Origin of the sequence: Streptomyces sp. NPDC019937 (assembly GCF_040631655.1) — a bacterium.
Taxonomy (GTDB): Bacteria; Actinomycetota; Actinomycetes; order Streptomycetales; family Streptomycetaceae; genus Streptomyces.
This window is the reverse complement of the sequence record NZ_JBEYAL010000025.1, coordinates 1-55173: the sequence shown is the minus strand read 5'-3', so window position 1 is coordinate 55173 and position 55173 is coordinate 1. Positions and strand designations below refer to the sequence as shown.

The window sequence follows — 55173 nt, the reverse complement described above, 5'->3', positions numbered from 1 at the left end:
GCCTCCGGCGGCGGGGTGGCGGAGGGCGGGGGTGGCGGGCCGAGGACGGCGTGGGCGTTGGCCCCGCCGAAGCCGAACGAGTTGACCGCCAGCGCACCGGGGGCCAGGGGCCGCGGCGCGGTCACCGGCTCCAGGCCCAGCGCGGAGAAGTCGATGGCGGGGTTGAGCGGTTCGGCGTGCAACGACTCCGGAATCACACCGTGGCGCAGCATCAGCACGCATTTGAGCAGACCGGCCATGCCCGCCCCGGACTCCAGGTGGCCGAGGTTCGACTTCACCGAGCCGATGGGCAGCGGCGTACGCCGGCCCGCGCCGAGCGCCTGCCCCAGCGCCCGGCACTCGATCGGGTCGCCCGCCTGCGTACCGGTGCCATGCGCTTCCACATAGGACACCTCCTCGGGGCGCACCCCGGCGCGGTGGTGCACCTGGCGCATCAGGTGCTCCTGGGCCTGTGCGCTGGGCAGCGAGAGCCCTGCGGTGCGTCCGTCCGCGCCCACTCCGGTGCCGAGGACCACGGCGTGCACGGTGTCGCCGTCCGCCGTGGCGTCGGCGAGGCGCTTGAGGACCACCACGGCGCCGCCCTCGGCGCGGACGTATCCGTCGGCGTCCGCGGAGAAGGAGCGGCAACGGCCGCCGCGGGAGAGCATGGACGCCTTGGAGAACCCGATGAAGTCCCCCGGGCTCAGCAGCAGATTGATCCCGCAGGCGAGCGCGACGCCGCCCTCTCCGGCGTCCGCGGCACGGAGGTGTGCACAGGCCTGGTGCAGGGCGACCAGGGACGAGGAACAGGCGGTGTCCACCGCCATGGACGGCCCCCGCAGGTCGAACAGGTGCGAGATCCGGTTGGCGGTGTTGCAGAGCGCCGCGCCCGCCATGGTGTACGCCGTGATCGCCTCCGGGCGGGCGTACTGGAGTTGGCCGTAGTTGGCGTTGCTCACGCCCACGTGGACCCCGGAGCCGGACCCGGCGAGGGTCGCCGGGTCGATTCCGGCGTCGTCGAGGGCTTCCCTGGCCATCTCCAGCAGCAGCCGCTGCTGCGGGTCCATGCGGCTGGCCTCACGGGGCGACAGCCCGAAGAACGCGGCGTCGAACCCGGTGATGTCCTCCAGGAATCCGCCCGCGGCCGAGTACGCCTTGCCGGGCCGTCGTGGATCGGGGTCCACGAACCGGCGCGTGTCGAACCGGTCCGCCGGTATCTCACCGACCAGATCGCGCCCGTCGGCGAGCGCGGCCCACAGCTCCTCGGGCGCCGTGATGCCACCCGGCAGTCGGCAGCTGAGCCCGACGATGGCGATATCGTCGGCCTGCTCTTCACGGGCGAACGGGGCGGGCAGCGTGGACGTGTTGTGTTGCGCCATCGCCACCGACCCTATCAACGGCCAAGCCCCGGTCGGCGGGTTGTGGCCGGCACGCGGCGGGTCGCCCCGGGGCCGGGTCGACAGGCTCGCGCCCGGCGTCGACGCCCGGCTCCGGAGCCCGGTGGCCGCTGTGGCTGCCGTGGCCGGAGAGAATGCCGCGGGACCGCTCAGCGGAAGTATTCCGTGAACCTGGCCATGGCTTTCAAGTCGGCCTGGGCGTCCTCCCAGTCGAGGCTCTGGAGAAGCTGCGTCGTCCCGGCGAGGCCGGGCCGGTCGAGGCCCGGCCGGTCATTCTTCCGGCTCCGTTTGCGGCCCGGAACCGGCCGGAGGCACCAGCATCCGCGTGAAGGACTCGGCGACCGCGGCGATGTCCACCTCGGGGCCGTGCATCCACTGGATCTGCAGGCCGTCCAGCACCGCCAGCACCGCCCTGGCCAGGTGCCCGGCCGGCAGGTCGGCCCGGATCACCCCGGCCCGCTGCGCCTCTTCGAAGTCCTGTGTGACCTCCGCCGCGAGGTCCCGGTAGCGCTCGGCGAAGTAACCGTGCGCGGGGCTCTCCGGATCGGTGGCCGCCGCCGAGAGCGTGACGTACAGCTTGGCAAGCCCGGGGTGATCGGTGGTGTGACGCGTGCTCGCCACCATGATGTCGATCATGCTCCGGTCCTCTCCGGCGCCACCGGCGAGCGACTTGCCCAGCACGTCCCGCCGGTCCAGGACCGCGAGGAGCAGGTCGTCGCGGGTGGGGAAGTAATACGTCAGCGCGGGCTGCGTCACCCCGACCCGGTCGGCGATGTCCTGCATGGAGGCTCGTTCTCCGTGCTCGTCGATCGCCTCGTAGGCGGCCTGCAGGATCCGTTCCCGTCGCTCCGCGCTCTTGCGATACGGACCCCGGGGCTTTCGCTGGTTCGTCATTCGTCAGACCGTAGTTCACTTCGCTGGACGGGAGACCGGCGTGTGACCTGGGCCCCGACCGTGATCGTCGCCGTGTGGGGGAGGTCGTCGGCGGCGAGTCCGGCCAGCATGGTGACATCGCCCGGCTCGATGCCGCGGCGCCCGTCGGTCAGGGTGTGGTGGAGCCGTTCGACGGGGGTCTCCAGGACGACGCGCACAGCCGGTCCGGAGCAGGGGCTCCGGACCGGCTGTGCGGGGGGTACGTACGTCAGCCGGCGGCGGCCACGGGTTCACGGTCCGTCCCGGCCGTCGGCTTCGGGTCGGGCTCCGTGGGCTTCTCACCCGGCGCGGAGGCGGCCTGCGGCTCGGGGGTGTGATCGGAAGCGGAGGTGTAGGGGATCTCGCCACGGAGGACGGCCTTGGCGCGGTCCTCGTCGAGCTGACCCTCCCACTTGGCCACCGCCAAAGTGGCGACACCGTTGCCGACCACGCTGGTCAGGGCGCGGGCCTCGGACATGAAGCGGTCGACGCCGAAGATGAGCGCCAGCGCTGCGGCGGGTACGTGGGGAACCGCGCTGAGGGTGGCGGCCAGGGCGATGAAGCCGGAGCCGCTGACACCGGCGGCGCCCTTGGAGGTGACCAGCATGACGGCGAGCATCGACAGCTGCTGGGTGAGGCTGAGGTCGATGCCGAGGGCCTGGCCGAGGAAGACCGAGCCCATGGTCAGGTAGATGGCGGTGCCGTCGAGGTTGAAGGAGTACCCGGCGGGCAGTGTGATGCCGACGACCGGCTTGGAGGCGCCCGCGTGCTCCAGCTTGCCCATCATGCGCGGCAGCACCGGCTCGCTGGACGAGGTGCCCAGGACGATCAGCAGCTCCTCCCTGATGTAGCGGAGGAAGGGCAGCAGACGCAGTCCGTTGAGGCGCATGACCGCGCCCAGGACGACCAGGACGAAGAACAGGGCGGTGAGCCAGAAGGAGCCGACCAGCAGGAAGAGGTGGCGCAGGGTGTCCAGGCCGTAGTTGCCGATGGTGAAGGCCATGGAGCCGAAGGCGCCGACCGGGGCCAGCCGCATGATCCAGCGGATGAGCGTGAACAGGACCTTGGACAGCTTCTCGATGCCCTGGGTGAGCCCCAGCCCCGCCTCACCGGCGGCGTTCAGGCCGAAGCCGAACAGCACCGAGATCAGCAGCACCGGCAGGATCTCGTGACCGGTCAGCGCGCCGAGCAGCGTGTCCGGGATCATGGCGAGCACGAACGCGGCGAAGCTCTCGTGGCTCGCGGTCGCCTCCGGCGGCAGGCCCTCGGTGGAGAGAGTGGAGACGTCGACGTGCAGTCCGCTGCCGGGCTGGACCACGTTGACGACGACCAGGCCGATCACCATGGCGACGGTGGTCAGCACCTCGAAGTAGATCAGCGCCTTGAGGCTGACCCGGCCGACGGCGCGCGCGTTGCCCATGGAGGCGATGCCATGGACGACGGTACAGAAGATGATCGGCGCGATCATCATGCGCACCAGGGCGATGAAACCGTCGCCCAGGGGTTTCAGCTCGGCTCCGAACGACGGCCACAGCCAGCCGACGGCGGCCCCGGCGAGGACACCGATCAGGCACTGCACATAGAGCAGGGACAGCAGCCGGCGGATGCGGCGCGGTGGAGCGGTGCCGGTACCCGGCGCGGCGTCGTTGCGGCTCATGCGTGGCGTCCTTCCAGGACGGGAACGAGAAGTTCGGCTCGGGCGATGCGGCGGGCGGCGCGGTGCAGCAGCACCGTGGGGGACGTGCCGTCCGCCGCGGGGACGGCTTGGGCGGTGATGACACCTGCCGGGGTGCCCAGGCGCAGCGTGCCGTCGGCGGTCTGCCGGGCGAGGCGGTGGGCGAGCGTGCCGGGGATGGCGGCCGCGGTGGCCAGGGCGACGGCGGAGGTGAGACCGATCGCCGGGTGGGGGGCGTGCATGGAGACCATGCGCACGGCCAGGTCGTACTCGTCCTGTGCGACCAGGGTGCCATGCGTGGTGCGGTACGGGGCAGGTCCCGCGACGACACCGACCTTCGGTACGGCGTGGCCGACGGGATCGCTCTCCTCGGCCAGCCCCATGGCCAGGGCGGCCCGGCGGCGCAGCACGGTGAGCGCGGGCACCGCCGTGGAGAACTCGGCCGGGGATTCGGTGCCGTCGAGGCCGAAGGCCTTGGCCTCGAACAAGGCGGCCGGGGCGCCGGCGTCGACCAGGGATGCCTCGACCGGGCCGGTGGGCCCGGCCAGGGTGTCCAGGGCCCGGCCGGTCGGCAGGGCGCGCCCCGTGGTCGTACCGGCCGGGTCCTCGAAGCCGAGCAGGACCGGCACACCGAGCGCGGCAGTGCCCGGCACCGCGGCCGCGCCCTCGTCGGGGGCCGCGCCTGCGGGGGTGGGGATGGTGCCGCTGAGGCGGGCCCCGGTGTTGACGTTGAGCATCCGCACCGTGGTGGAGTCCGACGTGATCTCTACCAGGCCGTTGTGGACGGCGTACAGGGCGACGGCGGTGGCGCAGTTGCCGCAGTTGCTGGTCCACTCCACGTGCTCGTCACCGATGCCGACCTGCGCGAAGGCGTACTCGACGTCGATGTCCGGTTCGGGCGACGCCTGCACGATCGCGGCCTTGGAGGTGGTCGAGGAGGCACCGCCGACACCGTCGATCTGGCGGGGGTCGGCGGCGTTGTAGGCGGCGAGCAGCAAGGTGTCGGCATCCACACCGCTCGCCACCACGTCGCGGCGGTCGAAGATCCAGCACTTGCTGGTTCCTCCGCGGATCATCTCGCCCTGCAGACGCAACACAACAGACTCCTCGTGGAAACCCCGACGGCCCTTCCGTGTGGGGTGTGATCCACAGTGGGCGCGGAGAGCGTGAAGTACAATCACGGAAATCTGCATGGCTATTAAGTTGAAGTTAATCCTGGAGGTGGACGGTGCTTGATGTCCGGCGCATCCTGCTCTTCACCGAGGTCGCCCGCCGAGGCTCGGTCACCGCGACCGCGCGGGCTCTCAACTACACGCCGTCAGCGGTGTCCCAGCAGGTCAGCCGCCTGGAGGCGGAGGCCGGGCAGCCCTTGCTGCAGCGCCATGCGCGGGGTGTCACGCTCACCGACGCGGGACGTGCCCTGGCGATGCGCGGGCAGCGGATCGAGCGTGAGCTGACGGCCGCGGAGAACGAGCTCGCCGACTTCGCGGGGCTTCGTGCGGGCACCCTCCGCATCGGCACCTTCCCCACCGTGGGCGCTTCCCTCCTCCCCCGGGCCGTGATCGCCTTCCGGGAAGCGCACCCGGACGTCACGCTGACGGTGCGCAGCGCCCGCATCGCGGGCCTGTGGGCGATGCTGGAGAACCGGGAGATCGAGATGTCCCTGATGTGGGACTACGACTGGAACCGCATCGACCGCGAGGACATCGTCGTCACCCCGCTCGCCGACGACCCCCCGGCCCTCCTCGTCAGCAAGGACCATCCCCTCGCCGACCGTCCCATGGCCGCCCTCGCGGACTTCGCGGACGATCCCTGGATCACCCGCGCCGACCACCACCCGGTGGCCGAAGCTCTCGCCCGCAGTTGTCACACGGCCGGTTTCGAACCGCGGATCGCCTACGAGGCCCACGACTACCAGGAGGCCCAGGCCATGGTCGCCGCGGGCATCGGCGTCGCCCTCGCGCCCACCCTCGCGCTGGAAGGCATCCGGAGCGGCGTCAGCGTCCTGCCCCTGCAACCCCCCGCGCCGGTGCGCCGCATCCTCCTCGTCCGCATGAGCGACCACATCCTCACCCCCGCCGCCCAGTCCTTCGCGGGCTTCCTGCGGGACAGCGCGACGGCCGGTACGTCAGCGGGTCAGGGGCTGGACCCGGTCGCGGAGCGTGCCCCGGGTGGAGCGTCGGCCCCCTCGGGGGCGCGCCGGGACGCGTGGGCTTCGGCGAGGAGGAGGTAGCCGGCGGCCGTCCAGGTGTAGGCGCGGTCGCGCAGCCCGCTGCCGGCGAGGGCGTCGAAGTTCTCCGCGAAGCCGTGGCGTTCGCACAGGGCTCGGAAGCGGGCGCTGATCTCGTCCGCGAGCCGGTGGTGGCCACCGCGCCGCAGTCCGTCCTCGACGAGGATGGTGGCGGGTGCCCAGATCGGGCCGCGCCAGTAGCCGTCCGGGCGGTAGTGGGGCGAGGTGGGAAGCTCGGTGGCCAGCCCGTAGGGGGTCAGGTGTGCCTCGATCCGGGCGGCCAGGGTGGTGGCGATGTCGTCGGGCAGGTGCTCGCCCAGCACGATCGGCATCAGGTCGAGCAGGCTGGAGCCGCTCCAGGTCTCGCCGCTCCCGGCGCCCCGGGCAAGGAACCGCTCCCCCGTCCAGAGTTCGCCGAGCATGGCCGCCTGGGTCTCCCGCGCGGTGCGTGTCCACTTCCGCGCGTCGTCGGGGTGGCCGAGTTCGGTGGCCAGGGACGCGAGTTCACGCAGTTGCAGGACGAGGAACGCGGCGAGGTCGGCGGTGACGACGACGCGTTCGCGGTCGAAGGTGGTGGCGTTGTCCCAGCCGCTGTCGTTGCCGTGCTGGTAGTGGGGCAGGGCGGCGCCGGGCGGGCGGCGCGCGGTGAGCCAGAAGTTCGTCCAGCGCCGCAACCTGGCGTAGATCGCGGCGAGTTCGGCGCGGTCGGGGGGTTCGGGGAGGCGTCTGCGCAGGTGGCCCAGGGCCCAGCCGTGGATGGGTGGTTTGACGAAGTTGCGCAGGACCTCCGAGTGGGTCACCGAGTCGGGCAGGGCCCCGCTCTCGTCCTGGTGGTCGAAGGGCAGTGAGAACTGGTCCCAGGCCAGCGCGGGCGCTCCGGGCGCCAGGGCGAGGGCGTTGAAGCAGTGGTCCCAGCTCCAGACCTTGTCCATCCAGTGCTTGGACATCAGCACGGCGGGCCGCGTGACGAAACCCGCCGGGTCGACCGTCGCCGACCACAGGACGTACGCGGCGAGTTCGGCGGCCGGGGTGCGGGAGGAGCGCCAGGGCGCCACCGCGTCGGCGAATGCCGTGAAGCTGTGTTCCGCCGCGGCCACCACCTCGCTGAACGTCGTTCCGGCGGTGTAGGGGGCGCGTGCGGTGTCGAGCTCTTCGATGGCGGCCTCCCACGTCTCGCCGGGGCGCGCGCCGACGTCAAGGCCGCGCTCGGCTGTGCTCAGGGCCTGGTCGCCGGTGACACCGCGTACGTCGCCCGCCAGGACGGTGACCCGGTAGCGGCGGCCGGTCTCGTACGAGGTGAACACATACGACCCGTCCACCGGGTCACGGTAGAAGTAGGAGCCCGTGAACGGGGTCAGCCGCTGTGCCGCCGCGGTGACGCGCAGCCCCGGCCCGTCTCCGCGCAGGCGCACGGTGTCCGGCGACGCGTAGGCGAGGCCGATCGCCCCGCCCTCGGGGGTCGTCCAGCTGAGGAGGCCGGGTGTCGCCGTGACCCGGGTCGTGATCCGCTCGCGGGCCGTCGGATCGAGGGGGACGAGGCGCAGGACGGCGTGCATGCCGTTCTGGTGGGACACCAGGTGAAGGTCGTCGGCACGGGTCTTCTCCGCCAGCACCGGGGAGATGCCGAACCAGGACCCGTACGTGCTGAACGGGATGTCGCGTACGGAGAAGGCCGGGCCGGACCGGGCTTCGGTCATGCGCCGCGACTCGTCTCGTGCCAGGCGGGCCCGGTGCTGGCGCGCAGGGAGACGGGCGGCGCCAGCAGGTGGTGGCGCGGCGCCGCGTCGGGCCGGCCGAACCGCTCGACGAGCAGTTCGACGGCGAGGCGCCCCATCCGCCCCGCCGGCACGTCCGCCGCGGTGAGCTGCGGGGTCACCGTCTCCGCCCACCGACTGGCCACCACCCCGGTGACGGAGAAGTCGCGCGGCACATGGCGGCCCGCCACGGCCAGGCCACGGTAGAGGCCGCCCAGCGCGGCCTCATTGAGCGTGACCAGCGCGGTGGTGGCCGGATCGTCGCGCAGGATCCGCTCCAGGCACGTTTGCCCGGAGGGAGCGTCGTCGCCGCAGCAGTAGGTCCGCACGGTGAGGCCGCGCTCGGCGGCGGCCTTGGTGAAACCGTCCAGCCCGCGGTGCGCGGACTCGTACCCCGCGCGCAGCAGGTGTTCGGGCCGGTTCACCAAGGCGATCCTGTGGTGGCCCAGGTCGGCGAGGTGATGCACACAGGCCGCGGCCAGCGCGGTGTGATCCAGGCCGACCCACCAGTGGCCGTCCGGGCGCGCGGTGCGGCCGATGCAGATGGCGGGGAAGTCCTCGGCGGCGAGGTGGTCGATCCGGTCGTCCTGGAGCCTGATCTCCATCAGGATCGCGCCGTCGACCCGCCGCTCGGCCAGCAGCCGCTGGAACGAACGGTCGCTGTCCACGCCGCTCGGCGAGAGCAGCACGTCGTAGTCGTAGGCCGCCGCGGCCTCCACCACGCTGCCGATGAAGTCCAGTTGCATGCCGGTGTAGTGGTTTCCGGCCGGAGGGAAGACCAGGCCGATCGTGCTGGTCCGGCCGTTGGCCAGGGCACGCGCACTCGCGTTGGGGCGGTAGCCCAGTTCGTCGATGACCCGCTGGATCTTTTGCCGCGTCCCGTCCGACACCGAGCGCTTGCCGCTCAGGGCGTAGGAGACGGTGCTGCGCGAGACACCGGCCCGCTTGGCGATCTCTCCGATGTTCACGGCGCCCCTTCGCCGACCCGGTCCGGAAGCGGACCGGTTGTCGAACCGGTTCGCATGAAGGGACGTTAGGACCGGCCGCCAGCCGCCGTCAATCCCCCGCGCACACTTCGAGAACCCGCAGTTCGATCCGTGCCGGAGGTATTGCTGGGTGTTTTCGGGCGGTGCTAGCTTCCGTCGAACCGGTTCGCATGGTGGACGAGATGGATCACCCAACGGAGACCTCAATGCGACGCAGACACAGCAGAAGCAGAGCAATCGCCGGTGCCGCGGCCATGATCGCCCTCGCCGCCCTGCTCGCCGTACCCACCGCGGGCACCGCCCGCGCGGCGGAGCCGGAGCGCCTCACCATCGACCTCGCCACGGACACCGGCGCCTTCCACGGCGGTGCCTCCGGCTCGCTGTACGGGATCTACGGCGATGGCGTGCCGAGCCGCAACATCGTCGAGGGGATGCACGTCCGTACGGTCTCGACGAAGGCGCAGGACGGCCCCCAGCATCCGGGGGCGGACGCGCTGGAGGTCCTTCCGTCGTTCGTGGACTCCGGCGGCAAGGACGTCTACATCTACATGACCGACATCTACCGTGGCTTCCCCTACCAGTGGCCGGGGGCGGACGGCCCCGCGCGCCTCGCCGACTTCGAGGCGAAGATCAAGAAGCAGGTCGAGCAGGTCCTGACCATGGGCGCCTACAAGGACCACGTCGTCTACGTGCCCTTCAACGAGCCCGAAGGGAACATGTTCGGCACGGGCGAGTGGAGCTACAACAAGGTCTCCTGGCTGGAGGACCCGCAGTACTACTTCGCGGCCTGGAAGAAGGTCTACCGACTCATCAAGGGCCTCGACCCGCATGCCCGCATCGCCGGTCCGAACACCAGCGTGCTCTACGACCAGGTCAAGGGCTTCCTGCGGTACGCCAAGGCCAACGACGTGGTCCCGGACGTGATGACCTGGCACGAGCTGTCGTCGCCCGCCGCGGTCCGCACGAGCGTGGCCACGTACCGGCAGATGGAGAGGGAGGCCGGGATCGGCCCGCTGCCGGTCAACGTCAACGAGTACGGCCACAACTACCACCTCTCCGTGCCCGGCCAGGTCGTCCAGTGGGTGTCCGCCATCGAGGAGTCCAAGATCGACGCCGACCTGGCGTACTGGAACATCGACGGCAACCTCAACGACTCCGCCGTCGAGGCCAACAGGGGCAACGGGCAGTGGTGGCTGTTCAACGCCTACGGCCAGATGTCCGGTCACACCGTGAAGGTGACGGCTCCCCACCCCAACCAGCAGTACACCCTCCAGGGCGTCGCCACGCTCGACGCGGCCAAGAAGCAGTCCCGGGCGCTCTTCGGCGGCAAGAGCGGTGACGCCGACGTCGTGTTCGAGAACGTCGACCCGAAGCTGTTCGGCACGACCGTGCGGGCCACCGTGCAGGAGATCCCCTGGACCGGTCAGGTCGGCGACTCGGCCCAGCCGGTCCGGCTCGCGGACCGGGAGGTCGCGGTCGGCGCGGACGGCACCGTGACCCTGCCGATGACCGGGATGAACGAGATGTCGGCGTACCAGGTGATCCTCTCCCCCGGCGGCAACGGCGGAGTACCGGCCGAACCCTCGGTGAGCTGGCGCACGACGTACGAGGCCGAGAACGCCACGTACACCGGCGGCGGCTACTCCAGGAACGGCCCCGAGGGCACGCCCTCGAACGTCGGCGGGTTCGCGACCTCCGGCGCCTACGACGTGGGAGGCCTGCGCACCGGCTCCGACGGTGTGCTCGCCTTCGACGTGGAGGTCCCGCGGGACGGCACGTACGACCTGAGCGTGTTCGCCAACTCCCACAACCTCCACGAACGGGTGAAGGAGCAGGGCCCGACCAACGTCTTCCTGCGCGTCGACGGCAAGGACCCGCGGGAGCTGCGGATGCCGCTCGGCTACAAGTGGGTGGTCTGGGGCCACACCGACACCACGGTGAGGCTCACCGCCGGGAAGCACCGGATCACTCTCGCCGCCGAGGACCCGCGCCTGGGCGTCACCAAGGGCGACGTCATCATCGACAAGATGGACCTGTCCCTGCGCGACCGGATGGTGACCGCACCGGCGGTCTACGAGGCCGAGTACGCGGCCCTGGAGGGAGCGAGGCCGGACTACACCCGGCCCGGAGCCTCGGGTCCCGGCACGGTGCCGCTGAGCAGGGGTGCTTCCGCGAGCTTCTGGGTCTACTCCCGCGCCGACGGCGAGTCGACCGTATCCGTCGACCACCTCGGCGGCGGCCGGGCGGCGCTGTCCCTCAACGGCGAGAAGCTGGAGGTGCCCGCGGTCGGCGGGTCCGAGGGGGGCACGGACCATGTCCGGGTCTTCCTGTCCGGTGGCATCAACAAGATCACCGTCACCGGTGCCTCGCGCGCACTGCTCCTCGACCGGCTGCGCGTCACGCCGGCCGGCGGCGCCCCGGCGACCACGGTGTACCAGGCGGAGGACGGCACGCTGACGGGCGCCGCGAAAGTGACCGACGCCTACACCTTCGCCACCGGTGGGAAGGCGGTCACCGATGTCGGCGACGGCAAGGCCAACGCGCTCTCACTCGACGTCGTCGCCGAACGGTCCGGACGGCACGCGATGACCATCCGCTACTCCAACGCCGAACAGGCGCCCGCCACCCACTACAACCCCGACCCGATCGCGCGCCACGCCGACGTCTCGGTGAACGGCGGGGCGGCCCGCCGGGTGCTCTTCCCGACCACCTTCCACTTCAACGACTTCCGGGAACTGACCGTCCCCGTCACCCTGAAGAAGGGCACGAACCGGATCACCTTCACCGCGGAGGAACTGCCGGACTTCAACGGAGACACGTACAACCAGTACGGCCAGCGGTCTCCTTACGCCCCGGTCATCGACCAAATCGCCGTCACACCGCTCACGCGGGAGTAGCCCGCGCCCGGACCGGATTCACAGCTTCTCGAAGGGGTCGTGCTCGGCGAGCAGCTTCTCCACACGCGCCTGGTCGACCCGGCTGACGATCTGCCCGGCTTCCTGCCGGTCCCGGATCACCTTGGCGAGGGTGAACGCGGACGTCACCAGGTAGAGGACCGCGATGGCCAGGAAGCCGCGCACCCAGGCGTCGGCGTTCAGCTGGAAGATGCCGATGGCGGTGGCCGCCATCGCGACGGCGAAGGAGGCGATCGCCTGGCCGTGGAACGCGGCCGTGCTCTGCTGCTTGACCGGTGTCTCACTCATGCGGACAAGGATCGGGGGGCCTGGACGGCTCCGTATCCGCTCGGATACTCAGGACGTACTCAGATCCGGTGCGGATCCCCCACGGGCTGGATCCGGGCGTGCAGGAGGCAGAATTCGTTGCCTTCCGGGTCGGCCAGGACGTGCCAGTTCTCGGTGCCGGTCTGGCCGACGTCGGCGGGCCTGGCGCCGAGAGCGAGCAGCCGCTCCAGCTCGGCGTCCTGGTCGCGGTCGGTGGCGCTGACGTCGATGTGCAGCCGGAGCTTGCCGGGCCGCGGATCGCCGCTGGGGCTGAGGACGAGGGTGGGCCGCGGGCCGCCGAAGCCGACGCCGGGCGGGCCGATCTCGATGCTTCCGTCGTCCTCCCGGCCGAGTTCGACGTAGCCCAGGACCTCGCTCCAGAACGCGGCGAGCCGGTCGGGATCGGCGCAGTCGATGACCAGCTCACTGATGCGGCATGCCATGCCGGTCAGTGTACGAAGACCACGCCCCGGGATGCCATCGGAATATGCGGCGCCCTCACCTGCGATGATCCTTGGGGCGGTGCAGGTGGCCACGGGCGATGAGTTCGACGGTGCAGGCGACGGCCACCGCCTGGATCGCCATCAGGGCGACGAGGACGAACAGTTGGACCGCTCCCGCCGCGACGGGACTGGCGCCGCCCAGCAGCATGCCGACGAAGGCGCCCGGGAGCGTCACCAGGCCAACGGTGCGCGTCTGGTCGAGACCAGGCAGCAGGGCGTCCGACGCGGCCGGGCGCGCGATCTCCAGGCGTGCGTCCCGGTCCGACAACCCCACGGCCAGCCCCGCCTCGAACTCGCCGTAGCGCAGGTTGAGTTCGTCCAGCGCCCGCCGGCCCGACAGCACGGTCGCCGTCAGTGCCCCGCCGATGAAGATCCCGGTCACCGGAATCAGCACGATGCCCTTCGGCGGCACCAGGCCGCTCAGCAGCAGCACGCTCACGACCGGCAGCACGCTCAAGCCGATGGGCCACAACGTCACCCACCACGATCCGTCCGTGGTCAGGCGCCGCCCGGCGGTCCGCACCGCCACGCCCAGCATCACGGCCAGGAAGGCCACCGTCGCCAGGGGCGAGCGCACCACCCACGCGATGATCGCGGAGACGGCGGCCAGTTGGAGCGCGGCACGCACCCCGGCCAGCAGGACCTGCCGGGCCCGGTGCGTGCGCGCGTCCGGCGACAGCCGGAAGAGGGCGACGACCCCGGTCGCGGCCAGGAGGAGCAGGACGAGCAGCACGGCCAGCGTGGTGTTGACCGGCAGAAGGGAGGAGGCTGCGCTCGGACGCATCGTGCGGCCACCTTCGGAGTGAATGAGCTGTACGAGGGAATCCGCGGCCGGCTGGTCAGCGGATGTCAGCGGCTCTCCTCCCCCTGGGCGACTTCGACGTCGTGGTGGAAGGCGAGCACATCGGTCGTCGCGGCGCCTGCCGACAGCAGCGCGCAGACGGCGAGGAGCAGGGCGGCGCCGCGCCTGACCGGGGCCGGTCTTCCCGCGGGCGCCAGGAGCGCGGCGACGCGCCGCGGGACCGGGCCGGCGGCCGCCGCGGCCGCGAAGTCCGGGCGGGCGGAAGGCGAGGCATGACCGGCCAGCGCGGCCCGGGCGATGGCCCGGGCCGTGAGGCGCCGGTCCCCGACAGCACCGGCGGCGGCCTCGTCGGCGGCGCGTTCGGCGGCGAGCCGGATGTCGGCGCGCAGCCCGCGCAGGGCGGGGTGGCAGTGGGCGGCGAGTTCGGCGGCGGCGAGGAAGTAGTGGTGGCCGGCCCGGTTGTGGGCGCGCTCGTGGGCGAAGAGCGCCTCGCGCTCGGCCGGGCCGAGACTGCGCAGCATGGCGGTGGTGACGACGATGCGCTGCGGGCGGCCGGGCAGCGCGTACGCGTCCGGGTGGGGCGAGTCGATGACGCACAGGTCACCCGCGGCGGGGCGGCTTTCGGCCTGGCTACGGGCGGCGCGGAAGGTGCGGGCCTGACGGAGGGCCGAACGTCCGAGGGTCCAGGCGCAGACGGTGAGCGCGCCGGTGGCCAGCGCGGCCGCGGGCAGGACGACCAGGTCGGAGGGGGTACGCAGGGGATGCACCAGCTCGCCGAGCGCCGCGAACGGGGGAAACGTGAGCAGTCCGGTCAGCACCAGGGCACCCAGGGCGGCCACGCACGCGCCGGCCAGCAGCAGGGCGGAGGCGGTCAGCACCCACAGCGCGGTGACCGGGTCCAGGCGGGCGAGGGCGTGCCGGGCCGACGGCGGTGCCGCGAAGGGCAGCAGCAGGGGAACCAGCAGCAGGGCGCTCACCGCTCCTCCGCCTCCAGCAGCCGGCGCAGGACCTGCTCGTCGTCGGCGCTGAGCTGGGCGACGAACCGGGCCAGGACCGTCTCCCGGTCGGTGTCCCGCGCCAGCTCCCCGTGCATGCGCCGGGCAGTGAGCCCGGGGGCGTCCTGGACGGGGAAGTAGGCGTAGCCGCGGCCCTGCCGCTCGCGGCCGACCACACCCTTGTCGTGCAGGCGGGACAGGATCGTCGTCACCGTCGTACGTGCCAGGCCGACGCCGAGTTCGAGCTGCACGCGGCCGGGGGTGAGCGGCGCGTCAGCGGCCCACAGAGCGGCCATGACGGCGGCTTCCAGCTCGCCCGCCGGGCGCCGTTCGTCCTTGTCGTTGGTCATGGGAACGATCCTCACCCCGCCATCGTCTACAGTTCAGTAGACCGTCTACAGGATTGTAGTCACTCGGGTGCCGTTTCGGCGGCGCCCGTCCGTCCAGTATGAAAGGGCCCGCGCCGATGGCCGCACCCCCCTTCGCCGAAGCATCACAGCCCGCGGTCGGCGGCTCGTCCCTCGACGCCTCGGCCTACACGACTGTCGTGGACCTGTCGCATCGCGCCCCCGGCTGGCTGGACGGCGCGGTCACCGCGTGGTCGGCCTACGGGCTCGTGGTGTTCGCCGCGCTCATGGTGCTGGGCTGGTGGCGGGCGCGCCGCGCCGGGCCCGGGGCCGCGTTGACGGCCCTGGCGGTGCCGGTGGTCGCCGTGCTGGCGTACGCCGTGGACTCGGTGCTGAAGCTGGTGGTGCGCGAGGACCGGCCCTGCCGGAGCCTGCACGTGAGCACGCTGGAGGCATGTCCCGCGCCGGGCGACTGGTCCTTCCCGAGCAACCACGTGGCCATCGCCGCCGCGGCCGCGGTCGCCCTGTTCTTCGTCTCCCGCCGGCTCGGCGCTCTCGCCGCCGTGGCCGCCGTGGCGATGGCGGCGTCCCGGGTCTGGATCGGTGTCCACTATCCGCACGACGTGGTGGCCGGTGCCGTGGTCGGCACGCTCGTCGCGCTGGGCGCCGGGGGTGTGCTCAAGCAGTCCTCGCGGGCCCTGGCCCGGCGGATCGCGGCCACCCGGCTGCGGCCGCTGCTGCTGCCATGAAGCGCTGCCGGTGGCCGCCCACACGGTTCATCACGGAAACCACAGTCGCGGACGAAGGAGCGATGGAGGACCATGCGCCACAGGATCCTGGTCGTCGAGGACGATCACGCCCTGCGTGACGTACTGCTGCGCGGGCTGCGGGAGGAGGACTTCGACCCGGTGCCGGCCCCCGACGGCGCCACCGCCCTGCGCCTGGCCTTCGGCGGCATCGCCGCGGCCGTGATCGACGTCGGGCTGCCCGACGCGGACGGGCGGGACGTGTGCCAGGCGATGCGGGCAGGCGGGTTCCTCTCCCCCGTCGTGTTCCTGACCGCCCGCCACGGACTCGCCGACCGGTTGTCCGGGTTCTCCGCCGGGGGCGACGACTATCTGCCCAAGCCGTTCCACCTCGCCGAACTCGCCGCCCGGCTGCGCGCCGCGCTCAAGCGCGCCGGGCCCGGCCCCGCGGCCGGCGCCGGGGACCTGGTCCTCGACCCCGTCCGGCACAGCGCCACCGTCGGTCGTGCGCAGGTCGACCTGACCCCGACGGAGTTCCGTCTGCTGGCCACCCTCATCGCGGCCTCCGGCGGCATCGTGCGCCGGCGTGAGCTGGTCCGGGCGGGCTGGCCCGAGGGTGCGCAGGTCAGCGACAACACCCTCGACCAGTACATGACCCGGCTGCGCCGCAAACTGGGCGAAGTCCGCAGTGAGCTGACCATCAGCACCGCCCGCGGGGTCGGGCACCGGCTGTCATGACCACCGTGCTCACCCGGCTCGCGCCGCGTACCTTGCGCGGCCGCCTCTCCCTGGTCGCCCTGACCACCGCCGCGCTGCTGATGACACTCCTGACCGTGGTGTTCAACACCGTGGTCCGCCACCATCTCCAGCGCCAGGCGGACGACGAGCTGCGCACCCGGGCGGCCGCCGTCGCCACGACCGTCGACACGAGCGGCCCGAGGGTGCGGGTCCTCGAAGCCTCCGACGACGGGCTCCTCGACGCGAACGTGTGGATCTACGCGGGCACCCGGTTGCTCGAACAGCCGCCGTCACCCGCCGTTCCGCTCACCCGAGCCGCCGGACGGCTCGTCGCCCGCGGCGGGCGGGACTGCGCCACCGTCGCCGCCAGCGGCCACGGGGACGGGGGCATACGGCTCTGTGCCCGGCCCGTGCGCGGCGGCGGCAAGCCGGCCACGGTGGTCACGGCCCTGGACCTGGCGCCGTACGACGGTTCGGCGGACACGCTGCTCCTTGGTTCGCTCGCCCTGGACGCGGCGATGCTCGGCTGCACCTACGTCCTCACCCGGCTGGCGGTGGGCCGCGCGCTGCGTCCGGTCCGCACCATGACCGACCAGGCCACCCAGCGGAGCACGGTCGCCTCCGAGGAGCGCTTCGGCTCGGTGCGGCTGCCGAGCGAGCTCGCCCGCCTGGGCGCCTCCCTGGACACGCTCCTGGACCGCATCCGCGCGGTGCTGCGCCACGAGCGGCAGCTCACCGGGGAGCTCTCGCACGAACTGCGCACCCCGCTCAGCCGGATCGTCGCCGAACTGGACTGGTGGCGGACCCGGCCGCGCTCCGCCGCCGAGACCCGCGCCACCCACGAGGTCATCGCAGACGCCGCGCGGTCCATGCTGACGATCTGCGAGACCCTCCTGGATGACGCCCGCGGCGGCACACCCACCACGGGCACGGCCGAGGTCCGGCCCGTACTGCGCCAACTCCTCGCACGCCTCGACGTCCCGGCACACGTGACGATCGATCTCGCCGATCACCACGCCCACCAGGGAGGCGACACCGCCGAGGGCCTGGAAGCCGGAATCCCGCCGGCCCTTCTCGAACGCATCGTGAGCCCCCTGCTCGCCAACGCCCTCCGGTATGCCCGGTCCAGCGTGGTCGTGCGCACGGCCCGCGAATCCGGCAGCGTACGCGTCGACGTCACCGACGACGGGCCCGGCGTACCGGGCCCGTTCGCCGATCAGCTCTTCCAGCCGGGCCGGCGGGCCGATCCCGGGGACGGACACGGCGGAGCGGGCCTGGGGCTGCCGCTCGCACGGCGTCTGGCCCGCGCGGCCGGTGGTGAGGTGTCCTACGACAGCGGCCACGCGCCCGGGGCGAGGTTCGTCGTCAGCCTGCCGACCGGCTGACCCGGGTCTCGATGACGTCCTTGCGTGTCACCGCCAGATACACGACCAGGCCGAGGATGACCGCGAGGAACAGCACGCTGGTGACCACGGTGCCAAGGCCCAGTCCTCCGCTCCCGGACGGCTGGGAGAGGTAGTCGCCCACCGATGCGCCGAGCGGGCGGGTGAGCACGTACGCGATCCAGAAGCTCCCCACCGCGTTCAGGCCGAGCGCGAGGTGTGCCACCGCGACGGCGGCGATCGCCAGGGCGAACAGCGCCGCGGACACCCAGTAGCCCAGGTCCATGCGCTCGGCGACCAGATCGCCGGCGGCGGTGCCGAGGGCGAAGGTGAACAGCACCGCGAGCCAGTAGAAGGACTCGCGGCTCAGGGAGTCGATGCCGTGGATGGACAGGGTCCGCTCCCGGCGGTACCAGACGGTGAACACGATCGCGAGGACGACCGCGAACACCGTGGTGCTCGTCGTCAGCGGCACGCCCATGTTGTCCGTGAGGTTGTCACTGATCAGCGTGCCGACGATGCTGATCAGGGCCACGGCGAGCCAGTACACGCCCGGGCGGTAGGCCGAGGTGCGGAACTGGACGACGAGCACGACCGCCAGCAACGCGCTCATCAGCAGCGACACACCGGTCAGGCCCAGACCCAGCTTCTCGTTCAGCATGTCGGCCGCGGTCTCGCCCACCGTCGTGCACAACACCTTGATGACCCAGAAGTACACGGTGACTTCGGGCACCTTGTTCAGGCGGAGGCGGTGACCGGGCGGGGCGGCGGCAGGGCTGTGGACCGTGGAGGTCTCGGAAGTCTCGGATGTCTCTGATGTCATAGACCCGACCGTGTCACCGCATACCTGAACGTTTCCTGACCGGTGCGCGGCGCGGCCGTCGCGCCCACGGGCTCAGCCGGGTACGCCCTTGCGCGCGGCCGGGTCCACATAGAGGCGCAGCCCGCCGAACGGATGGAGGGGCCAGCCCAGGGCGTACGCCGGTGGCTGGCCGTGCGCCGTGGCGAGGGCGGCCACCGGCGTCCGGCGCGCGGTCCGCAGGAGGTCCGCCCGGGTGGTGTCGGCGTTGTGGCCCCGGGTCTGCGCGGAGGAACAGCCGGCGTAGAAGGCGATCGGGATGGCGTCGTGTCCCGTCAGGAGGCACGGCGGGCGTACGCCGAGGTGGTGCAGCTCGGCCGCGGTGCGGGCCCACTCGCGGTGGGTGGCGGTGGTGCGGTCCACGGCGTGGTCCAGCACCGCGAACTGCACGGCCAGGTGCCCGGCGAGACCGAGCGCCACGAGGGCCACGGCCACCGGGCGCCAGGCCCGGCTGGAGGCGGTGACCAGGTGGACGAGGGCGTCGGCGGCGGGTATCGCGAGCAGCGCGTAGGCAGGGAGCAGGAAGCGGGGCGCGGCGTACCCGATCATGAACAGGTAGGGGATGGCCGCCGTCGTGGCGCAGGCCAGCGGCACGAGGGTGCCCGCGGCGCGCCGGGCCTTCACCGCGACCACGAGCCCGGCCACCACCACCAGGGGGAGGGCGTACCACCACGCGGTGACCGCCACACTCGGCATCGGCCCGGTGCACGGGCGGCACAGGGCACGCCCGCCGAGGCTCCGCAGCTGGTCACCGATGGCGATGTGCCAGCCGAGGCCGCCTTGGATGCGGGAGCCGTCGGACAGGCGCTGCGCCGGGCCGCCGTATCTGACGTATGCCTCGACGATCCACTCCGCCGCCCCGGCCGCCAGCCCGGCGCCGAGTGCGAGCAGCAGCCGGATGTGCCGTCCCCGGCGGCGTACGCCCACCGAGAGGGCGAGCAGTGGCAGGCTCACCCAGACCGCGTCCGTGGGCCGCATCCACGCCATCAGCCCGGCGTTCGCGGCCACGCCCCACAGCGCGGCCCGGTCGAGGCGGTCCGCCCGCGCGCGCAGGAAACAGCCCACGCCCGCCAGGGCGCCGATCGCGACCCAGTAGTTGGGCATGGCCTGCGGGCCGTAGAACAGGGTCACCCAGAGCGTCGCGAACAGGGCGCCCGCCAGGGCCAGTACGCGCGGGGGGAACAGCCCGCGCCACACGCGCAGGGCGAGGAACAGCGCCAGTCCGGACAGCAGCGCCAGATAGACCCGCAGCAGTGCCGTGGACGACGACCACTCGGCGATCGGCGCGACCAGCAGCGAGATCCCACGGGCGCGCGGTGCGCTGAAGAACGCCGCCGGGGCGTGTCCGCTGACCTGGCTGACGTAGACCGCCTCGTCCCAGCCGAGGCCCATCCCCGGCCGCACCAGGACCAGTTGCGCGAGGGTGAAGGCGCCCGCCACGAGGGCGAGCCAGTACCGGCCTTCGGAGCGCCGCGATGTCCGGGCGGCCGACGGTGGGGTGCGGCGCTCGGTACCGGCGAGCGGGATGTTCACGGTCCCGGTCATCATCCGCCCTTCGTTCCTCCTGGCTGCGGGGTCGGAAAACCCTACGGGGCGCGAGGTGAGAGCCGGATGCGGAGAAGGCATGAAGGCGGTAAGAAAACGGGTGAACCAGCCTCCGCCGCTCCGGCGGCCCTCAGGAGACGCCCGTCAGGGTCTTCTCCTGAGCGGTGGCGGTACGGCGTTCTTGAACGTGGGCGTAGCCCATGAGGCCGACCAGGACCGCGAGCAGGACGGCCGACGAGCCCGCCGTGCCGAGGTCGAGGCCGCCCTTGGCGATCGGCTTGGTGAGGAAGTCGCCGGCGGTGGCCCCGAGGGGGCGGGTGAGCACGAAGGCGATCCAGAACAGCACCACGTTCGGCACGACGGGCACCCGCATCAGGGCGGCGAGTACGGCGAGCACTCCGGTGACGAGCAGGGCGCCGCCCGCGTAACCGAGTCCGGAGCTGTCGGAGAGGAAGTCACCCATCGAGGTGCCGAGCGTGTTCGATACGAGGATCGCCGCCCAGAAGAGGGCTTCGGCACGGAAGGTGACGATGTCGCGGATGGCGAACGTCAGGCCGGTGACCCTCCAGACGACGAAGATGACGACCAGCAGCGACATCAGGATGACGGCCCCCACCGGGTAGCCCAGCCCCAGGCCCTGGGGCCCCCAGCCGAGCGACGTCGCGCCATCGGTGAGGAATGTGGCGCTGGCGTCCCGGTTCATGAAGTCGGACATCGTGGTGCCCGCCATGCTCGTGGACAGGATGACGGTCCAGTAGAAGAAGGGGTTGTAGCGCCGGGAGCGGAGCTGGACGACCAGCGTGATCACGAAGATCAGGAACAGTGCGATGGTGGTCAGGAAGTAGCCGATTTTGAGGGTCTGGGCGAAAAGGTCACCGGCCGTCTCGCCGAGGGTGGTCGCGGCGACCTTCATGACCCAGAAGGCAAGCGTGACCTCCGGCAGTTTCCGCGGCACGTACCTGTCGGTGCCGGCGACGTCGATGTCGGTGAGGACTTCGGGCTCGGGCAATGTCGGTCCCTCCGGGGCGGCGGCAGACGGCGGGTACGAGACACACCGCGCACAGCGATGGCCTCGCCCACGGTCCGACGCTTCCAGCCGAAGCCTGAACGCATCCTGAACGCCGCGGAACCGGAAGGGTGTTCGGGCCCTCAGCTCATGCGGCCAGCGTCTGGGCCACCGCCACCGCGGGCACGCGCGCCACCGGGATGCGCACCGGCGCGACCGGCGAACGGGCGGGCCACACGCGGTACGTGGTCTTGGCCGGGTCCACCAGGGCCTCACCGAGGGTGATCCGTCCCTCGGCGTACAGCCTGTCGCATTCGGGGGTGGGCAGGGCGACGTAGCACCCTCCCCTGTTGGTGGCGGAGTCGTACGGCTGCCAGTAGCCGTACCGGCGTCGTCCATTCGCGTGCACGGTGAGGAACACCGGAGTACGGGAGTCGGACATGACGCGGAGAACGCCGGCGCCGGCCACGTCGAAGGGAGCCTCGGAACGGGAGCGGGACTGGTAGCGGACGGGGGACATCAGGATTGCCTTTCCGAGGGGCCGGGGCTCAAGATCATCTACCCAATTAAAGCAGCGATATGATCTCGCGTACACAACTTCCGCTCGAGCAAAAGGGCTTGGGCTCTCCCCCGCCCCGGCCCACACGTGGGGTGTCAGCCGTCCGTGGACCGGACGGTGCTCATGATCTTCTTGATCTCGGCGGCCGTCAGCGCGTTCGGCACTCCCTGGTCCGCGTAGATCACCCAGCCGTGCATGGTCCCGTCGGGGAGCTTTTGGGCGATGCTGTGCACGATCGCCTTCGGCGGGACGCAGGAGCTGGGCCGGTTGGTGACGGTGACCTCGGCGGTCGCGGTGTAGCCGTCGAGACCCCCCTGCGCGATCGGCTTGGCCGGGCTGACCTTGATCTTGGGCTTGTGGTCCTCGCCGCCGTACGCGGCGAAGCCCCAGTTGCCCGCCCAGTTACGGGCGTTTTCCTGGAGGGAGCCGTCCTTGCCGCCGCCCGTGGTGCCGACGGTGGCGAGCTGGCCCTTGCCCGCCTCGCCGATGGCCTTCGGGTTGGGGCTCGACCCGCAGCCGCCCTCACGGTAGTTGGCGGTTCCGGTCATGACGACGATCGGCTGACCGCCCTTGTCCGTGTAGGACAGGGCCGTGCCCTCCTCGATCAGCTTCCACTTCTCGGCCTTGCCGGGCACGTCGTAGCGGAAGTGGTGCTTCTGCGCGGTCTGCGTCTGCCACCCCGGGACCGACGGCTGATCGCCCGACGGGCTCGCCGGGCCGGAGGACGCGGACGACCCCGCCGAGGGCGCCTTGGACCCCGCGGCGTCGGCGCTCTTGTCCGTGGCCTTGCCGGTGTCGTCGTTGCATCCGCTCACGGCGACAACCATGCCGATGCCGACGGCCGCGATCAGGGTCTTCTTCATGCGCCGGGACGGCGTCCGGGTGGACTGACGGTATTGGGCGACACGCTCGATGATCTTTGACTGAGACATGATCGGCACTCTAAGCGCACCGCGCCGCCGCCCCTCCCCCGGGTGGACGCTCATCACAAGACGGGTACCACCTCGTGACACATCGCATAGGACCGATACACGCGGCGGTCCCCGGGCCGGGCGGCGGCGGTGGGCCGCGGGTCAGCGTTCCCGGAGCACCCGGACGTCCCAGGGCCGCAGCCTCAGCTCCTCCCCGGCCCGGTGGTCCGTACCGTCGAGCGCGTCCCGGGCCGCCGCGGGGAGCCGGATCGGCACCTCGTCCCAGGACCAGTTGTGCACGAAGCGCACCCTGCGGCCGTCGGGGGCGGTGGCGCCCGTGCAGGTGACACTTTCCTGGGCGAACCTCCAGGCGCCTTCCCGCTCCGGGACGGCCCACCGGAACAGCGCCCTGGCCAGGACCGGGTCCGGCACGGTGCCCACGTACGTCACCCGGCCGTCGCCATGGGGGTGGGTGGTGATGGCGGGCCAGCGGCCGAAGTGCGGGTGATCGTACCCGGCCAGGACCTGCGCGCCGTCGGCCTGGAGGCCGTCGACCCAGCGGGTGGCGGCCGCCCCGGTCGGCAGGGTGAGCGGGGAATCGGCTGCGGGGCGGACCGGCACGTCCTCGGCGAGGTTGCTGAACTCGTCGTACCAGGCTCCGGCCGCCTCGGCGAGGCGCCCGGGCATGACATCGGTGCGGGCCCTGGCGCACGGGTCGCCGTAGCCGGTGCGCGGGCCGAGCACGAGGTGGCCGCCCGCGGCGGCGTAGTCGCACAGCCAGTCCAGCGTCGTGTCGTCCGCGCTGTACATGCCGGGTACGACCAGCACCGGGTGCCGCTCGGCGGCTTCGCGCGCGCCTGTGTCGGCGAGGCGGTCGGCGTGCAGGATGCGGACCTGGAGCCCGGCGTCGAACGCGCCCCGGTAGAAGGGGTCGAACAGTCCCTGGTAGGAGCGCTGGTCCGGGCCGCCGTCCGGCCCGGCCAGCGGCGGCTGGAACGCCAGCGCCCACTTGCTCGCGGAGGAGTGGACCATCGTCACATCCGCGTCCGGGGTCAGACCGGCGACCAGGTCGCCCGCGGTTTCGAGCTCCTGGCCGATGCGGGCGATCTCCTGGTAGACGCGCCCGGGACGGCCGTTGTGCGGCAGCACGCCGCCCCAGTAGGTCTCCGTGCCGAAGTGCAGCGTGTGCCAGTGCCAGTACTCGATCATCCGCGCCCCGCGCGAGACCAGGGCCCAGGCCGTCTGGCGCCATTGTCCGTCGTAGGCGGGCCGGTTGTTCCAGGAGTGTCCGATGGCCTGGGCATCGGTCTCGGTGACCAGGAACGGCTCCTGGCGCGAGGAGAACATCCGGTCCGCGCTCTCGTACAGCGCCCAGGTCCCGTTGGTCGTCCAGGCCTGGCCTCCGGTGCCCCGGTCGGGCAGGGCGAGGCCGTCCTGCATGGTGTAGTACGCGTTGCCCGCGGTGATGTCGAGCCCGGCGGCCAGGGCCTGGTCGTCCAGCGCGGGCCGGTCGTAGGCGATGCAGGTGGTGACGAAGTGTTCCGGGCGGGCGTACTCGCGCACGATGTCCGCCTGCCAGCCGATGAACCGCGTGGTCTGCTCGGCCTGGAAACGCCGCCAGGCCAGGTCGTACTGCGGCTGCGCGTTGCCGTCCGGGGTCCACAGGTCGGCCCATGTCGACAGCCGGTGCGACCAGTAGACCAGGCCCCACTCGCGGTTCAGGGTCTCCACATCGCCGTAGGTGGTGCGCAGGTGGTCCACGAAGCGCTGGAACACACCGTGGTTGTGGAACAGCTCGTTGCCCGGTTCGTTGTCGACCTGGAAACCCAGCAGCGAGGGGTGGTCGGCGTAACGGGCCAGGATGGCGCGGGTGACGCGTTCGGCGTGGAAGAGGAAGGCGGGGTGGGTGAAGTCCACCTCCTGCCGGGCGCCCCAGGGAATGCGCTCGCCGGTGCGCCGCTCCCCCGCGATCTCGGGGTACAGCCGGGCCAGCCACGGCGGTACGGCGTACGTCGGCGTTCCGAGGACGACGCCGATGCCGCGCTCATGCGCCCCGTCGAGCACCGGCCGCAGCCAGTCGAGGTCGAACCGGCCGTTCTCGGGCTCCCAGGTGGACCACACCGACTCGCCGACCCGGATGACGGAGAATCCCGCCCGCTCCATCAGGTCCAGGTCGGTCTTGAGCCGGTCATACGGCTGGTACTCGTGGTAGTAGGCGGCGCCGAACAGCACGCGCGGGGGAAGCTCGGACACAAGTCCTCCTCTGTCGAGGGTTACGGGAGCGGGCGGGGGCAGTGGAAGCGGTGGCGGGCCCGGTCAGCCCTTGACCGCGCCCGCCGACAGCCCTTCGAGCAGTTGCTTGCGCAGCAGCAGAAAGACCAGGACGGTGGGCACGGTGGCGAGCACCGATCCGGCCAGGACGAGGTCGTACTGGCGGTTCTCCGCCTGGAAGAGCGTCTGAAGCCCCAGGGGGAGGGTGAACTGGTTGATGTCGGAGACCAGGACCAGGGGCCACAAGAAGCTGTTGTAGCTCTGCAGGAACGTCCACACCGCCAGGGCGCCGAGCGACGGGCGCAGCAGTGGCAGGACGACCTGGCAGAAGATGCGGAACTCCCCGCAGCCGTCGATCCGGCTCGCTTCCAGCAGTTCGTCCGGGACGCTCTGGATGATGTACTGCTGCATCATGAAGATCCCGAAGGCGGGAGCCACCCACGGCACGACCAGGGCGAACCAGGGATTGCCCAGCCCGGTCTTGACCAGGATCACGAACAGTGGCACGAGGATGACGGCGAACGGGATCGACAGCGAGCTGAACATCACCGCGAACAGGAACGTCCGCCCGGTGAAGCGGTACTTGGCGAAGCCGAATCCGGCCAGCGCGCAGACGAAGACCGATACGGCGGTCGCCAGGACGGCCACCACGGTGCTGATGAGGAACCAGCGCGTGAACGGCTGACTGTCCAGCAGATGCCGGTAGTTGGCGAGGGTCGCCGGGCTGGGCAGCAACCGGGGCGGGTAGGCGAAGATGTCGCCACGCGGCTTGAACGATCCGCTGAGCGCCCACAGCAGCGGCCCGGCGAAGGCCAGCAGCAGGGCCGTCAGGGCGGTGTAGAGCAGCGCGCGTGAGGAGGTCCGGTATCCGCGGGTGCGTGGCGGAGTCGAGGTACTCATGAGGACCTTCCGATGCCGAGCAGCCGGTTGAAGACCTGGCTGATGGTGAAGACGAGCGCGAACAGCACCACTCCGGCCGCCGCCGCGTAGCCGAACTGCTGCCTCTCGAAGGCCGCCCGGTAGATGAACATCGCCACCGAGAGCGTGGCGTCGCCCGGTCCGCCGCGGGTGAGGAGGAAGGGCTCGTCGAAGATCTGCGCCGCGCTGATGAACGAGGTCACCGCGACGAATCCGGTCACCGGCTTCAGCGCCGGCAGGGTGACGGTGGTGAACGTGCGGAACCGTCCCGCTCCGTCCAGCTCGGCCGCCTCGTACAGCTCGCGGGGGACGTTCTGCAGCCCGGCGAGGAAGAAGATCGTCAGATAGCCCGCCCAGCGCCAGAGCATGATGAGGCTGATGCAGACCTTGGCCAGGGTCGGATCGCCGAGCCAGTCGAATCCGCCGAGCCCGAACACCGCCCTGAGCGCCGCGTTGGCGAGTCCGAACTGCCGGTCGAACACGAGGCTGAAGATGAGGGCGACGACGATGGGCGACACCACCATGGGGATGAAGAAGGCCACCCGGAACAGATCTCGTGCCCGAAGGCCCCGGGCGTTCAGGCCCTGGGCCATCATCAGCGCCACGGGAACGATGACGAGCACGCTCACCAGGACGTAGACGCCGGTGTTCTGCAGCGCGCGGTGGAAACTGACGTCGGTGAGCAGATGGGCGTAGTTGCGCAAGCCGACCCAGTGCGGGGGTCCGAGCCCGACCCATTCGCACAGGCTCAGACCGACCGCCGCGAGGACCGGTAGGACCATGAACAGGACGTACAGCACGTAGAACGGTGCGATGAACAGGTACGGGGCGCGGGTGGGGCCACGCCGTGGGCGCGACGCGCGGCCGCCGGTGGAGGTGACGGCCCCGGTCGTCGCCGCCGTCGCGGCCGCCGAGCGGACTCCGTCCGCGGGGATGCTGGTCATCTGCGCCCCTCCTATCGGCTCGCCTGAGCACGGAAGTCGGACGTGGCACGCCGCAGCGCCTCGCGCGGGGAGAGGTCGCCGCGGTACGCGCGGATCAGGTAGCCGCTGAGCACGTCCGTGAGGATGGACTGGTCCGGGCTCTGGTAGTAGGCGGGCACGTGGTCCGCGAGCGGGGCGAAGACCTCGAACAGGCGCTGCCCGCCGCAGAACTCGTCCTCCAGGGCGAGGAGTTCGGGGCTGCGGAAGACCGAGCGGCGGGTCGGCAGATAGCCCAGCTCGCGGTAGCGGCGGATCTGGCCTTCCTTGGTGAGCCAGGTGGCGCGCAGGAAGTCGGCGCCCGCCGTGGTGTTCGCCTTGCCCGTGATCGCGGTGAAGCCCGTGCCCCCGGCGACCGAGGTGCGACCACCACCGGCCGAGAATCTCGGGAGCGCCCGGATGCGCCACCGTCCCGACTGCTCGGGGACGTTCGGCTCGAGCCCGAAGGTCTTGTACCAGCTCGCCATCCACAGCCCCGCGACGCTGCCGCGCTTGAGGGCGGTCTGCATGCTGGGGCCGTAGAAGTCGGCGACGTCCACGAGGAAACCGCTGCGCAGCCCGTCACAGATGAACCGGAGGGTCTCCTCGGCCTCGGGCGAGTCCAGGGTGCTGCGCTGGTCCGCGTCGAAGAGCGCGCCCCCTCGCTGGTAGAGGAGGATGGCGAAGAGCTGCACGACCTGGTTCAGATCGCTGCCGGTGGACACCGCGCCCAGGGAGACCCGGTGTTTCGCGTACAGCCGGGAACCGGCTCTCGCCAGTTCCTCCCAGGTGCCGAGGTCGGCGGGTATGCCGTACTTCGACAGGAGGTCGTCGCGGTAGTAGTAGACGGTGATGGGTGTGTCCGAGTCGAGCGCGTAGAGCCTGCCGTCGACCGTGTAGGGGGCTCGGCGCGCCGCGAGCAGGTCGTCGCCGAGCGGTGCGACGTCCCTGGTCCAGTCGCGCAGCAGGCGGGCCGACAGGTCACCTCGCAGCATGCGCGCGTAGTTGCCGATCTCGAAGCCCATCACATCGGGGGTGCCGCGTCCCGCGACGGCCTGGGCCAGGAGCTTGGTCACCAGGTCCTGGGCTCCGGCGCGGGTCACCCGCAGCCGGTAGGAGAACCGGGTGGCGCGGTCGGCGCGGGGCACGGCGTGGGTGAAGAAGTCCTGGTACCCCTGGTCGTGGGTCCACAGCGACAGCGTCACGGGGCCGGAGGTGCGCACGCTCGCCGCCCGGCCGTGTCCACAGGCCGAGGCCGCTCCGGCCACGGCCAGGGTTCCGGCTCCGGCGGCCCACCGCAGCAGGGTCCGGCGCGGGGCGGGGCCGGGGCTCGGCGGAGGTGGCGCGCGGTGGGAACCGGGCGTCTTCCGGGGCGTGGGGGAAGGAGGGAGGTCTTTCATGTGTGGCTCCTCATCAAGGCGTGTGCTTGCTGAGTGGTGCGGGGTGGGCATGGCTCGTCAGCCGTCCTGCGGCAGCCGGGGGAACGGCGGAGCGTGGTGGCCGGGGGCGGTGTGGGTGCGGTGGTGGCGGCGGGCGGCGGATACCCGCCGGGTGTCAGGCGGGTGTCAGGGGCGCGGGGGCCGGCCGCTGGAGCGGCGGACCACCAGCCGGGCGGGCGGATCGTCCCGGGTGGGCGCCGGGGCGTCCGGGTCTTCCATCTGATGGGCGAGCAGGTCGAGTCCGTGTGCCGCCACGGTGTCGAAGTCCTGGCTCACGGTGGTGAGCGGCGGCGAGAGGTACGCCGCGGAGGGGATGTCGTCGTATCCGACGACGCTGACCTGGTCCGGCACGGCGAGCCCCGCCTCGGCCAGGCCGCGCATGACGCCGATGGCCATGTCGTCGTTGGCCGCGAAGACCGCTGTGACCCCCGGGGTACGGGCCAGCCGCAGTCCGGCCTCGTAGCCGGAGGAGGGCGACCAGTCGCCCTCGACGCACTCCGGTTCCTCAGCTCCCGCCTCCCGCAGGGCCCTGCGCCAGCCTTCCCTGCGGTCGCGCGCCGCCCACCAGCGGTCAGGGCCCGCCACGTGCCATACGGTGGTGTGTCCGAGGGAGAGGAGATGCCGGGTGGCCGCCATGCCACCGCCGGCTCCGTCCGCGCCCGTGACCAGGGCCCGGGTCCCCGGAGCAACGGTCGGCATCCGGCCGAAGCTGAGGATCGGAACCCCCGGGTCGAGGGGAGGGGCCTCGCCCTCGTCGATCGGCTCGGACAGCACGATGCCGTCCACGCCCTGGTTCAGCAGGGATTCGATGGCGTGTGCGATGCCGGAGGGCTGGCCTTCGAGTGTCGTCACGACGCTGAACGAGTAACCGGCGACGCTCGCCGCCCGCTCCAGCGCGAACAGCAGCGACGCGGGGCCGTAGAGCGCGGTCCCCAAGGACACCACGCCGATCCGGCGGAAGCGCCCCTGGAGCAGCGCGCGGGCGGCGGTGTTGGGCCGGAAGCCCAGCTCGCGGGCGGCCCGCAGCACACGGTCGCGGGCCTGTTCGCTCACGTACGGCTCCCCGTTGACGACCCGGGACACCGTCTTCTGGGACACCTGGGCCAGCCGGGCGACCTCGCGCATCGAAGGGGGCCGGTGCCCCGGCCGGGACCCTGAAGGCGGGGTCTGGGATTCGGTGCCGGACACAACGCTCCCTTCGAGCACGATCCCGGGCGGTGCCGGATCACGCGATGACTGACTGCGTAGTCATATGGGCGAGCGCGGCGGTACGGCCCGCCCTGACTACGTAGTCAGGCGACTATGCACCCGCCCTCCGGACACGTCAATGGTTCACGCGAACGTGCTTCCACCGCGGCCCGGCACCGGGTACCGCATCGATCATGCGCGCGGCACGGAGACCGGCTCGTAGTCGAACCAGTCGAAGTGCGCGGCGCCGGCCGAGGCGTACATGCCCATGACCCGGCCGGTGAAGCCGCCCGCCACTTCGGTCGACAGGTAGCGGCCGTCGAGCGTGGCCAGCTCGACGAACGTGCCGTCCGGTCCCTCGAAGCCGAGGGAGAGGGTGTCAGGGCCGGTACGCGCGTCGTTCACGATCTGTACGGCGGCCACCTCGATCCCCAGGATCAGGGGCCCGACGGGTACCGGCCGAGACGCCACCACGGTGTGCAGCGGGCCGATGCGGACGAGTACGCATACCTCGCCGGATGCCGCCTCGATGGCGTAGTGGTGCTGCTCGTCGAGGCGCACGGCCAGCCCACCGCGTCCTTCCGCCGGGTCGATCAGGGTGCGCACCCGGCAGGACAGGTGTTGCTGGCGTCGACCGACGAACATCACGTCGGGATCGCCGAGGGAGCTTCCGAGGGCGCGCAGGGTCAGCCACCCGGCCCGCTCGTTCGTGGTGCAGTTCTCCGCGGGGCGCCGACGCGGCGAAACCCAGCACGGGGCCAGGTCACCGGGGTCGAAGTCGTCCCGGACCGGCACGACGGCACCTGGCCGCAGCGGCCACGGCGGAGCGGGCAGGACGAGCGACAGCTCGCCGACGACCGGCCACCCGTCGACCCAGCTCACCGGCGCCAGGAACGTCTCACGGCCGAGCACGTGCCAGCCGGGAGTGCCACCGCCCGGGCGCACCCCGAGCAACACCATCCACCACGAGCCGTCGGGCGCCCGGACGAGGTCCGCGTGTCCGGTGTTCTGGATGGGGTGGTCGGTGCCGCGGTGCGTCAGGATCGGGTTGTCCGGGCACGGCTCGAACGGGCCGTTGGGCGTGCGCCCACGCGCGATGGAAACACCGTGGCACCGCTCGGTGCCGCCTTCGGCGATGAGCAGGTACCAGTAGCCGCCGATGCGGTACAGGTGCGGTGCTTCCGGGGCCTTGGCGCCGTCGGTGCCGGACCAGAGCCGGCGCGGCGGACCGAACGACTGGCCGGTGCGGGGATCGATACGGACCTGCTCGACCCCGGCATAGGTGCACCAGCAGTTGCCCTCGTCGTCCCAGGCGAGATCCGGGTCGATGCCGGGGACCCCGGCCAAGCGGACCGGATCGGACCAGGGCCCGGCCGGGTCGGTGGCGGTCACCAGCAGGTGGCCACCGTCGTTCACGTTGGTGGTGATCAGCCAGAACCGGCCGTCGTGGTGGCGCAGCGTGGGCGCGTAGATCCCGCCGGAGGAGGGGGCGTCGGGCGGCAGGCGCAGTTGGCTCGGCCGGTCCAGGGCGTTGCCGATCTGCGTCCAGTGCACCAGATCCCGGCTGTGGAAGAGGGGCACACCGGGGAAGTACTCGAAACTGGAGCACGCCAGGTAGTAGTCCGCGCCCACCCGGCAGATGCTGGGGTCCGGGTGGAACCCGGGGAGCACCGGGTTCTCGATGGTGTGGTCGCCCGTCTCGGGCCTGCTCGGCACGCTCATGAGTCTCCCCGTCCACCGTTCGCCCGAATCCGGGCCGACCCGCACTCCCGCACTACCCTGCCCGCCGATGATGGCGGTCAGTCACGGCGACACAACCACCCCCGTTGTGGGGGGGGGGATATCCCCCACTGCGGTCCTGGGGTGCGCCGGATCGCGCCCGGTCGGGGGCGAACCTAGCGTTCAACCATGACCGCGACCCTGCGAAAACACCTCGCCATGGCACTCGGTGTCGCCACGCTGCTCGCCGCCGGGGTGGCCGCCGCCGCCCAACCCGGCGGCCCCTCCCCCGCGGAGCAGTTACGCCGGGACACCGAGGCGATCCACGCCCTCGGCGTCAGCGGTGTGCAGGCCCGCGCGATCGCGCCTGACGGCCGGCAGTCGGTCGCCACCAGTGGCACCGCCGACCTCAGCACCGGCCGCCCGGTTCCTTCCGACGGCTACTTCCGCATGGCCAGCACCTCCAAGACGCTGGTCGCCACCGTGGTCCTCCAGTTGGACGCCGAGGGCGGGCTCTCCCTGGACGACACGGTCGACCACTGGCTGCCGGGAGTGGTGCGGGGCAACGGCAACGACGGGAGCCGGATCACCATCCGCCACCTGCTCCAGCACACCAGCGGCATCCACGACGATCTGCCCGGATACACCACGCCGGAGGAGTACTACCGGCAGCGCCACGACATCCACGGCCCCGAGCAGCTGGTCGCCCGCGCCATGGCCCACGCGCCGGACTTCCCGCCCGGCGAGGGCTGGGAGTACTCCAACACCGGCTACGTCCTGCTCGACATGATCATCCAGAAGGCCACCGGCCAACCCGCCCACCGGGAGATCGAAGACCGCGTCCTGCGCCCGCTCGGCCTCGACCGGACCCGGTGGATGGGCACCTCGCCCACCCTGCCCCGGCCGCACGCCAAGGCGTACCAGCTCTTCGGTCCCGGTTCCGTGGTGGACGTCACCGACCAGATACCGGTGGACCACGAGAACCTCTCGTGGGTCACGACCACGCGGGACGAGAACGACTTCCTCCGCGCGCTGCTCACGGGCCGCCTGCTACCGGCGCGGCAGCTGGCCGAGATGAAGCGGACCGTCCCCGTCAGCGCGGAGGTCCAACGGCTGTGGCCCGGCGGCCGCTACGGGCTCGGCCTGGTCGAACGCCCCCTGAGCTGCGGCGGAACCTACTGGAGCCACGAGGGCGGGGACGGCGGCTACATCACCCTCAACGGCGTCACCGACGACGGCAGGCGAAGCTCCGTGGTCTCCATGTCCGAGGCGCGCGGCGACACCCCGGAACACATCCTGGACCAGGAGAACGCGGCCAGCGCCCTGATCGACCACGCGCTGTGCGCCGGGAGCCCCGGCGCCCCGTGAGGCCGCTCCGTCGCGGGTCCCGGACCGCCTCATGGTCCGGCCGGTGCCTTCAGCAGTTGGTTCAGCTCCTCCCCCGCGTCGTCGTACCCGGCGTCGGAGATGCGTTGCAGTTCGCGCAGATCGCCGAGCGCGACCGCGCGCCGGGTGAGCAGGAGCCCGGCTCGCATGGACCCCTCGTCCAGCAGCTCGCTCAGCTCCTCCAGGTCGCCGGCCGCGCCGGCGAGGTCGGCCAGCCGGTCCAAGGCCGTTTCGTTGCCCTCGTCGGCCAGTGCGCGCAGGGTCTCCCGATCGATGTTCGTGTTCGCCATGGCGTCATGGTGCGACCCTGCCCCAGGGGAAAGGTCAAGTGGCACGATGACCGGGTGATCACCATCGGACAGCTGGCCGGATACGTCGGGGTGTCGACCAAGACCATTCGCGTCTACCACGACAAGGGGCTGCTGCCCGAGCCCGACCGCGACGCGTCCGGCTACCGGCGGTACGGCGCGAACGACGCCATCGACCTGATCAAGATCCGCACGCTCGCCGAAGCCGGTGTCCCCCTGGCCCGCATCCGGGACCTGAGATCGGCGACCGACGCGGACTACCAGCAGGCGCTGCGCGAGATCGACGTCGAGCTCACCGCCCGCATCCGTGGCCTGCGGGCGGCACAGGGACGCCTGCGCCGGCTCGCCGCCGGGGATCTGTCGCCCCTGCCCGCCGAGGTCGGTGCCCATGGGGAGGACCTGGTCCGCTGGGGGTTCACCCCTCGATGGGTGGAGCTGCAACGCGACCTGTGGATCCTCGTCTTCGCCACCCACCCGGACCAGGCGATCACCCTGTTCCGGGAGCAGGCCGAGATCCTGGCCGACCCCGCGCTGCGGCAGCTCTTCCTCGACTACGACCGCGCCCACGACCTCGACGCCGACGACCCCCGCATCGACAGCCTCGCCCGCCGGATCGCCGACGCGACCAGGGAACGCTACGGACCCGGCGAACCGCCCGCGCTGGACGCGGCCTCCGAGATCCCCGCCCTCGTCCAGGGCACGGTCAACGCCGCGTCCCCGGCGTGGCGGCGACTCGACACGCTCATCCGCGCACAGCTGGACACATGACGCGACGCCACGTGCCGATCGGGGGGCGACGCGGTGGGCCGGATCAGTCGTGCGTGGTGGCCGATGGGGCGGCGATGGCGGTGAGCTGGAGCTTGGTCTCGTCCTCGCTGCCGGGCACGGCGGTCATGATGACGATCTTCAGCTCGGAGTCGCCGTCGGTCAGGACGTCGCAGTCCACCGTGACCGGGCCCACCGCCGGGTGGTCGATGGTCTTGTGGTCCTCGCGGTGCGCGGACACCTCCCCGGTGGCCCACAGCTCGGCGAACCTCCGGTTGCCCGCGCTCAGTTCACGGATCAGCGCCGCCAGGCGGCTGTCCCGGGGGAAGCGGCCGGTGGCGCGGCGCAGGTCGGAGACGACGGCGGCGTCGGTGGCGTCGCGGTCCGCCTCGATCACGGGCCACAGGGCGAGGCGGGCGGGTCCGGTGTCCACCGGGAACCTGTCGCGGGCGAAGTTGCGCAGCCGCGGCGGCGAGGCGGAGGGGTCGCCCAGCAGGGCGGCCCATCCACGGTTCCACCACACCAGCTGCCAGTCCGCCGCGAAGACGGCGACCGCCACGTCCCCGAGGCGGGTGAGCACCCGCTGCATGCCGGGCGGGAGGTGGTCGGAGATCGCGCCGTCCCCCGGCGGTGCGAGCTGGGCCAGCCGGTACAGGTGGTCCCGCTCGGCGGTGGACAGCTGCAGGGCACGGGCCAGGGACGCCACGACCGCCGCGGAGGGTGTCGTGGCCCGACCCTGTTCCAGGCGCACGATGTAGTCGACCGACACCCCGGCCAGGTCGGCGAGCTCTTCGCGCCGCAGCCCGGCCGCCCGGCGCCCGCGGGCCCCCGACAGCCCGGCGGCCGCCGGGGGCAGCCGGTCCCGCCACGTACGGATCATCGCGCCCAGTCCGGATGCGGGTGTCGTCGACATGGCCTCCATCCTTCCGCATCCCCGGTCGTGCGTGGGGGCGCGAGGGTGGTATCCGTCTTCCTACCGTCGAAGCGTCCGTGGTCCGCCTCCGCCATCAAGGCCAGTATCGAACACCTGACGACCCCCTGGCGTCAGGCGGCGCGCGTCAGCTCGATCCGGCCGAACAGGAGGGCGTAGCCGGGGGCGAGCTGGGCGAGGATGCGGTCCATCAGGTCGTCTCCCGCGAGGTGTGCGACGATCCTGAGGACGGAGCCGGTGTCCCAGCGCGCGGTGGCGGGGGTACCGCCCAGCCGGGTGGCGAGGTCCTTGACGAAGCCCCAGCCAGTGAGGGGTTCGCGGTCGGGGATCTGGTCGGCGAGGATCCGGGCCGCCTCCACGGGCAGACGGGCGGCGAGGTCGACCCGCTCGTCGCCGGTGAGCTGCCGGCCCAGGCCGGTGAGCACGGCGCGCACGACCGTCTCGGCCCGTTCTCGAGTGGGGTACGCCCCTTCGTAGCGGACCTTCTCCAGCATCTGGTGGAACGTCATTTCCGCGGTGACCGGGGCGTATTCGGACTGGACCGGCATGGCTGGCTGGGTCGCCTTTCTCGTCATGCTTGCTCGTCGTGTTGGTGTGACGCGAGTGATCGCGAAGGGCGGGGCGGAGAACGGGAAGGGAGGACCGGCCTCGACCGCCCTCCGCCCGCGAGGGGTGGCTGACTGGCGGTCAGCCGCTGATCTGCTTGCGCCCGGCGCCCTCGCCGATGGCGATCTTGCGGGGCTTGGCCCGCTCGGCGATGGGGATGCGCAGGGTCAGGACACCGGCGTCGTAGTCGGCGCTGATGTGCTCGGTGTCGAGGGTGTCGGCCAGCATGAGCTGGCGGGAGAACACGCCCAGGGGCCGCTCGGACAGCTCCATCTGCACATCGTCGGCCTTGGCGAGCGGCCTCCGCTCCGCCTTGACGGTGAGCATGTTCCGCTCGACGTCGATGTCGATGGCGTCGGTCGACACGCCGGGGAGGTCGAGGGCGATCACATAGTCGTCGCCCTCGCGGAAGGCGTCCATCGGCATCGTGGACGGCCTGGACCAGGTACCGGTGGACCCCACGAGCTGCTGGGTGAGCCGGTCGAGCTCACGGAAGGGGTCGGTGCGCATCAACATCAGGAAACACCTCCAGTGGTCTTGGGCAGTACCGCCAATGCGCTGCAACCTGCCTCCGTTGTAGCATGTCATCGGAACGATGACAAATGCTGATGTCGTCGATGCGATGACAGAAAGGAAGGGTGTGCCATGACCAGTCCGGAGGAATCCCGCGGACCCGACCCCGCACCCACCTCGTTCCCCGCCACCGCGGCGGCGTTGGAGGCCATCAACGACGCCGTGCGCAGCGCCACCACCCCGCCGGGCCGGGCGCCGGAACCGGACCGGACCAGCTCGGAGCAGGCCCTGGGCGCACTGTTGCTGCTGCGGGAGCTGCGGGACCAGCTCGCCGGGTGGGAGCCGTGGCTGATCGAGACGGCTCGGGAGGCGGGCGCCAGCTGGGCCGAGCTCGCGCACCCCCTGGGCGTGGCGAGCCGGCAGGCCGCCGAGCGCCGTTATCTGCGCGTACGGCCCGGCGCCCCCGGCGCCACCGGGGAGCAGCGCGTGCAGGCCACCCGCGACCGCCGCGCCGCCGACCGCACCGTCACCTCCTGGGCCCGTGGCAACGCCGCCGACCTGCGCCGACTCGCCGGGCAGGTCACCGCGCTCACCGACCTGCCCGCCGAGGCCCATGGCCACATCGCCCGGCTGGCGGACGCCCTCGCCCACGACGACCCCGCCCGGCTCGTCGCCCCGCTCGCCGAAACCCATCAGCACCTGACCGCACGTCACGCCGATCTCGCCGCCCTCGTCGCCACCATGACCCGCCACACCGACCGGCTGCGGCAGGACAGCGGGGACCAGCGCCGCACCACGAACTGACCGCGCCCGCCTCCCGTCGAAGTGCTCCGCCTGGCGCCGGGGGTACGTCAGGGGCCTGGAGAGCGTCACGCCGCCTTGGCCTCGATCTGGTCGTGCAGCTTGGCGCAGGTCCGGCTGATCAGCCGGGAGACATGCATCTGGGAGATGCCGAGCTGCTCGGCGATCCGGCCCTGGGTCTCCTCGCGGAAGAAACGCAGGTACAGGATCCGGCGCTCCCGTTCGGGCAGGGCACGCAGCTTCGGCTTCAGGGCCTCGCGCTGAATCACACGGTCATAAGAGGGCTCCGGCGCGCCGAGCGTATCCGCCAGGGAATATCCGTCGTCGGCGCCCGGCAGTTCGGCGTCCAGGGACAGCGCGGAGAAGCTTTCCATCGCCTCCATCCCCAGCAGGACGTCCTCTTCGCTCATCCCGGTGTGCCGGGCGATGTCGGCCACGCTGGGGGAGCGGTCGTCGGGGGTGCGCGTGAGGTCCTGCACGGCGGCCCGCACCCGGTTGCGCAACTCCTGAACCCGGCGCGGCACGTGCACGCCCCACATGTGGTCCCGGAAGTGGCGCTTGATCTCCCCGACCACGGTCGGCACGGCGAAGCTCGCGAAGGCACTGCCGCGGTCCGGCTCATAGCGCTTGACGGCCTTGACCAAGCCGAGCATGGCGACCTGCCGCAGATCCTCCGCGGACTCACCGCGGTTGCGGAACTGCCTCGCCAGCCGCTCGGCCATCGGCATCCAGGCGCGTACGACCTCTTGCCGCAGCGCCTCCTTTTCGGGACCATCGGGCAGAGTGGCGATGCGCTCGAACGCGGCAGTGGTGTCGGGAGCGTCGTCGTGCGAGTGCTTGCTGCGTGCGCGTACGGCAGTCATGGCGCGGTCTCCCTCATCAAGTGGCCGGTAGCACCACGGGAGTGAAAAATCCGCCTGCCTGGGGTGCCGGACAGAGCACACCCCGAGCAGCCGAACTGCTCCCTTGGGCGTGCCTCCAGTCCGAAGCACAACCAGCGCCTGCCCCGCGCCCGCACCCCCAAACAAACTCATCCGCCAGCGGGGGCACAGCACAAAATCAACGCCACCGGCCCGGCGGATGATCGGGCGGCGAGAGCCCGGCGATCAGGCCGTAATGGTCGCTGACCTGGACGCCGTCCACGGGATCGACCGGCACGTGCGGGGCCCGCCGGTCGAGCTCGCATGCCGGCGCGGCGCGGCGCGGCGCCTGGCGCCGTCGGCGTACTCGGGCGCCAGAACGTTCATGGTCATCACCCGTATGCCGGCGGCAGGCACGCGCTCCCGCCCACCGGGCCACCGCAGCCGCGCCCCAGGTACCCGCCAGGGGCGAAGGTCTGTGGCGAAAAGCCGATCAGGGGCGGGGGATGTTACGGAGGTTCGCCCGGGCGAGGTCGAGCATCTTGCCGACGCCGCCGTCCAGGACGGTGCGACCGGCCGAGAACGCAAACCCCTTGACCTGTTCGCCGGTGATGTGCGGCGGGATCGAGAGCGCGCCCGGGTCCGTCACCAGCTCGATCAGGCATGGGCCGTCGTACGCCAGCCCCCGCTTCAGGGCGTCGCGCACATCGGCGGGGTCCTCGGCGCGGATGGCGTGGATGCCCGCGGCCCGGGCGATGGCGGAGTAGTCCACGGGTGCGTGGTCGGTCTGGTGATCGGGCAGGCCGTCGACCATCATCTCCAGCTTGACCATGCCGAGCGAGGAGTTGTTGAAGACGATCGTCTTGACCGGCAGGTCGTGCAGCTTGACGGTCAGCAACTCGCCCATGAGCATGCTCAGGCCCCCGTCCCCCGACAGGGAGATCACCTGGCGGTTCCGGTCGGGGAACTGGGCGCCGATCGCGTGGGGCAGGGCGTTGGCCATGCTGCCGTGGAGGAAGGAACCGACCACGCGGCGGCGGCCGTTGGGGGTGAGGTAGCGGGCGGCCCACACGTTGTTCATGCCGGTGTCGACGGTGAACACGGCGTCCTCGTCGGCGAGTTCGTCGAGGATGACGGCCGCGTACTCCGGGTGGATCGGGGTGTGCTTGTCCACGTCGTGGGTGTAGGCCGCCACGACGTGTTCGAGCGCCCTGGCGTGGCGGTGCAGGCTGTGGTCGAGGAAGGAACGGTCCTCCTTCTGCCGCACCAGCGGCAGGACCGCCCGGAGCGTCTCCCCCACGTCGCCGTGCACGCCGAGTTCCAGCACGGTCCGCCGTCCGAGGTTCCCGGCGTCGTGGTCCACCTGCACAGTGCGGGCCTGTGGCAGGAAGTCGTCGTACGGGAAGTCCGTGCCCAGCAGCACGACGAGGTCGGCCTCGTGCATCGCGTCGTAGCACGCGCCGTACCCGAGCAGACCGCTCATGCCGACGTCGTACGGGTTGTCCCACTGGATCCATTCCTTGCCGCGCAGGGAGTGTCCGACCGGCGCGCCCACACGGCTTGCCAGCTCCATGACCTCGGTGTGCGCCCCGCGGACACCGGCACCGCAGAAGAGCATCACCTTCTCGGCGGCGTCCAGCCGCCGGGCGAGCGCTTCGACCTGCTCCCGCGGTGGCACGACCCGGCCCCGGGTGGTCACCAGGTCGGTGGCGACGGGCTCGTCCGGCGCCGGGGCGTGGGCGACGTCCCCCGGCAGGACCAGCACGGACACCCCGCCGTGGCCGAGCGCCCGCTGCATGGCGATCCGCAGCACCCGGGGCATCTGCTGCGGGGTGCCGATCATCTCGCAGTAGTCGCTGCACTCGGTGAACAGCCGCTCCGGGTGGGTTTCCTGGAAGAAGCCCGTGCCGATCTGGCGGGACGGGATGTGCGAGGCGATGGCCAGCACCGGGGCACCGGAGCGGTGTGCGTCGTACAGCCCCTGTACGAGGTGGGTGTTGCCGGGCCCGCAGCTGCCCGCGCACACGGCGAGCCGCCCGGTCAGCTGCGCCTCGGCGGCCGCGGCGAACGCGGCCGCCTCCTCGTTCCGCACATGGACCCACTCGATGCCGTCGGTGCGGCGCACCGCGTCCACCACCGGGTTGAGGCTGTCCCCCACGACCCCGTAGATCCGCTCCACGCCTGTCTGCCGGAGGACGTCCACCAGCTGGCGGGCGACGCTCGTGTCCCTCATCTCAAGCCTCCGCATCACGTCTTCTGACATCTGCCGGCGCACGCCTACCCGGACGGAGCGGGCACGAGTCATCACGCGACGGCCCGGGAATGCTCACGCCACCCAGCGTGATGTCCGAATACCGCCAGCATTCCCTGTCGCGACCCCGCATCGTTGACAGTGAAGCCACAGAAGGACGAGAGAGCGCGACGATGACCATCTACACCACATGGGACAGCCCCCTGGGCGAACTGCTGCTGGTGGGCGACGAGACACCGGACGGCGCCACACTGACCTCGCTGTCCATGCCCGGGCAGAAGAACGCCCCGGCCGTACGGCCCGGCCGGCACCACGCGCCCGGCCGGTTCACGGAGATCGTCCGGCAGCTGGGCGCGTACTTCGACGGCGGGCTCACCGCCTTCGACATCCCGTTCACTCCCGGCGGCACGGACTTCCAGCGGCGCGTGTGGCAGGCACTGGAGCACATCCCCTACGGCACCTCGACCACCTACGGACAGCTCACCGAAGGGCTGGGCGTGCCCCGCGAGCAGGTCCAGGCCGTGGGCGCGGCGATCGGCGCGAACCCGCTGCTGCTGGTACGGCCCTGCCACCGGGTGATCGGCGCCGACGGGACGATGCGCGGCTACGCGGGAGGCGTCGAGCGCAAGGTGTGGCTCCTCACCCACGAGGGCGCGCTGCAGCCGACACTCATCTGACCTGTGGGCCGGGGCGCTCACACCCGGCCGCCGGACGAAGCACCCCGAAGGAACCGCACATCATGACCGACACCACGCGCTCCGCGAGCCAGGCGGCCGACCGCGTCACGGCGGACGACTGGGACGCGCTCACCGCCGAACTGGACGAGCACGGCAACGCGCTCACCGGTCCCCTGCTCACCCCCGCCGAATGCCACCGGATCGCCGGACTGTACGACGAGACCGAACGCTTCCGCACGACCATCGACATGGCCCGCTACCGCTTCGGTTCGGGCCAGTACCGCTACTTCACCCACGACCTCCCCGACCTGGTGCGCGAGCTGCGCGAGGCGTTCTATCCGCGGCTGCTGCCCATCGCCCGCGACTGGGCCCGCAAGCTGAACCGGCCCGCGCCGTGGCCGGACACGCTCGAGGAGTGGCTGGCGATGTGCCACGAGGCGGGGCAGGCCAAGTCCGCCCAGATCCTGCTGCGCTACGGCCCCGGCGACTGGAACGCCCTGCACCGGGACGTGTTCGGGGACATGCTGTTCCCGCTCCAGGTCGTGGTGGGCCTCGACGCGCCCGGCGAGGACTTCACCGGCGGCGAGTTCATCATGACCGAGCAGCGCCCCCGCGCGCAGTCGAGGGGATCGTCCACCACCCTGCCCAAGGGCCACGGGCTGATCTTCACCACCCGGGACCGCCCGGTGGCCTCCCAGCGCGGCTGGGCGAACGGCCCCATGCGGCACGGTGTGAGCACCGTGCGCTCCGGACACCGCCACACCCTCGGCCTCGTCTTCCACGACGCCGCATGACGCCCGCTCCGTCCGGCCGCGCCCCGCACGGGAGGCACCGCACGCTGATCGGCCCCGACGGGGCGCCCTATCACAGCGCCACGCCCGGTAGTCTCGGCGGGCACCGGCGCCTGCGGCTGTACGGGCGTCTGGACTGCCCCTCCGCGCTGCGGGCCATCGCCCGCGGCCACTACGTGAAGCACCGGGTGTTCTTCGTGGACGAGGCCACCGCGATCGCCGCCGGATACCGGCCGTGCGCCGTGTGCCTCCCCCGGCGGTACGCCCGGTGGAAAGCCGACCTGGAGAACACCACCACACCATGAGCCCTCTCACGGGACCGCCGGCGTCCCGATCGCCCCTGATCCGCGCGGAGGACCTGGCCGCGTACGGCGATCTGCCCAGCCCCGCCCCGCACACCGCCGCCGAACTCGACGCCCTGCTGGGCCTGTTGGCCTCCAGGAAGGGCCGCGTCGAGACCGTCGCCATCGGCCACGGCCGGGACCCGGCCTCCCGCGCCGCCGCCGAGGCCTTCGCGGCCGCGTGGAAGGCGCGCGACGGAAAGGTTGTCACCACGGTGGACTGGCCGGAGAGCGCCGCGTCCTGGCTGCGGCCCGCACACCGGCTGACCGCCGAGGAGCCCGACGCCTGGGTCATGGCCGCGGCTCCCCTCGGCTTCGCCCAGCTGGCCCGCCGGCTGCGGCACTCCACCGACTGGGACCCGGCCCGCACGGTCGCCTTCGCCGCCCTCGAGGACTCCCGCCTCCCCGCGCTGACCGGGCCGGACACGCTGCACGGCCTGCGCGGCGCCACCGCCGAGGGCGGCACCTGGGAGGTACGCCGGCGCTGGGTCACCTCGTACCCGCCGACCGGGAGGAGCGCATGACCGCCCTGATTCCCCGCCCGCCCATGGAGGTCGCCCCCGGGGCCGTGCACCTGCCCGGCTGGCTCACCCTGGAACAGCAGCGCGAGCTCGTCACCGCCTGCCGCGCCTGGGCCACCGGCCCGGTCCCCATCCGCCATACCCGCCTGCCGCGCGGCGGCGTGATGTCGGTGCGGACGGTGTGCATCGGCTGGCACTGGCAGCCCTACAAGTACACCCGCACCGCCGACGATGTGAACGGCGAGCGCGTCGCCGCGTTTCCCGACTGGATGGTCCGGCTGGGCCGCCGCGCCCTGCTGGACGCCTACGGCGACGCACAGGGCGCGGCCGGTTACACACCGGACACCGCGCTGATCAACTTCTACGACGGTCAGGCCAGGCTGGGCATGCACCAGGACAAGGACGAGAGGTCCTCCGCACCGGTCGTCTCGCTGTCCATCGGCGACACCTGCGTCTTCCGCGTCGGCAACACCGAGACCCGCACCAGGCCCTACACCGACATCGAGCTGGCCTCCGGCGACCTGTTCGTCTTCGGCGGCCCCTCCCGGTACGTCTACCACGGCGTGCCCAAGGTCTACGAGGGCACCGCCGACCCCGCCGCGGGGCTCGCCTCCGGGCGCCTGAACATCACCATGCGCGTCACCGGTCTCACGGACTAGGGGTTCGAGGTCAGCGGGCGTTGTGGAAGATGATGCCGAGCGTAGTCCGGAGTCCCGAGGCCACGGCGTTGGTGCCGTGCCGCATGGGGTGGCGGCGGTAGCCGTGCTGTCCCCGCGCGGGCCGGTGGCGGACGGGGAAGATCATGCCCTGGCCGAGGCGCGGCGTGAGGACGATGGCGCGGGACTGGGAGCGGGGGCGCTGTTCGACGAACACGTTCTCCCCTCCGGTGAAGTCCTGGCCGGGCTCGCGCAGCATGATGGCGATCTGGAGCGGGAAGACGATGTCGCCGTAGATGTCCTGGTGCAGACAGGCGTAGTCACCGGGGCCGTAGTGGAGGATGAGCGGGGTGGGCCGGGTCTGGCCGTTGTCCGCGCATTCGGCGAGCAGCTCGTCCAGGGTGGCGGGGAAGGTGCGTTCGTTCAGCAGGGGCGCCCACTGGTTGGCCATCCACGCCATCGGCGGGTACAGCCGCTCGCGCAGGGTCTGGACGAGCGGTACGGCGGCGGGGTCGGCGTAGTACTTGTAGGTGCCGCGGCCGAAGTCGTGGCGCTGCATCACCACGGTCGAGCGGAACAGCGCGGGGTCGTCGAAGGTGTCGACGAGCATCTGGCACTGCGCGCGGGAGAGCAGCGCAGGGGTGAGCGCCACACCGTCCTCGTTCAGCCGGGCGTACAGCCGCGGCCAGTCCAGCTCCGCGAGGGCGGGGACGGCGTCGTGGGCGGTGTGCGGTGCGCCCCCGGTGCCCGCGGCAGGGCCGCCCGCGGTACGGCCGGGCAGGTCGAGGGGGAGTTCGGTCTGGTCCATGGGGGACAGTCTTCCGGCGGGAGGCGGGCGCGGAGCGCGATGGCCGAATCCCGCCGGCAATGCGGGAGCCAGGGCGCTTGGCTGGGACACGGAAGATGAAGCGCCGCACGTTTCCCGGGAGTCGTCACACCATGTCTTCGAACGACAGCGCCATCGCCGTGATGCAGCGGTTCTACGAGGCCGAACGCGCCTATGTCATGGCGGGTGGCGCCGGCCGGGCCGGGTTCGACGAGATCGCCGCGTGTCTGGACCCGGAGGTCGAGCTCCACCAGGCACCGGGTCTGCCCTTCACCGGCGTCTGGCACGGCCCCGAGGGCATGGAGCGGTTCATCGCGGTCATGGGCGAGCTGTGGGAGTCGATGGAATTCCTCGAACAGCGGCAGCTCGTCGACCGCGACACCGTGGTGGCGACCAACCGGGTGCGCTTCGTCGCGCGGGCGACCGGCCGCGACGTGGTCACCTCGATCGTGCAGACGGTGGCCCTCCGGGACGGCCGCATCCGCGAGATCCGGCCCTACTACTGGGACCCCACCGCGATCAGCGAGGCGTGCGGTGGCCGGGTCGTGGCGCCAGATTCCGATGGATCTCCAGCACCGCGGCCGATCGGTTGAGCGTGATGTAGTGCGGGCCCGGGGCGCCCTCGTCCAGCAGCCGCCGGGCCATGGCGGTGGCGTGGTCGACGCCGATCCGGTGCCCCGCTTCGGCGTCGCCCCGGGCGGCCTCCAGCCGCCGGGCGAGGTCCTCGGGGAAGTGGGCGTCGCTCAGCTCGGCGAAGCGGCGCACCTGCCGGAAGCCGGTCGCGGGCATGATCTCGGGGATGATCGGGATATCACAGCCCGCGGCCGCCACCCGGTCGCGCAGCCGCAGGTAGTCCTCGGCGTCGAAGAACATCTGCGTGATGGCGTAGTCGGCGCCCGCCCGGCACTTGGCCACGAAGTACCGGACGTCGCTGTCCCCGTCCGGCGAGCGCGGGTGGCGCTCCGGGAAGGCCGCCACTCCGATGCTGAAGTCGCACGACTCCCGGATGAGTGCGACCAGTTCGCCGGCGTAGGTCAGCCCGTCCGGTTCCGCGAGCCAGGGTCCTCGGGGGTCGCCGCGCAGCGCGAGGACGTCGAGGATTCCGGCGTCGGCGTACTGGCCGATGGTGTGCCGCAGTTCGCCGACCGCGTGCCCGACCGCCGTGAGGTGGGCGACCGGCCGCACGGTGTTCTCCGCGGCGATCCGCTTGGTGAGCCCGATGGTCCGGTCCCGCGGCGAACCGCCCGCGGCGAAGCCACCGGGTTCGACCTACAGATCCATCACCGAGCGCTTGCCCCGCTTTCCGAGGCCGGCGTGCGGACCACGATCCGCTCGCCGCAGCGGGGGTTCTCGTAGACCTCTCCAGGGCTGACGTTCACCGGAATCTCTCCTTCGTCCACGACGCTTCTCGCAACGTGACTACAGCCTGGGCGCCAAGGCCCCGGGCACGCACGCACATTCTTGCCCTCGCATGCACCACCGCCCGTCGGTCAGACGATGGCCGCCGCTCCCGCGCGAGCGACGATCAGGTCCTCGTCCCCCATTCCGCCGCTGACGCCGATAGCGCCGACCGGGGTGCCTTCGGATACCAGCGGCAGGCCGCCGGAGAACAGCGCCATGCCGGGCTGGCTGGCCAGGCTGCTCACCAGGACCGAGTCCTGCTTGATGGCCTCCGCGAATTCATTGGTGGGCGTACGGACGACAAGCGCGGTGCTCGCCTTGTTCTGCGCGACGCCGGTGGCCACGGCCACGGCACCGTCCATGCGCGCCAGGGCCTGGACGTGTCCGCCGACGTCGAGGACGACGACCGCCACTCGGGCACCCAGCTCTCCGGCCTTGCGCAGCGCCGCGGTGATGCCCTGCTGGGCACCGGCGAGAGTGATCGTGCGGGTCTCGACGATGGTGGCGTCGAGCTGCTCGACAGAGGTCATGGTCGTGCCTTTCATGGAACCGGCCGGAGCCGGAGTGGACAACAAGGGAGGAAGAACACAGCGGGCGCAGGAGCCGGGCTCAGGCAGTCGACTCCTCGCTCCGGGCCGCCGCCCCGGAGCGGAAGAAGGCGGCCACGAGACCGGCGACCGCCAGGCTCGCCACCGCGCCCACGAGCACCGCCAGGTGCATGCCGTCGAGGGTTTCGGCGATGCTCGCCTTCGCGCCCTCGGCCGCGTCGGCGCCGAAGACCGCGACGGCTGCCAGCACCGGGGTGCCGAGCGTCAGGGCGATCTGCTGGCTCATCGTGCTCAGACCGGTCGCCAGGCCCTGCTCCTCGTTCGGCAGGCCGGAGGTGGCGATGACCGTGTAGGAGACGAGGCCCATGGCGTGGCCGAAGAAGGCGACCGCGACGGCGACGAGGACGATGTAGATCCCGGCGTCACCCTGGTCCACGGTGAGCAGCCCCATGAGGCCGAGCCCCTGGACGGTGAGGGCGGTGACGAGGGTGCGCTTGCTGCCGATGGCGCCGATCACCTTGGGGGCGAGAAGCCCGCCCGCGATGGCGGCGATGCTGGACCCACCGAACGCCAGCCCGGCGGCGAGCGGCTTGTAGTCGAGCACGTCCTGCAGGTAGAGCGTCATCTGGAAGACCACCGCGCTCGGCATGCTGACGACGAGGAGCCCGGCGAGGTTGCCCCAGCGCACGGTGGGCCGCTTCAGCACGCTGACCGGCGCCAGCGGGTTGGAGCTGCGCAGCTCGATGAACCAGAAGGCGACCAGCAACACCGCGGCAAGGATCAGGCAGCCGATGACGACGGGGTCCCCCCAGCCGTCCTGCTCGGTCGCGGAGATGCCGTAGACCAGGCTGACCAGACCACCGGTGACCGCGACCGCGCCGGGAACGTCGAGACGGCTGCGGGTCCGGTCGCCGGTGTCGCTCAGGACACGCGGGGCGAACACCAGGATCAGCACGGCGACCGGCAAGTTGATGAGGAACGCCCAGCGCCAGCTCAACAGCTCCGTCAGCACCCCGCCGAGCACCGAACCCAGCGCGAAGCCGCCGGTGAGAAGGGTGCCGTTGAGCCCCAGCGCGCGCTGGCGGAGGGGGCCTTCGGGGAACGACGTGGTGAGCAGCGACATCGCCGCGGGCGTCGCCATGGCCGTGGCGAGCCCCTGTCCGGTGCGGCCGACCAGGAGCATGCCGGGCGACTGGGCAAGGCCGCCGACCAGCGACGAGGCGCCGAGGATGAGCATGCCCACCAGGAAGAGATTCCGCCGGCCGAAGAGGTCGGCGATGCGGCCGAACAGCAGCGTGAAGCCCGCGGCGGGCAGCATGAAGCCGGTGACGATCCACTGCAGGGTGCTCAGCTCGAAGCCGAGGTCGGCCCCGATGGTCGGCACGGCGATGTTGAGCACGGAGAAGTCGACCGCGAGCATGAACTGGGCACCGAGCAGGAGAACCAGAATCAGCCGGTGCCGGGGCGTCATCCGCTCCCCGGCGGGTTTGTCCCGCGCCTCACTGATGGCATCGAGCTCGGTCATCGCTTTCCCTCTCCTCTGGTGACTCTCACGTCCGCCGGCTCGCACCGCGCCGCTTGGTGTCTTTCGAGGGCCGGTGATGGCCCCACGGCGCGGCTCGTGATCGAACCGACGGAGGAGAAACACCGTCGGGCGCCGGGGGGTTGCATCGCCGCGGAAGCCGAGTGGCCGACGGCTCCCGCCGGAGAATCGCGGAGCAATATTTCCGGGTGAGGGCGCCGTTCGGCGGCAAGTAGCGTCGCCCGCGGCCGCCGCGCGCTGCGCCGGAACCGGCTCACAGCCTCCTCGACGGCGGCCAGGCCATGCGATGACAGACGGCAGAGGCGGTATGGAGCGGCGACGTTTCCTTTACGGGGGCGCCTCCGTTGGCGGGGGAATGCTGCTCGGCGGCACGGCCGGTACCGCGGCCGCGGCCACGCGCCAGGACACGGCGGCCGCCACGGAGCATGCCGCGGCGGCGCGGACGGCGTCGCGGTCCCGCCTATATGCGGGCGAACTTCCCCGACTCCCATCTTGACGCGCTCTACAAGCACCTGACCAGCGGCGCCATCGACAACCCCACCGCGTCGGTACAGCTGAGCTCGTTCGGCGGGCAGGTCAACGCGGTCGCCGAGAACGCGACGGCCTCCTCGCACCGCAGCTCGGCGTTCAAGATGTCGTGGATGCTGTACTGGACGGAGGCGGCCGACGAGGCCAAATCCCTGGCCTGGATACGGGACTGCTACCAGGAGGTCTACGGGGACTGGCGGCGTGCCGGCGCCGAACGACATCACCGACGGCTGCTACGTCAACTATCCGGACATCGACCTCGGCGACCCCAAGTACAACACGTCAAGAAGAAGTACGACCCGCGGAACGTCTTCCGGCAGAGCCAGTCGGTGCGGCTGCCCGACTGATCCGTACGCCCTCGCGCGGGCAACACCGCGCCGGCTGCCGAATCCGGCGGCCGGCGCGGCGCTGTGTCATGCCGGTCCGGCTCGGCTCCCGGGCAGTCCGACGGGCGCTGTGCAACCATTGCGGAAGTCCTGGTGTTTCTGTAGCTGATGGACGATATGGCGGAGCTGCTGACCGAGCGCCTGGCGTCGGACCTGGATGACGGCTTCACGGAGCTGGTCAGGGTCCACGCCTCGGCGGTGCGTGCCTTTCTGTTCCGGGTCTCAGGGTCGGCCTCCGAGGCGGACGACTTGGGCCAGGACACCTTCTTACGCGCCTATTCGGCGCTGCAGACCTACTCCCCGGAGCGTCGGCGCAAGCTGAAACCGCGCGCCTGGCTGATGACGATCGCGGCGAACGTCTGGCGCAATCATGTGCGTACCAGCGTCCGTCACCCGGTGTCGGCCACCCGGGCGGAGGATGCCTGCGACGGCTGGCCGGACGAGAGTCCGGGCCCGGAGGAGCGGGCGGCGACATCCGCCGACCGTACGATTTTGGTCAAGGCACTCACCGAGCTGCCCGAGAAGCATCGCGTCGCGGTGGTGATGCGCCATGTCGTCGGGATGAGTTACAGCGATATGGCCGAGGCCCAGGGATGTCCTGTGGGCACGGTCAAGGCACAAGTATCGAGAGGGATCGGCACGCTTCGTGAGATTTTGACACCCGAGGCGTCGGTGCTGGAGGAGGTGACGAGATGAACTACCGGAATGAAGAGGAAGAACGGTCCGCGGAGGGACAGTTGGAGCACGCCTTGGCCGATCTCGCGGCCCCCGCCCCGGCGGACTTCGCCCTGAGGGTACTGCAGCGCGTAGGAATCCCGCGAGAGCGCTATGACACCTACAGCCATCTCGACAGCGCGGCGGGCGGAATCTATGTGGCCTACAGCCCGGACGCGGTGACCGGCTCGGCCGTCGAGACGATGGTGACCGGCTCGGAGGAGTTCGAGCGGTTGCATCACGCCCGCACCGGCCGCACCGCCATCCGTGCCTCGGCTCCCTTCCCGGGGCTCCGCCCCGCTCTGCGCACGGGCCGGGCGAAGCGGCTGCCGATCGATCTGGGTGGCCTCACCGAGCTGGAGCGCGCCGTGCTCCACGCGGTCCGGTCCATCCCCTCCGGGCAGCTGCGGCCGATCACCTGGCTCGCGCGAGAGGCCTCGCTGCCCTCCGCCACCGGGCCGATCACCGAGGCCCTGGCCAAGAATCCGGTGCCGCTGCTGATCCCCTGCCACCGCGTCACCTATGAGAGCGGCACACCGTGCGACGCCGCCTATGCGGAGCGCGTCGGGGATGCCCTGCGGAGCGCGGAGGGCATCGACATGCACCGGCTGAAGGAGCTGACCCGGCGCGGGGCCGTCTTCCTCGGCAGCGACACCACGCGGATCTACTGCCATCCGACGTGCGCGCACGCCCGCCGGATCACCCGGCCGCACCAGGTGCCGTTCCGTACCGCAGGTGATGCCCGGCAGGCGGGCTACCGCGCCTGCAAGAGCTGTCGTCCCGCTACGGCCTGAGCCGTCCGGCCCGGAGAAGGAGGAGGATCCATGCAGTCCGGAGTCCGTGCCCCGGTGACCTCCGTGGCACTCGCCGAGCAGCCGAGTCCGTGTGGCCGGCTCGTCCTCGCGGCCACGGACGAGGCGTTGCTCGCCTGCGCGTACGACACCGCGGAGGCCGTGCGCCGGCGTGCCGCCCGTGCGGGTGGGAGCGGGGTGAAGTTCCGTACGGACGCGGACGCCACACCCGGGCAGCTGGCCGTGCTGACCGAGGCGCGCGCTCAGCTCGCCGCGTATCTGGCCGGGAATCTCCGGTCGTTCTCCGTTCCCCTGGATCTCTCCCTCGCCTCCGCGTTCACCGCGCGGACCGTGCTCGCGCTGGAGTCGTTCGTGCCCTACGGCCACACCGCCACCTACGGTGAGCTGGCCGCCGTGCTGGGCCGCCCGCGCGCCGCGCGGGCGGTGGGGATGGCGCTCGGCTCGAATCCGCTGTGCGTGGTGCTGCCCTGCCACCGCATCGTCGGAGCGAAGGGGTCCCTGACCGGATACGCCGGTGGTGTCGACGCCAAGCGCTTCCTGCTCGCGACTGAGGGGATCGCCTGATCGGAGTTTCGCGTCGCCGGTCCCTTTTCCCGCGCCCCTTTCACCCTCGGACGCAACCTTCCGCGGCCGTCCGGTGTTTCCCGAGGGACGGCGCATGAGGCCCTCTTCCGGCGCCGAGCGCTGAAGCGGGAAGGGGAACCCATCATGGCTGCATATGTGGACCCGGAACCCGACTGGCCAGCCGCGTGGCCCAAGGACCGAGCCGCAACAGCCCGCTCCCCTGCTCCACGGCGAGCCAGCCGCCCTCGACCAGCCGGTACGCGGTACTGCGGCTGAGCCCCAGCGCCGCGGCGAGGTCCTGCGTGGAACAGGTACGGACCACGGCCAGGTGAGCGAGCACAGCCAGACCGTGGGTCCGAGCGGGGATGCGGCGGTGGCGGGCGAGGCCATACGGCCTCCACGAGTGAAACCTCTTATCGGCTCCGGGCGGCAACGCCGCCCGGAGGCCGTCAGCCGTTACGGCCGGGACTTCATCAGCGGCTGGATGCGCGTACCGAAGTTCTCGATGCCTTCGAGGAAGTCGTCGAACACCAGCATGATCCCCTTGGTGCCGGGGACCCCGGCGACCTCGTCCAGCATCGCCGCGACGGTTGCGTAGGAGCCGACGAGCGTGCCCATGTTGAAGTTCACGGCGCCCTCGGGCAGCGAGATGGTCCTGGCGGTCGAGGAGTCGTCGGCGGTCTTGTCCGTGGCCGTCTCGCCCGCCATGTACGCCAGCGCCGCGTGGTCGGCATTGTCGTGGTAGTCCTTCCACTTGGCCTGGGCGGCCTCGTCGGTCTCGTCCGCGATGACCATGAACAGCGAGAGCGCGCCGACGTCGCGGCCGGTCTCACGCGCCGCGTCCACGAGCGCGGCCGTGGTGCCCGAGAGGGCGAGCGGGGTGTTGACGCCGCTCCCCAGGATGAAGTTGTACTCGGCGTGCTCGGCGGAGAACTTCATGCCGGTGCTGCTCTGCCCCGCGGCGACGATGTCGATGTGGCCGTTCGCCGGGCGCGGGGACAGCACACAGTCGTCCATGGTGTAGAACTCGCCCTTGAAATTGCTGACGCCCTCGTGCCACAGCTCCTTCATCACGGTGACGTACTCCGCGGCGCGGGCGTAGCGGTTGGCGAAGTGTTCATCGCCGGGCCACAGGCCCATCTGGGAGTACTCGCCGGGCGCCCAGCCGGTGACGATGTTGACGCCGAACCGGCCGGGGGCGATCGAGTCGACCGTCGTGGCCATGCGGGCGGTGATCGCCGGGGGCAGGGCGAGGATCGGGGTCGAGGCGTACAGCTTGATCCGTTCCGTCACGGCGGCCAGGCCCGCCATCAGCGTGAACGACTCCAGGCAGTGGTCCCAGAATTCGGTCTCACCGCCGAAGCCCTTGAACTTGATCATCGACAGCGCGAAGTCGAGGCCGTGCTCCTCGGCCTTCCGCACGATGGCCTTGTTCAGCTCGAAGGACGGCATGTACTGCGGAGAACTCTTCGAAATGAGCCAGCCGTTGTTGCCGATGGGGATGAAGACGCCGATGTCCATGCCGCTCCTGAACGGTCCGTGGTGTGGTCCGGAACAGCAACCGTGTCATGTGATGCCCGGTCAAGATCAAGTTCGCCTCGCCGACGGCGGGGGTGAGCCGTTCGGATACGGCCCACAGGCGTGCCGCGACCGCCGTGTCCAGCGCCCGGCGCGACGGGGAGGTGATCTTCGTCGGACCGACCATCGACCAGCGCGGGCCGTGATACCGGAACGCGATGTCCTCGAAGGCTGTCGCCGGCCCGAGTCCGGAGATCCGGCGTGGCAGGAGCGGCCACGCGATCCGCAGAACGGGGGCGGCAGTGGACACGCTCCCCCGCGCCCCGAGTCCGTAGAATGACGGCGTGGCATTCATGAGCATCCCGCACTGCAACTTCCTTTGAGCGGAAGGCTTTGAGGGCGATGCCGGACGGCGTCGCCCTCCTTGGTGTGCCTGCCGCGTGAGCGGCGCCCTGCCGCGCACCCGCGGGCACGGTCCCTTCCCTTCACCGTTGCCAGGAGTGCCTCATGCCCGTGTCGCTTCGCCCTGCCCTCGAACAGCTCCTCGACCTGTTGCGCTGCCCAACGTGCCGCGCCCGCCTGCATCCCGACGGCGGCGCACTGCGCTGCCCGGCGGGTCACACCTTCGACATCGCCCGCCACGGCTACGTCAGCCTGCTCACGGGCAGTCGCGCCACCAGCGGCGACGACGCGCCCATGGTCCGGGCCCGGGCCCGGTTCCTGTCCACCGGCGGTTACGAGCCCATCCGCCGGGCCGTGGCCCGCCTGGCGTCCGGTGACGTGCCCGTGCCGGACACGGTCGTGGACGCCGGATGCGGCACGGGCTACTACCTGGCGGGCGTGCTCGACCAGGTGCCCGGCGCCCGTGGCCTGGGGCTGGACGCCTCGGCACGCGCGCTGCGCTTCGCTGCCCGTGCCCATGAACGGACCGCGGCGGCGACCTGGGACATCTTCCGCCCCTTCCCGCTGGCCGACGGGGTGGCTGACGTCGTGCTGGACGTGTTCGCCCCGCGCAACCCGTCCGAGTTCCACCGGGTACTGCGTCCGGGCGGCAGGTTGATCGTGGTGCGTCCCACCGGGCGGCATCTGGCCGAGCTGCGCGGACTGCCCGCGATGGTCACGATCGACCCGGCCAAGGAGCAGCGCCTCCACCAGGCGCTGGACCCCTGCTTCGAGGCCGTCGTCACCGAACGGGTCGAGTACGCCATGCCCCTGCCCGAGCAGCGGGCCCTCGACCTGGTCGGGATGACGCCGAGCGCCCGCCACCAGACCCCGGCGGACCTGGCCGGCAACGCCCGCCTGCCCGGCCATGTCACCGTCTCCGTACTGGCCACCGCCTTCCGGGCCCGCTGACGGACGAGCCGTGGGCTCGCCCGGCGCCCTGCCTTCCCCGTACCACGGGGGAAGTCGGCCGAGCAGGCCGCGGCGGAACCCGGCCGGGGTCCTCGACTCCCCGGCCGGGTTTCAGCGCCATGCGGCCCAGGGTTCGTCCTCACGCACCATCCGCCCGTCCTGCTCGGCGACGCGATGACCGCGTAACGGCCGGTCTTCCCTCGGCACGTGGCCTGTTTGCCCTCTTGCTGGCCGGTGCGCGCGTGGCAAATGTGGCGGAGAGGCCGCAACGTCCTCAGCGAGCCTCTGTCGTGGCCTACGGGGAGGTACCGCATGGCCTTTCGGGTGCATTTCACTCAGGACGATCTCCGCCGGATCTCCCTGGCGGAGGAAGTCAACCCGCTGAGTGAAACGATCTTCAGCCTGAGGCATCTGCACGCACGGCATCCTGGAGCTTCCTTCGGGCAGTGGCGGCGTTGGGCGCACTCCCGTATTCCTCGCTCCGTTCACCTGCTGCGCACATTGGTGCCGGCACCCCACGGGTTCAGCCCCGACTTTCTGACTCCGACCGGTGCCACCGATCTCGAGGCGGGGCTGGATGAACTGCTGCACACACCGAAGTCGTTTCTGCGCACGGATCTCGCGGCGTTCGCCCGTCTCACCGGCAATCCGCTACCGGCCTGGGTGCCCTCGCTTGCCGAGGGTGACCCGGTGGCCCTCAAGGCCGTGGGCGGGGCCGTGCGGGACTGGCATGAGGCGGCGGTCGCTCCCCTGTGGCATCACCTGCACGCGCGGTTCGAGGCGACCCGGTCGTCGGCGGCACGATCACTGCTGTCAGAAGGCCTAGATGGCATGCTGTCGAATCTGCACCCCACGATCCGATGGACACCGCCCGTCCTCGAACTGGCCTGTCCGGACCACGACTGGGACATCCACCTCGGTGGCCGCGGCCTGCGCCTGATTCCCTCCTTCTTCATCGGCCATGAGCCTGCGATCAACCTCGATCCGGCCCTTCCTCCTGTCGTGATCTACCCCGTCACCCACGACAGGGTGTGGATTCCCGCCCCGGCATTCGGCCATGCCGACCACACCCCCTGCGACCGGCTGGCCGCGCTCCTGGGACTCGGGCGCGCCGCAGTGCTGGAGGCCCTTTCCGCCGCGCACGGGAGCACGACCGAACTCGCCCGCCGCACCGGGCTCTCCCCGGCCACCGTCTCCCACCACACCCAGGTGCTGCGCGTGGCCGGACTCATCACCACCCACCGCACCGGGGCCAGCGTCCGCCACGCCATCACCTCCCTCGGGATGCGGCTGATGCACGGCTGAACGTCAGCGGGCCCGGGGCGTGTGCTTTTCGACCAGCGTCCAAAGGCATGGCCTGGCAGGTTCATATCAGGAATCGTGACCGATGCGCCTACCGAAGACGCCGAACCGAACCCGGAGGACCGATGAGGGATCGCACTGCGCGATGGGTGCTCGCATTCGACGCCGGATGTGAGACGTGCCAGGTGCTCTCCGGCGCGGTCGCACGCGCCTGCGCCAACAAGCTGACGGTGCTGCCACTGACCCATCCGGATGTCGAAAACTGGCGGCACACGGCACTCGGCAGCGAGGCCGCCTGGGCTCCGACACTGCTGCGCGTCAACGGCGGTGCCGTACGCGCCTGGACCGGAGCCCACATGACGTTACCGCTCCTGCGCCGGCTGGGGCCTCGCTCCACGGTGAAGGTGCTGCAGTCCCTGGGGCAGTTGCGTCATCAGTACAACGGACATCCACTGGACCGGGATGCCATGGGCCGTAAGCAGTTCCTGCGGGTGGGCGCCGGAGCGGCCGTGGCCGTGGGGCTGGTGTTCCTGGGCAGGACGCCCGCCCTGGCGGAACAGGCCCACGGATGGGCGGAGGACAACAAGGACCGCCTCCCGAAGACGTACACGGCGATCATCGCCTATCCGATGACCTACCGGCGGGCCATCTACGCACGGCTTTCCCCGCCGGAGGCGAGCAGGGTCTGGCGGGAACACCTGAGCCACTACCGGGCGACTCATGCCGGCCTGTCCGCCGAACAGATCCGCGCGCTCGACGGGCTCAGCGCCGAAGTCGCCAACCCTTCGATCTTCGATCGCGGGAACGGGCCGTACCAACCCCCGCAGCGCCTCAAGGACGCGACGATCGAGGCCTTTGGCCAGGAGGAAACCCGCGCGATCGTCTCGGTCCTCGGACCGGTGGATGCCGCCAGCGCGGCCGCCGGGCCGCTCTCGGGGTGCACCTGCCACCAGGAGGACGGCTTCTGCGGGCTCGGCTACCACTGCCGCTCAGGGAGCTGCCAGACGTCTTCGAGCGGCTGCGGATGGTGGTACGGGCAGACCTGCGACGGTCTCTGCTACGACTAGGTGTGTTGTCCGGGCCGAGGCTCGCCGTAACGGCGGGGACGTATCGCCGAGGGCACTTTCGGGGAGCGGGCGTGGGGGGGGGGGGGGGGGGGCGCCCCCCCCCCCCGGGGGGGGGGGGGGGCCCCCGGGGGGGGGGGGGGGGGGCGGGGGGGGGGGGGCCCGC

The 55173-nt window shown here is 71.5% G+C and carries 55 protein-coding genes and 1 pseudogene (1 of these 56 only partly in view); 21 read left to right on the top strand and 35 right to left on the bottom strand.

What is annotated here, in order from left to right; genetic code table 11:
- From ABZ562_RS24725 to ABZ562_RS24705, 5 genes are all read right to left on the bottom strand, one after another.
- A protein-coding gene (locus ABZ562_RS24725; protein WP_361483592.1) for an SDR family NAD(P)-dependent oxidoreductase crosses the window boundary here: on the bottom strand, positions 1-1358 show its 5' end (the start). Its footprint begins 5980 nt before the window's first position; 1358 of the gene's 7338 nt are visible here — the first part of the coding sequence; the start codon lies at positions 1356-1358; its stop codon lies beyond the left edge, outside the window.
- A 288-nt stretch (positions 1359-1646) separates the two neighbouring features.
- The gene (locus ABZ562_RS24720) at positions 1647-2270 is read right to left on the bottom strand and encodes a TetR/AcrR family transcriptional regulator (protein WP_361483589.1); all 624 of its coding nucleotides are present in this window, start codon (positions 2268-2270) and stop codon (positions 1647-1649) included.
- Complete coding sequence (locus tag ABZ562_RS24715; protein WP_361483587.1) at positions 2267-2467, bottom strand: hypothetical protein; 201 nt, start codon at positions 2465-2467, stop codon at positions 2267-2269. Before ABZ562_RS24715 ends, ABZ562_RS24720 begins: the two co-directional genes overlap by 4 nt.
- 50 nt (positions 2468-2517) lie before the next feature.
- Positions 2518-3945, bottom strand: a complete 1428-nt coding sequence (gene dctA, locus ABZ562_RS24710) for a C4-dicarboxylate transporter DctA (protein ID WP_361483585.1) — start codon at positions 3943-3945, stop codon at positions 2518-2520.
- The gene (locus ABZ562_RS24705) at positions 3942-5060 is read right to left on the bottom strand and encodes a PrpF domain-containing protein (RefSeq protein WP_361483582.1); all 1119 of its coding nucleotides are present in this window, start codon (positions 5058-5060) and stop codon (positions 3942-3944) included. The genes dctA and ABZ562_RS24705 overlap by 4 nt, the downstream gene beginning before the upstream one ends.
- A 131-nt stretch (positions 5061-5191) precedes the next feature.
- On the opposite strand from ABZ562_RS24705, the gene ABZ562_RS24700 reads away from it, so the two are divergent.
- Entirely contained in the window at positions 5192-6196 is a 1005-nt protein-coding gene (locus ABZ562_RS24700; RefSeq protein WP_361483579.1) for a LysR family transcriptional regulator, read from the top strand.
- On the opposite strand, the gene ABZ562_RS24695 is transcribed toward ABZ562_RS24700, so the two are convergent.
- On the bottom strand, positions 6100-7890 hold the full coding sequence (locus ABZ562_RS24695; protein ID WP_361483576.1) for a trehalase family glycosidase: 1791 nt from the start codon (positions 7888-7890) through the stop codon (positions 6100-6102). The two genes, ABZ562_RS24700 and ABZ562_RS24695, sit on opposite strands and share 97 nt — an antisense overlap.
- Entirely contained in the window at positions 7887-8915 is a 1029-nt protein-coding gene (locus ABZ562_RS24690; RefSeq protein WP_361483573.1) for a LacI family DNA-binding transcriptional regulator, read from the bottom strand. Before ABZ562_RS24690 ends, ABZ562_RS24695 begins: the two co-directional genes overlap by 4 nt.
- 272 nt (positions 8916-9187) lie before the next feature.
- Here ABZ562_RS24690 and ABZ562_RS24685 point away from each other — a divergent pair, with 272 nt between their 5' ends.
- Positions 9188-11830 (top strand): CBM35 domain-containing protein, encoded by a 2643-nt coding sequence (locus ABZ562_RS24685; protein WP_361483721.1) that lies wholly within the window; start codon positions 9188-9190, stop codon positions 11828-11830.
- Between the two features lie 18 nt (positions 11831-11848).
- Here ABZ562_RS24685 and ABZ562_RS24680 read toward each other — a convergent pair whose 3' ends face one another.
- From ABZ562_RS24680 to ABZ562_RS24660, 5 genes are all read right to left on the bottom strand, one after another.
- Positions 11849-12136: a YiaA/YiaB family inner membrane protein gene (locus ABZ562_RS24680; RefSeq protein ID WP_055554640.1), complete on the bottom strand. Its 288-nt coding sequence runs from the start codon at positions 12134-12136 to the stop codon at positions 11849-11851.
- A 59-nt stretch (positions 12137-12195) separates the two neighbouring features.
- A complete protein-coding gene (locus ABZ562_RS24675; RefSeq protein ID WP_361483570.1) occupies positions 12196-12597 on the bottom strand; it encodes a VOC family protein in 402 nt (133 codons plus the stop codon).
- Between the two features lie 55 nt (positions 12598-12652).
- Positions 12653-13441 (bottom strand): ABC transporter permease, encoded by a 789-nt coding sequence (locus ABZ562_RS24670; protein WP_361483567.1) that lies wholly within the window; start codon positions 13439-13441, stop codon positions 12653-12655.
- A gap of 65 nt (positions 13442-13506) precedes the next feature.
- Complete coding sequence (locus ABZ562_RS24665; RefSeq protein WP_361483564.1) at positions 13507-14436, bottom strand: M48 family metalloprotease; 930 nt, start codon at positions 14434-14436, stop codon at positions 13507-13509.
- A complete protein-coding gene (locus tag ABZ562_RS24660) occupies positions 14433-14804 on the bottom strand; it encodes a BlaI/MecI/CopY family transcriptional regulator (RefSeq protein ID WP_361483561.1) in 372 nt (123 codons plus the stop codon). Before ABZ562_RS24660 ends, ABZ562_RS24665 begins: the two co-directional genes overlap by 4 nt.
- Positions 14805-14920: 116 nt before the next feature.
- On the opposite strand from ABZ562_RS24660, the gene ABZ562_RS24655 reads away from it, so the two are divergent.
- The 3 genes from ABZ562_RS24655 to ABZ562_RS24645 all read left to right on the top strand — a co-directional run bounded on the left by ABZ562_RS24655 (position 14921) and on the right by ABZ562_RS24645 (position 17670).
- Entirely contained in the window at positions 14921-15550 is a 630-nt protein-coding gene (locus tag ABZ562_RS24655; protein ID WP_361483558.1) for a phosphatase PAP2 family protein, read from the top strand.
- A gap of 72 nt (positions 15551-15622) precedes the next feature.
- A complete protein-coding gene (locus ABZ562_RS24650; protein WP_361483555.1) occupies positions 15623-16285 on the top strand; it encodes a response regulator transcription factor in 663 nt (220 codons plus the stop codon).
- Positions 16282-17670 carry an ATP-binding protein gene (locus ABZ562_RS24645; RefSeq protein WP_361483553.1) on the top strand — a complete coding sequence of 463 codons (1389 nt, stop codon included), beginning with the start codon at positions 16282-16284 and terminating at the stop codon, positions 17668-17670. Before ABZ562_RS24650 ends, ABZ562_RS24645 begins: the two co-directional genes overlap by 4 nt.
- Here the strand turns inward: ABZ562_RS24645 and ABZ562_RS24640 are convergent.
- The 11 genes from ABZ562_RS24640 to ABZ562_RS24590 all read right to left on the bottom strand — a co-directional run bounded on the left by ABZ562_RS24640 (position 17651) and on the right by ABZ562_RS24590 (position 31038).
- Positions 17651-18490 carry a hypothetical protein gene (locus tag ABZ562_RS24640; RefSeq protein WP_361483550.1) on the bottom strand — a complete coding sequence of 280 codons (840 nt, stop codon included), beginning with the start codon at positions 18488-18490 and terminating at the stop codon, positions 17651-17653. The two genes, ABZ562_RS24645 and ABZ562_RS24640, sit on opposite strands and share 20 nt — an antisense overlap.
- A 72-nt stretch (positions 18491-18562) precedes the next feature.
- Positions 18563-20071 (bottom strand): hypothetical protein, encoded by a 1509-nt coding sequence (locus ABZ562_RS24635; RefSeq protein ID WP_361483719.1) that lies wholly within the window; start codon positions 20069-20071, stop codon positions 18563-18565.
- 130 nt (positions 20072-20201) lie between these two features.
- The gene (locus ABZ562_RS24630; RefSeq protein WP_361483547.1) at positions 20202-21080 is read right to left on the bottom strand and encodes a hypothetical protein; all 879 of its coding nucleotides are present in this window, start codon (positions 21078-21080) and stop codon (positions 20202-20204) included.
- A gap of 145 nt (positions 21081-21225) precedes the next feature.
- The gene (locus tag ABZ562_RS24625) at positions 21226-21597 is read right to left on the bottom strand and encodes a hypothetical protein (RefSeq protein ID WP_361483544.1); all 372 of its coding nucleotides are present in this window, start codon (positions 21595-21597) and stop codon (positions 21226-21228) included.
- Positions 21598-21731: 134 nt separating this feature from the next.
- A complete protein-coding gene (locus ABZ562_RS24620) occupies positions 21732-22568 on the bottom strand; it encodes a hypothetical protein (RefSeq protein ID WP_361483541.1) in 837 nt (278 codons plus the stop codon).
- A 141-nt stretch (positions 22569-22709) separates the two neighbouring features.
- Positions 22710-24800 carry a beta-galactosidase gene (locus ABZ562_RS24615; RefSeq protein ID WP_361483538.1) on the bottom strand — a complete coding sequence of 697 codons (2091 nt, stop codon included), beginning with the start codon at positions 24798-24800 and terminating at the stop codon, positions 22710-22712.
- A 63-nt stretch (positions 24801-24863) separates the two neighbouring features.
- Complete coding sequence (locus ABZ562_RS24610) at positions 24864-25718, bottom strand: carbohydrate ABC transporter permease (protein WP_361483535.1); 855 nt, start codon at positions 25716-25718, stop codon at positions 24864-24866.
- On the bottom strand, positions 25715-26680 hold the full coding sequence (locus ABZ562_RS24605) for a sugar ABC transporter permease (RefSeq protein ID WP_361483532.1): 966 nt from the start codon (positions 26678-26680) through the stop codon (positions 25715-25717). Before ABZ562_RS24605 ends, ABZ562_RS24610 begins: the two co-directional genes overlap by 4 nt.
- A gap of 11 nt (positions 26681-26691) precedes the next feature.
- Positions 26692-28095, bottom strand: a complete 1404-nt coding sequence (locus ABZ562_RS24600; RefSeq protein ID WP_361483529.1) for an extracellular solute-binding protein — start codon at positions 28093-28095, stop codon at positions 26692-26694.
- 165 nt (positions 28096-28260) lie between these two features.
- Positions 28261-29259 (bottom strand): LacI family DNA-binding transcriptional regulator, encoded by a 999-nt coding sequence (locus ABZ562_RS24595; RefSeq protein WP_361483718.1) that lies wholly within the window; start codon positions 29257-29259, stop codon positions 28261-28263.
- Between the two features lie 255 nt (positions 29260-29514).
- On the bottom strand, positions 29515-31038 hold the full coding sequence (locus ABZ562_RS24590) for a glycoside hydrolase family 43 protein (protein ID WP_361483526.1): 1524 nt from the start codon (positions 31036-31038) through the stop codon (positions 29515-29517).
- Between the two features lie 192 nt (positions 31039-31230).
- Here ABZ562_RS24590 and ABZ562_RS24585 point away from each other — a divergent pair, with 192 nt between their 5' ends.
- Positions 31231-32409: a serine hydrolase domain-containing protein gene (locus ABZ562_RS24585; RefSeq protein ID WP_361483523.1), complete on the top strand. Its 1179-nt coding sequence runs from the start codon at positions 31231-31233 to the stop codon at positions 32407-32409.
- 29 nt (positions 32410-32438) lie between these two features.
- On the opposite strand, the gene ABZ562_RS24580 is transcribed toward ABZ562_RS24585, so the two are convergent.
- Positions 32439-32717: a hypothetical protein gene (locus ABZ562_RS24580; protein WP_361483520.1), complete on the bottom strand. Its 279-nt coding sequence runs from the start codon at positions 32715-32717 to the stop codon at positions 32439-32441.
- A gap of 54 nt (positions 32718-32771) precedes the next feature.
- Between ABZ562_RS24580 and ABZ562_RS24575 the strand changes: the two genes are divergently transcribed.
- Positions 32772-33503, top strand: a complete 732-nt coding sequence (locus tag ABZ562_RS24575; protein WP_361483517.1) for a MerR family transcriptional regulator — start codon at positions 32772-32774, stop codon at positions 33501-33503.
- Positions 33504-33546: 43 nt separating this feature from the next.
- Here ABZ562_RS24575 and ABZ562_RS24570 read toward each other — a convergent pair whose 3' ends face one another.
- From ABZ562_RS24570 to ABZ562_RS24560, 3 genes are all read right to left on the bottom strand, one after another.
- Positions 33547-34413, bottom strand: coding sequence for a helix-turn-helix transcriptional regulator (locus ABZ562_RS24570; protein WP_361483514.1), 867 nt, complete (start codon positions 34411-34413; stop codon positions 33547-33549).
- Between the two features lie 131 nt (positions 34414-34544).
- Positions 34545-34979, bottom strand: a complete 435-nt coding sequence (locus tag ABZ562_RS24565) for a DUF2267 domain-containing protein (RefSeq protein ID WP_361483716.1) — start codon at positions 34977-34979, stop codon at positions 34545-34547.
- Between the two features lie 139 nt (positions 34980-35118).
- Positions 35119-35553, bottom strand: coding sequence for an Hsp20/alpha crystallin family protein (locus ABZ562_RS24560; RefSeq protein ID WP_361483511.1), 435 nt, complete (start codon positions 35551-35553; stop codon positions 35119-35121).
- 129 nt (positions 35554-35682) lie between these two features.
- On the opposite strand from ABZ562_RS24560, the gene ABZ562_RS24555 reads away from it, so the two are divergent.
- Positions 35683-36354 carry a type III effector protein gene (locus ABZ562_RS24555; RefSeq protein ID WP_361483509.1) on the top strand — a complete coding sequence of 224 codons (672 nt, stop codon included), beginning with the start codon at positions 35683-35685 and terminating at the stop codon, positions 36352-36354.
- A gap of 65 nt (positions 36355-36419) precedes the next feature.
- Here the strand turns inward: ABZ562_RS24555 and ABZ562_RS24550 are convergent, their stop codons facing one another.
- Both ABZ562_RS24550 and ABZ562_RS24545 read right to left on the bottom strand, forming a co-directional pair.
- A complete protein-coding gene (locus tag ABZ562_RS24550; RefSeq protein WP_361483506.1) occupies positions 36420-37214 on the bottom strand; it encodes a SigB/SigF/SigG family RNA polymerase sigma factor in 795 nt (264 codons plus the stop codon).
- 490 nt (positions 37215-37704) lie between these two features.
- Entirely contained in the window at positions 37705-39444 is a 1740-nt protein-coding gene (locus tag ABZ562_RS24545) for a pyruvate dehydrogenase (protein WP_361483503.1), read from the bottom strand.
- 191 nt (positions 39445-39635) lie between these two features.
- Here ABZ562_RS24545 and ABZ562_RS24540 point away from each other — a divergent pair, with 191 nt between their 5' ends.
- The 5 genes from ABZ562_RS24540 (at position 39636) to ABZ562_RS24520 (ending at position 42451) form a co-directional block, all read left to right on the top strand.
- Entirely contained in the window at positions 39636-40139 is a 504-nt protein-coding gene (locus ABZ562_RS24540) for a methylated-DNA--[protein]-cysteine S-methyltransferase (RefSeq protein ID WP_361483500.1), read from the top strand.
- A gap of 62 nt (positions 40140-40201) precedes the next feature.
- A complete protein-coding gene (locus tag ABZ562_RS24535) occupies positions 40202-40933 on the top strand; it encodes a 2OG-Fe(II) oxygenase (protein ID WP_361483497.1) in 732 nt (243 codons plus the stop codon).
- Positions 40930-41235: an Ada metal-binding domain-containing protein gene (locus ABZ562_RS24530; protein ID WP_361483494.1), complete on the top strand. Its 306-nt coding sequence runs from the start codon at positions 40930-40932 to the stop codon at positions 41233-41235. Before ABZ562_RS24535 ends, ABZ562_RS24530 begins: the two co-directional genes overlap by 4 nt.
- A complete protein-coding gene (locus ABZ562_RS24525; protein WP_361483491.1) occupies positions 41232-41795 on the top strand; it encodes an ABC transporter substrate-binding protein in 564 nt (187 codons plus the stop codon). Before ABZ562_RS24530 ends, ABZ562_RS24525 begins: the two co-directional genes overlap by 4 nt.
- Complete coding sequence (locus tag ABZ562_RS24520; RefSeq protein WP_361483488.1) at positions 41792-42451, top strand: alpha-ketoglutarate-dependent dioxygenase AlkB; 660 nt, start codon at positions 41792-41794, stop codon at positions 42449-42451. Before ABZ562_RS24525 ends, ABZ562_RS24520 begins: the two co-directional genes overlap by 4 nt.
- 10 nt (positions 42452-42461) lie before the next feature.
- Here the strand turns inward: ABZ562_RS24520 and ABZ562_RS24515 are convergent, their stop codons facing one another.
- Entirely contained in the window at positions 42462-43256 is a 795-nt protein-coding gene (locus tag ABZ562_RS24515) for a 2OG-Fe(II) oxygenase (RefSeq protein ID WP_361483485.1), read from the bottom strand.
- A gap of 131 nt (positions 43257-43387) precedes the next feature.
- Here ABZ562_RS24515 and ABZ562_RS24510 point away from each other — a divergent pair, with 131 nt between their 5' ends.
- Positions 43388-43867 carry a nuclear transport factor 2 family protein gene (locus ABZ562_RS24510; protein ID WP_361483482.1) on the top strand — a complete coding sequence of 160 codons (480 nt, stop codon included), beginning with the start codon at positions 43388-43390 and terminating at the stop codon, positions 43865-43867.
- Here ABZ562_RS24510 and ABZ562_RS24505 read toward each other — a convergent pair.
- From ABZ562_RS24505 to ABZ562_RS24495, 3 genes and pseudogenes are all read right to left on the bottom strand, one after another.
- Positions 43794-44528 (bottom strand): annotated as a pseudogene (locus ABZ562_RS24505) (methylenetetrahydrofolate reductase); the annotation flags it as partial. The gene ABZ562_RS24510 and the pseudogene ABZ562_RS24505 sit on opposite strands and share 74 nt — an antisense overlap.
- 236 nt (positions 44529-44764) lie before the next feature.
- Positions 44765-45205, bottom strand: coding sequence for a heme-binding protein (locus tag ABZ562_RS24500; RefSeq protein ID WP_361483479.1), 441 nt, complete (start codon positions 45203-45205; stop codon positions 44765-44767).
- Positions 45206-45284: 79 nt separating this feature from the next.
- Positions 45285-46748: an MFS transporter gene (locus tag ABZ562_RS24495; protein ID WP_361483476.1), complete on the bottom strand. Its 1464-nt coding sequence runs from the start codon at positions 46746-46748 to the stop codon at positions 45285-45287.
- A 482-nt stretch (positions 46749-47230) separates the two neighbouring features.
- Between ABZ562_RS24495 and ABZ562_RS24490 the strand changes: the two genes are divergently transcribed.
- The 4 genes from ABZ562_RS24490 to ABZ562_RS24475 all read left to right on the top strand — a co-directional run bounded on the left by ABZ562_RS24490 (position 47231) and on the right by ABZ562_RS24475 (position 49770).
- A complete protein-coding gene (locus tag ABZ562_RS24490) occupies positions 47231-47641 on the top strand; it encodes a BBE domain-containing protein (protein ID WP_361483473.1) in 411 nt (136 codons plus the stop codon).
- A gap of 156 nt (positions 47642-47797) precedes the next feature.
- Positions 47798-48376 (top strand): RNA polymerase sigma factor, encoded by a 579-nt coding sequence (locus ABZ562_RS24485; protein ID WP_361483470.1) that lies wholly within the window; start codon positions 47798-47800, stop codon positions 48374-48376.
- Positions 48373-49188, top strand: a complete 816-nt coding sequence (locus ABZ562_RS24480; protein WP_361483467.1) for an MGMT family protein — start codon at positions 48373-48375, stop codon at positions 49186-49188. Before ABZ562_RS24485 ends, ABZ562_RS24480 begins: the two co-directional genes overlap by 4 nt.
- A gap of 30 nt (positions 49189-49218) precedes the next feature.
- Positions 49219-49770, top strand: a complete 552-nt coding sequence (locus tag ABZ562_RS24475; protein ID WP_361483464.1) for a methylated-DNA--[protein]-cysteine S-methyltransferase — start codon at positions 49219-49221, stop codon at positions 49768-49770.
- Positions 49771-49912: 142 nt separating this feature from the next.
- Here ABZ562_RS24475 and ABZ562_RS24470 read toward each other — a convergent pair whose 3' ends face one another.
- Positions 49913-50110, bottom strand: coding sequence for a helix-turn-helix domain-containing protein (locus ABZ562_RS24470; protein WP_361483461.1), 198 nt, complete (start codon positions 50108-50110; stop codon positions 49913-49915).
- A gap of 116 nt (positions 50111-50226) precedes the next feature.
- Entirely contained in the window at positions 50227-51291 is a 1065-nt protein-coding gene (gene rutA / locus ABZ562_RS24465; RefSeq protein ID WP_361483459.1) for a pyrimidine utilization protein A, read from the bottom strand.
- 504 nt (positions 51292-51795) lie between these two features.
- Between rutA and ABZ562_RS24460 the strand changes: the two genes are divergently transcribed.
- The 3 genes from ABZ562_RS24460 (at position 51796) to ABZ562_RS24450 (ending at position 55010) form a co-directional block, all read left to right on the top strand.
- The gene (locus ABZ562_RS24460) at positions 51796-52641 is read left to right on the top strand and encodes a putative RNA methyltransferase (RefSeq protein ID WP_361483456.1); all 846 of its coding nucleotides are present in this window, start codon (positions 51796-51798) and stop codon (positions 52639-52641) included.
- Between the two features lie 312 nt (positions 52642-52953).
- On the top strand, positions 52954-53946 hold the full coding sequence (locus ABZ562_RS24455) for a helix-turn-helix domain-containing protein (protein ID WP_361483453.1): 993 nt from the start codon (positions 52954-52956) through the stop codon (positions 53944-53946).
- Positions 53947-54068: 122 nt separating this feature from the next.
- The gene (locus ABZ562_RS24450; RefSeq protein WP_361483450.1) at positions 54069-55010 is read left to right on the top strand and encodes a bacteriocin fulvocin C-related protein; all 942 of its coding nucleotides are present in this window, start codon (positions 54069-54071) and stop codon (positions 55008-55010) included.
- Positions 55011-55173 lie beyond the last annotated feature (163 nt).

Bases quoted from the DNA above. Each gene is read 5' to 3' on its own strand.
- ABZ562_RS24720 (WP_361483589.1), bottom strand. From the start codon at position 2,270: ATGACGAACCAGCGAAAGCCCCGGGGTCCGTATCGCAAGAGCGCGGAG.
- dctA (WP_361483585.1), bottom strand. From the start codon at position 3,945: ATGAGCCGCAACGACGCCGCGCCGGGTACCGGCACCGCTCCACCGCGC.
- ABZ562_RS24695 (WP_361483576.1), bottom strand. From the start codon at position 7,890: ATGACCGAAGCCCGGTCCGGCCCGGCCTTCTCCGTACGCGACATCCCG.
- ABZ562_RS24685 (WP_361483721.1), top strand. From the start codon at position 9,188: ATGATCGCCCTCGCCGCCCTGCTCGCCGTACCCACCGCGGGCACCGCC.
- ABZ562_RS24680 (WP_055554640.1), bottom strand. From the start codon at position 12,136: ATGAGTGAGACACCGGTCAAGCAGCAGAGCACGGCCGCGTTCCACGGC.
- ABZ562_RS24675 (WP_361483570.1), bottom strand. From the start codon at position 12,597: ATGGCATGCCGCATCAGTGAGCTGGTCATCGACTGCGCCGATCCCGAC.
- ABZ562_RS24670 (WP_361483567.1), bottom strand. From the start codon at position 13,441: ATGCGTCCGAGCGCAGCCTCCTCCCTTCTGCCGGTCAACACCACGCTG.
- ABZ562_RS24660 (WP_361483561.1), bottom strand. From the start codon at position 14,804: ATGACCAACGACAAGGACGAACGGCGCCCGGCGGGCGAGCTGGAAGCC.
- ABZ562_RS24655 (WP_361483558.1), top strand. From the start codon at position 14,921: ATGGCCGCACCCCCCTTCGCCGAAGCATCACAGCCCGCGGTCGGCGGC.
- ABZ562_RS24650 (WP_361483555.1), top strand. From the start codon at position 15,623: ATGCGCCACAGGATCCTGGTCGTCGAGGACGATCACGCCCTGCGTGAC.
- ABZ562_RS24645 (WP_361483553.1), top strand. From the start codon at position 16,282: ATGACCACCGTGCTCACCCGGCTCGCGCCGCGTACCTTGCGCGGCCGC.
- ABZ562_RS24640 (WP_361483550.1), bottom strand. From the start codon at position 18,490: ATGACATCAGAGACATCCGAGACTTCCGAGACCTCCACGGTCCACAGC.
- ABZ562_RS24635 (WP_361483719.1), bottom strand. From the start codon at position 20,071: ATGACCGGGACCGTGAACATCCCGCTCGCCGGTACCGAGCGCCGCACC.
- ABZ562_RS24625 (WP_361483544.1), bottom strand. From the start codon at position 21,597: ATGTCCCCCGTCCGCTACCAGTCCCGCTCCCGTTCCGAGGCTCCCTTC.
- ABZ562_RS24620 (WP_361483541.1), bottom strand. From the start codon at position 22,568: ATGTCTCAGTCAAAGATCATCGAGCGTGTCGCCCAATACCGTCAGTCC.
- ABZ562_RS24610 (WP_361483535.1), bottom strand. From the start codon at position 25,718: ATGAGTACCTCGACTCCGCCACGCACCCGCGGATACCGGACCTCCTCA.
- ABZ562_RS24605 (WP_361483532.1), bottom strand. From the start codon at position 26,680: ATGACCAGCATCCCCGCGGACGGAGTCCGCTCGGCGGCCGCGACGGCG.
- ABZ562_RS24600 (WP_361483529.1), bottom strand. From the start codon at position 28,095: ATGAAAGACCTCCCTCCTTCCCCCACGCCCCGGAAGACGCCCGGTTCC.
- ABZ562_RS24595 (WP_361483718.1), bottom strand. From the start codon at position 29,259: ATGCGCGAGGTCGCCCGGCTGGCCCAGGTGTCCCAGAAGACGGTGTCC.
- ABZ562_RS24585 (WP_361483523.1), top strand. From the start codon at position 31,231: ATGACCGCGACCCTGCGAAAACACCTCGCCATGGCACTCGGTGTCGCC.
- ABZ562_RS24580 (WP_361483520.1), bottom strand. From the start codon at position 32,717: ATGGCGAACACGAACATCGATCGGGAGACCCTGCGCGCACTGGCCGAC.
- ABZ562_RS24570 (WP_361483514.1), bottom strand. From the start codon at position 34,413: ATGTCGACGACACCCGCATCCGGACTGGGCGCGATGATCCGTACGTGG.
- ABZ562_RS24565 (WP_361483716.1), bottom strand. From the start codon at position 34,979: ATGCCGGTCCAGTCCGAATACGCCCCGGTCACCGCGGAAATGACGTTC.
- ABZ562_RS24560 (WP_361483511.1), bottom strand. From the start codon at position 35,553: ATGTTGATGCGCACCGACCCCTTCCGTGAGCTCGACCGGCTCACCCAG.
- ABZ562_RS24555 (WP_361483509.1), top strand. From the start codon at position 35,683: ATGACCAGTCCGGAGGAATCCCGCGGACCCGACCCCGCACCCACCTCG.
- ABZ562_RS24550 (WP_361483506.1), bottom strand. From the start codon at position 37,214: ATGACTGCCGTACGCGCACGCAGCAAGCACTCGCACGACGACGCTCCC.
- ABZ562_RS24545 (WP_361483503.1), bottom strand. From the start codon at position 39,444: ATGAGGGACACGAGCGTCGCCCGCCAGCTGGTGGACGTCCTCCGGCAG.
- ABZ562_RS24540 (WP_361483500.1), top strand. From the start codon at position 39,636: ATGACCATCTACACCACATGGGACAGCCCCCTGGGCGAACTGCTGCTG.
- ABZ562_RS24535 (WP_361483497.1), top strand. From the start codon at position 40,202: ATGACCGACACCACGCGCTCCGCGAGCCAGGCGGCCGACCGCGTCACG.
- ABZ562_RS24530 (WP_361483494.1), top strand. From the start codon at position 40,930: ATGACGCCCGCTCCGTCCGGCCGCGCCCCGCACGGGAGGCACCGCACG.
- ABZ562_RS24525 (WP_361483491.1), top strand. From the start codon at position 41,232: ATGAGCCCTCTCACGGGACCGCCGGCGTCCCGATCGCCCCTGATCCGC.
- ABZ562_RS24520 (WP_361483488.1), top strand. From the start codon at position 41,792: ATGACCGCCCTGATTCCCCGCCCGCCCATGGAGGTCGCCCCCGGGGCC.
- ABZ562_RS24515 (WP_361483485.1), bottom strand. From the start codon at position 43,256: ATGGACCAGACCGAACTCCCCCTCGACCTGCCCGGCCGTACCGCGGGC.
- ABZ562_RS24510 (WP_361483482.1), top strand. From the start codon at position 43,388: ATGTCTTCGAACGACAGCGCCATCGCCGTGATGCAGCGGTTCTACGAG.
- ABZ562_RS24500 (WP_361483479.1), bottom strand. From the start codon at position 45,205: ATGACCTCTGTCGAGCAGCTCGACGCCACCATCGTCGAGACCCGCACG.
- ABZ562_RS24495 (WP_361483476.1), bottom strand. From the start codon at position 46,748: ATGACCGAGCTCGATGCCATCAGTGAGGCGCGGGACAAACCCGCCGGG.
- ABZ562_RS24490 (WP_361483473.1), top strand. From the start codon at position 47,231: ATGCGGGCGAACTTCCCCGACTCCCATCTTGACGCGCTCTACAAGCAC.
- ABZ562_RS24485 (WP_361483470.1), top strand. From the start codon at position 47,798: ATGGCGGAGCTGCTGACCGAGCGCCTGGCGTCGGACCTGGATGACGGC.
- ABZ562_RS24480 (WP_361483467.1), top strand. From the start codon at position 48,373: ATGAACTACCGGAATGAAGAGGAAGAACGGTCCGCGGAGGGACAGTTG.
- ABZ562_RS24475 (WP_361483464.1), top strand. From the start codon at position 49,219: ATGCAGTCCGGAGTCCGTGCCCCGGTGACCTCCGTGGCACTCGCCGAG.
- rutA (WP_361483459.1), bottom strand. From the start codon at position 51,291: ATGGACATCGGCGTCTTCATCCCCATCGGCAACAACGGCTGGCTCATT.
- ABZ562_RS24460 (WP_361483456.1), top strand. From the start codon at position 51,796: ATGCCCGTGTCGCTTCGCCCTGCCCTCGAACAGCTCCTCGACCTGTTG.
- ABZ562_RS24455 (WP_361483453.1), top strand. From the start codon at position 52,954: ATGGCCTTTCGGGTGCATTTCACTCAGGACGATCTCCGCCGGATCTCC.
- ABZ562_RS24450 (WP_361483450.1), top strand. From the start codon at position 54,069: ATGAGGGATCGCACTGCGCGATGGGTGCTCGCATTCGACGCCGGATGT.